Genomic DNA, 56,839 nt, shown 5'->3' on the forward strand with positions numbered 1-56,839 from the left:
GGGGACGAGGGCAGGATCCGGGGTCGGGGCGGGCAGCAACGCGGAGACGAGGTAGGAGGCCACCTCGCCGGGGGTGGTGCCACGGCCGAAGACCTTGTCCACGCCGAGCTCACCGGCCATCGCGGGGTCGAAGCGGGGGCCGCCGACGACCAGCAGCGGACGCTCGGGCCCCATCGCCTCGCGGAACGCCCCGGCCAGCTCCCGGGTGTTGCGCAGGTGCGCGTCCTTCTGGGTGACCACCTGGCTGACCAGCACGGCGTCGGCGCGGGCGGCGCGGGCCTGGCCCACCAGTTCCGGGACGGTGACCTGAGCGCCGAGGTTGGCGACGTCCATCTCCCGGTAGTACTCCAGGCCCTTCTCCCCCGCGAAGCCCTTGAGGTTGAGGATCGCGTCGATGCCGACGGTGTGCGCGTCGGTGCCGATGCAGGCGCCCATCACCACCAGCTTGCGGTGCAGCCGGGACTTGATGGCGCCGTTGACCTCGCTGGGGCTCAGCAGCGGGTAGGCCCGCTCCTCGACCTCCACGAGGTCGGTGTCGACCAGGTGGGACACCGACCCGTAGACGACGAAGAAGGTGAAGTCGGTGCCGATGCCGTGGCTGTGCACGACCATGGCCGGGGCGATGCCCATCTTGGTGGCCAGCTGCAGCGCGGCGCCCTCGGCGCGGGGGCCGGGCGGGACGGGCAGGGTGAACGAGGTCTGCACCATGCCGTCGCCGGTGGTGTCGCCGTAGGGACGGACGATGGTCATCGGGCCTCCATCAGCTCGGTGGCCGGGTCCAGGTGACCGGGGGCCTTGACGACGACGCCGTCCAGGCCCTTGCCGCGGTCGGCCGGGCGCTTGGTGATGCCGAACGTGCCGGCGGCGATCGAGGGCAGCAGCCCGTCGGCGGTGATCCGCTCCAGCAGGTCGACGGCCTCGCCGAGCACGGTGTGCGCCCGGGTGTCGATGAACCCGCCGGGCGGGGGTGCGAAGTCCTCGCCGAGTCCCCCGGCGGCGTCCAGCACGTAGCGCACGTTGCGCAACGCCAGGTCCCGGTCGGACAGCCACGGGGTGACGACGGCCTCAGTCATCATCCCGACCAGCAGGATCGACTGACCGGTGAGCATCCCGGCCAGGTTGAAGAAGCCGTCCAGCAGGTAGCCGCCGAACACGTCGCCGGTCATGTGCTTGGTGGGCGGCATCCACTTGAGCGGTGCGTCGGGGAACAGCGAGCGGGCCAGCATGGCGTGCGCGAGCTCCAGCCGGAAGGACTCCGGGACGGCCGGGTTGATCTCGAAGGCGTGGCCCAGGCCCAGCTGCCAGTCCTCGAGCCCGGCCTCGCGGGCGAAGCGCTCGTTGAGCAGCTGGCTGACCGTGACGGTGTGCGCCTCGTCGACGGCGTCGGCGGTGGTGAGGTAGTTGTCCTCGCCGGTGTTGATGATGATCCCGGCGCGGGCGTGCACCATCCGGCTGAACCGCTGGTCGACGAAGGTGCGGATCGGGTTGATGTCGCGGAAGAGGATGCCGTACATCGCGTCGTTCAACATCATGTCCAGCCGCTCCAGCCCGGCCAGCGCGGCGATCTCGGGCATGCACAGCCCCGAGGCGTAGTTGGTCAGCCGGACGTAGCGGCCCAGCTCCGCGCTGACCTCGTCGAGCGCGGCCCGCATCAGCCGGAAGTTCTCCTGGGTGGCGTAGGTGCCGGCGTACCCGGTGCGGGTGGCGCCCTCGGGCACGTAGTCCAGCAGGGACTGCCCGGTGGACCGGATGACGGCGATGACGTCGGCGCCGGCCCGGGCGGCGGCCTGGGCCTGCGGGATGTCCTCGTAGATGTCGCCGGTGGCCACGATCAGGTAGACCCAGGGACGTCGCGGCGGGTCGCCGTGGGTGGCCACCAGCTCCTCCCGCCGGCGGCGGGCGTCGTCCACCCGGCCCAGTCCGGCGCCGACGGCGGCCAGCGCTGCCTCCCGGGCCCGGTCGGCGTCCCCACCGGTGGGGACGGCGAAGCGGGCGGTGCCGGCGCCGACCTGCTCGGCCACGTCCTGCAGGCTCCCCGCCCGGCCCGAGGAGATCGCGTCCCAGACGGGCAGGGCGACGCCGTGCTCGAGGCCGACCTGCTCGCGGACGGTGTCGACCACCCGGTTCACCCAGGGGATCTCGCCCTCGCCGGTCACCGGGTCGGTGCCCTCCAGCCCGGCCAGCCGGAGCACCGCGCGCTCCACGGACACGGTGGTGTGCTGCCCGGCCAGGTCGATCACCGGCTGCGCGGCGCGGGCGGCGAGCTCCCGGGCGCGGATGACCAGGGCGGGGTCCAGCGTCAGGCGGGCGCTCACGGTCCTCCTCGGACGACGTCACCGGCGACGAGCAGGCCGCGGCTGGTGGGCCGGGCGCGCTCGGCGAGCACCCCGGACAGGGTCAGGTCGGTGGCCCACAGCGCCAGGTGCGCGGGTGCGCCGACGGCCAGCGGGCCCTCGGGGTGCTCGGCGCGGGCGGCGTGCCAGCCGCCGTGGGTGGCGGCGTCGTAGGCGTCGAAGGGGCGCAGCCCCGCACCCGGCGTGCGGTGGTCGACCGCGGCGTGCACGCCGCCCCACGGGTCCAGCGGGGTCACGGGGGCGTCGCTGCCCAGTGCGATGGCGACCCCGCCGTCGGACAGGTCGGCCAGCGGGTTGCAGTCCAGCGCGCGCTCCACGCCCAGCCGCTCGGCGTACATGCCGGCGTCCCCGCCCCAGGCGGCGTCGAAGGCCGGTTGCACGCTGGCCACGACGCCCCAGCGGCGCATCTCCTCGATGGCGTCGGGGCCGACCATCTCCACGTGCTCCAGCCGGTGCCGGCAGGCCCGGACGGCGTCCCGGCCCAGCTGCTCCCCCACCGCGGCGACGGCGGCCAGCACCTGGTCCACGGCGGCGTCGCCGATGCAGTGGAAGCCGGCCTGGACGCCGGCGGCGGTGCAGGCGCGGACGTGCTCGACCAGCTGGGCGGTCTCGAAGCGCAGCGCGCCGGAGGTCTCCGGCCGGTCGGTGTAGGGGGTGGACAGCGCGGCGGTGTGCGAGCCGAACGCGCCGTCGCAGAACAGGTCGCCCCCGGCGCCGGACAGGCCCAGCTCCCGGACGACGTCCAGCCCGCCGCGCTCGGACAGCTCACCCCACCAGCCCAGCACGAGCGGCCCGGGCACCTGGCGGCTCAGCGCGAGCACCCCGGCCAGGTCCTCGGCGCTGGAGACCTCGGGTCCACCCATCTCGTGCAGGCAGCCGATGCCCAGGTCGGCGGCCAGGTCCAGGGTGGCCCGCTGGGCCGCCGTGCGCTGGCCGGGGTCGACGGCGCCGTAGGCGGCCTGCCGGGCGGCGTGGTGGGCGTCCAGGCGCAGCCGGCCGTCGGCGGCGAAGCCGGGCAGGTCGGTGATCCCCGGGACCCGGTCCAGCAGGGCGGTGGAGACCGTGGCGGAGTGCACGTCGACGCGGGCCAGGTAGGCCGGCCGGTCGCCGACGACGGCGTCCAGGTCGTGCCGGGTCAGGGCCCGGCCCTCGGGCCAGGCGGTCTCCTCCCACCCGGTGCCCAGCACGATGCCGGTCGGGTGCGCGGCGACGTGCGCGGCGACGGCGGCCAGCGCCGACCGCAGGCTGTCCGCGCCGTGCAGGTCCAGCCCGGTGAGCGCCAGGCCGGTGGCCGTGGCGTGCACGTGCGCGTCGACGAACGCCGGGGTCAGCAGCGCTCCCCCGCCGTCCAGGGTGCGGGCTGCCGGTGGTGCGTCCGTGGCCGGCCCGACCCAGGCGATCGCGCCGTCGACGACGTGCACCGCGCGCCCGCGGGCGTCGCCGACCGTGACGTCGGTGACCAGGGTGCTCACGGGTGGACGCGGGGGTCGATCAGGGCCCGCACGCCGGGGGTCCGGCGGTACAGGTCCAGGGCCAGGGCGGCGTGCCCCGGCGTGTAGCCGTTCCCGATCAGCATCGTCACGTCCGCTGCCATCCCCTCGGCGCCCAGGGCCGCCGCCGGGAAGGAGGTGGCCATGGAGAAGAAGACCACGGTGCCACCGTCGGCCGTCGCGAGGACCGCCCCGTGTTCGGCGCCGGGGACGTCGACGCAGACGACGGTGACGTCGACCGGCTCGCCGACGGCGGCGGCGACCGCGAGCGGGTCGGTGGCGTCGGCGACGACGACCTCGTCGGCGAGACCGGCGGCCCGCAACGCGGCGGCCTCCCGGTCGTCGCGCACCAGGCCGACCACCCGGCGGGCGTGCGCGTCCCGGGCCGCGGCCAACGACAGGCAGCCGGACTTGCCGGCTGCCCCCACGACCAGCACCGAGGACCCGCGGCGGACCACCCGCTCGGTGGCCGCCGGTGCCCCGCAGACGTCGAGCAGGGCCAGCGCCACCGGCTCGGGCAGGTCCTCGGGCAGCACCGCGGCGATGGAGCGGGCGAAGAGCACGGCGGTGCCCCGGGCGGGCACCTGCTCGCCGCGGCCGTCCCAGCGGGTCAGGCCGTCGTCGATGCGCAGCGGGGTGAGGGTGAGCGAGACCAGGGTGGCCACCCGGTCGCCGACGGCCAGGCCCAGCGGTGAGTCGTCGCCGGCCTCGGCCACGGTCCCGATGAGCATCCCGCCGGACCCGGTGACCGGGTTCTGCATCTTGCCGCGCTCGGCCACGATCGCCAGCACGGCCGCCCGGACGGCGTCCCCGTCGCCGTCGTGGGCCTCGGTGAGCTGCCGGAAGGAGGCGGCGTCGAGGTTGAGCCGCTCGACGTCGATGCGCACCTCGTCGGGCCCGGTGGGGGCGTCGGGGTCCAGCCGGCGGGCGGCCTGGGGCAGCACCCCGGCCGGCTCCAGCACCCGGTGCACACCCAGGGCGCGCTGCACCGCCGTCGTCGACACCTGTGTCTCCTTGCTCCATCGGGGGCTCCTGCCGGAGAACCTAGCGCGTTGTGTGACTTTCGCCGTAGTTCTTCCCGTACCGTTCCCGTGTCGCCACCGGACCGGCCGGTCCGACCGCAGGACCACCGCAGGAGGACGCCGTGCTGGAGCAGCCCTACGAGTACCGCGCACGGGAGCTCGTCGAGCCCGACTGGCGGCGGCTGCCCGGGTTCGCCGACGTCACCGGGGCCCAGTGGCGCAGCGCCCAGTGGCAGCGGGTCAACTGCGTGAAGAACCTGCGCCAGCTGCGCGGGGTCTACGGCGACCTGCTCGACGAGTCCTTCTACGCCGACGTGGAGGCCGACCAGGCCGGCCGCGCGACGATGTCGCTGCTGCTGCCGCCGCAGATGCTCAACACGATCGTGCCCGACGCCGTCCCCACGACCGCGGCGGTGCTCGCCGACCCGGTGCGCCGGTACATGCTCCCGGTCGCCTCCGACCGGTACGCGGGGAGCGCGGCCAGCCACCCGCACGCCGCGCGCGACTCCCTGCACGAGCACGAGATGTGGGCCGTCGAGGGCCTGACCCACCGCTACCCCACGAAGGTGCTGGCCGAGCTGCTGCCCACCTGCCCGCAGTACTGCGGGCACTGCACCCGGATGGACCTCGTCGGCAACTCCACGCCGGCGGTCACCAAGCTCAAGTTCGACCTCAAGCCGGTCGACCGGCAGGCCGAGATGCTGGCCTACCTGCGGGCGACCCCCGGCGTCCGGGACGTCGTCGTCTCCGGCGGCGACGTGGCGAACCTGCCGTTCAAGAACCTGGAGGCCTTCGTCTCGGGCCTGCTGGAGATCGAGTCCGTGCGCGACGTCCGGCTGGCCACCAAGGCGCTGATGGGCATGCCCCAGCACTGGCTGCAGGACGACGTCGTCGCCGGGATGACCCGGCTGGCCACCACCGCGCGCTCCCGTGGGGTGTCCCTCGCCGTGCACACGCACGTCAACGCCGCGCAGTCGGTGACGCCGCTGGTCGCCGAGGCCGCTCAGGCGATGCTCGCCGCCGGGGTCCGCGACGTGCGCAACCAGGGCGTGCTGCTGCACGGGGTCAACGACACCGCCGGCCAGCTGCTGGACCTGTGCTTCGCCCTGCTCGACGGTGCCGGCATCACGCCCTACTACTTCTACATGTGCGACATGATCCCGTCGGCCGAGCACTGGCGGGTCGCGCTGGGGACGGCGCAGACCCTGCAGCACGACCTGATGGGCTACCTGCCCGGCTTCGCGACCCCGCGGATCGTCTGCGACGTGCCCTACGTCGGGAAGCGCTGGGTGCACCAGGTCGCCGAGTACGACCGGGTCCGCGGGATCAGCTGGTGGACCAAGAACTACCGCACCGGCATCGAGCGCACCGACGAGGCCGCGCTGGACCGCCGGTACACCTACTACGACCCGATCCACACCCTGCCCGAGGCCGGACAGCAGTGGTGGGCCGAGCGGGCGGTGGACCCGGTCGCCGCCGAGATGGCCGCCGTGGCCTCCCGCGAGGCGTCGGTCGCCCAGCTCCTGGGGTGAGCCCGGCCCCGGCTCGGCCGGTCGCGCCGGCGGCGGCGCACTAGCGCCGGCGCAGCGAGCCCAGCAGGTGCTTCGCGCGGGCCGGCAGGCTCGTCCGCGGGCCCTTGACCGCGGTGCCCCGGACGTCGTGCACGTCGAGCTCGTGCGCCTGCTCGGGCGTGGGGGCGGTGCCGCCCAGGTGCGCGGGCTGCCACCAGCGGTCGTCGTCGCCGGCGGGGACGTCGGGGTAGCCGGCCTGGGCCTCGGCGAGCAGGGCCTCCATGGCGACCTTGGTGCGACGCAGGATCGACTGCGCCTTCTCCCCCGGCTCGGGCACGATCGGCTCGCCGAGGAGCACGGTGACCGCGACGCCGCGCCTGAGGACGACGCTGTGGCCCTTGGTGGCGATCCGGTGCCCGCCCCAGACCGCGGCCGGGATGATCGGCACGCCGGCCTGCACGGCCATCCGCGCGGCGCCGGCCTTGAGGTCCTTGACGGTGAAGGAGCTGGAGATGGTCGCCTCGGGGAAGACCCCGACGACCTGGCCGTCCTTCAGCGCCTCCACGGCGACGTCGAAGGCCGCGGCGCCGGCTGTGCGGTCGACCGGGATGTGCTGCATGGCCCGCATGAAGGGCCCGGCGAACCAGTGCCCGAACACCGAGGCCTTGGCCATGAAGCGCACCAGCCGGTGCTGGGGCAGCGCGCCCAGGCCCAGGTAGGTGAAGTCGAAGTAGCTGACGTGGTTGCTGGCGATGACCGCGCCGCCCGTGGTCGGCACGTGCTCCTGGCCGCGGACGTCGAAGCGGAAGCCGAAGGCCGTGAAGACCACCAGGCAGACCCGGATGACGAACCGGTAGGGCCGGTCCCGCGGGTCCGGTGAGGGTCCGAAGAGGTCCCGGCGGATCACGTCGCGGAGGCTGGCCGTGTACATGCTGCGGACCCTAACGGCCGGTCGTGAGCCGTAGCCGGACGGCTCGGACGCGTTCCGCTGCCCCCTCGCCGTCCCGGCCCCCGCTCAGCACAACGACAGCTGCTCGGGCTCCACCCGGTCGCTGACCGCCACCGGCCGGTCGGGCAGCGACCCGCGGGGGAAGCTGGCCGCGTCGTCGCCGGGGAGGCCGCCGTCCAGGCCCCGGGCCGCTCCCCCGCTGTGCGCGTCCAGGCCGTGGGCGGCCAGCATCGGGGCCACCCGGGCAGCCAGCCAGGTCCGGTAGTCCGCGGACACGTAGGCCCCGCGGCCGTACATCGTGCGGTAGCGGCTGACCAGCCGGGGGTGCTCCCGGGACAGCCAGGTGGTGAACCACTCGCGGGCGCCCGGGCGCAGGTGCAGCGGCACCACGGTCACCCCGGTGGCCCCGGCCTCGGCGACCGCGGCGATCGCCTTCTCCAGGTGCTCGCGCTGGTCGGTCAGGCCCGGCAGCACCGGGGCCAGGAAGACCCCGCACGGCAGCCCGGCGTCGGTGATCTGCCGGACCAGCTCCAGCCGCGCCTTCGGTGTGGGCACCCCGGGCTCCAGCGAGCGGTGCAGCTCGTCGTCCCAGATGGCCAGCGAGACGCCCATGCCGATCGGCACGTCCCTGCTGGCCGCGGCCAGCAGCGGCAGGTCGCGGCGGGCCAGCGTCCCCTTGGTGAGGATCGAGAACGGGGTGCCCGACCGGGCCAGCGCCTCGATCACGCCCGGCATCAGCCGGTACCGGCCCTCGGCCCGCTGGTAGGGGTCGGTGTTGGTGCCCAGCGCGACGTGCTCGCGCTTCCACGACGCCCGGGCCAGCTCGCGGCGCAGCACCTCGACGATGTTGGTCTTGACCACGATCTCCTGGTCGAAGTCGGCCCCGGTGTCCAGCTCCAGCCACTCGTGGGTGCCGCGCGCGAAGCAGTAGACGCAGGCGTGACTGCACCCTCTGAAGGTGTTGATCGTGTAGCCGAACGGCATGGCCGAGCCCTTGGGCACGGCGTTGAGCGCCGACTTGGACCGGACCTCGTGCAGGGTCAGGCCGGGGAACTCGGGCACCTGCAGGCTGCGCAGCAGGCCGGCGACGGTGGGCAGCCCGGGGAGCGTCGTGGGCTCCTCGAGGTCGAGCCGCTGGGCGTCCCATCGCATGCGCCCAGTCGAACACACGTTCGGGCCCTTGTCGACGAGCCGACGCCCGCTGCCCGTCCGTGTCTGTGGGGATGCCCGACCGCCGTCGGTTCAGGGTGGGGGTTCGCCGACGTCGAGGCGACCGACGAGGCCGTCGCGCACCGTCAGGGTGTGCAGCACCGTGGTGTCGGACAGCACGTCGCCATCGGTGTCCCGCACGACCTGGTGCACCGTCACCGCCAGTCCCCCGCCGGTCGCCCGGACCTCCAGGGGTCTGAGGGTGAGGCGGAGGTCGAGACCCTGCGCGGTCAGGTGCGCCGCGACGGCGTCCTGCCCCCGGACCCGGCCCCCGGACCAGGGCTCCGGCCAGTCGACGTCGGGGTGCAGGCACGCCACCACCGCGGGGACGTCGCCGGCCGACCAGGCCGCGTACAGCGCCGGTACGTCCGGCGTCGACCCGGGGTGGAGGGTCAGAGCGGCGGCCGGTCCTCGTAGAAGGTCGTCAGCACGACCGTGGTCCGGGTCGTGACGTTCGCCGCCGCCCGGATCTCGGCCAGCAGGCCCTCCAGCGCGTCGGGTGAGGCCACCCGCACCTTGAGCATGTAGCTGTCGGGCCCGGCCACCGAGTGGCAGGCCTCGATCGCGGTCAGGTGCGCCAGCCTGGCGGGGGCGTCGTCGGGCTGGGCGACGTCGATGGGGGTGATCGACACGAAGGCCACCATCGGCAGGCCGACCGCCTTCGCGTCGACCTTCGCCGCGTAGCCCCTGATCAGCCCCCGCTGCTCGAGCCGGCGGACCCGCTGGTGCACCGCGGAGACCGAGAGGCCCACCTTCTCGGCCAGCTCGGTGTAGCTGGCCCGCCCGTCCCGGGCCAGTGCGGCCAGCAGCGCCCGGTCGACGTCGACCGCCCGCACCTCGACCGCCCGCGCCTCGACCGGCCGCGCCTCGACCGGCCGAGCCTCCAGCGGTGCGGCCGCGGGCACGGTGGCGAGGGGTTCAGCCGGCAGTTCGGTCGCGCTCACGGGGTCCCTCGTTCAGCAGTCGGAGGCCGTCCTCGGAGTTGACGGCCGGGTCCCCGAGCGGGGTCGAGGTGTGCAGCCTCCCGGGTCGTGACCAGCGCAGACACCCCAGCCGGGGTGGGCCCAGGGACGACGGCGGTCTGCACCCTCGCAGACTAGCCACGGGGTGTGACGGTCCCGATCGTCGTCCACAGTCGTTGTCAGGCCGTTACCGTCCCGGGCGTGACGACGATGCTGCTGGACGCGGCGAGCCTGTACTTCCGGGCCTTCTACGGGGTGCCCACGACGGTGACGGCCCCCGACGGCCGGCCGGTGAACGCCGTCCGGGGGTTCCTGGACATGACCGCGCGACTGGTCGTCGCGCACCGGCCGACCCGGTTCGTCGCCTGCTGGGACGACGACTGGCGGCCGGCCTTCCGCACCGACGCGGTGCCCTCGTACAAGGCGCACCGCCAGTCCGCCGAGGGCGGCGAGGAGGTCCCCGACGAGCTGGGCCCGCAGGTCCCGGTGCTCGTCGACGTGCTCGCCGCAGCCGGGTTGGAGCGGGTCGGTGCCCCCGGCTACGAGGCCGACGACGTGATCGGCACCCTGGCCACCCGGGCCCGCGGGCCGGTCGACGTCGTCACCGGGGACCGGGACCTGTTCCAGCTGGTGGACGACGCCCGCGGCGTCCGGGTGCTGTACACCGCCCGCGGCGGGATCGGTGACCTCGACCTGGTCGACGAGGGCGCGGTCGCCGCGAAGTACGGCGTGCCGGGGAGGTCCTACGCCGACTTCGCCGTCCTGCGCGGGGACCCCAGTGACGGCTTGCCCGGGGTCAAGGGCGTCGGGGAGAAGACCGCCGCCGCCCTGGTCAACGCCTTCGGGTCGCTGGCCGGCATCCGGGAGGCGGCCGCCCGGACGGCGGTGCCCAAGGCGCCGCTGACGGCGTCGGTGCTCAAGAAGCTGCACGAGGCCTCGGCCTACCTGGACGTGGCCCCGGCCGTGGTCGAGGTGGTCTGCGACATCGACATGCCGGCGGTCGAGGGTCACCTGCCCAGCCGCCCGGCCGACCCCGACCGGCTCACCCACCTGGCGGAGGAGCACGGCCTGCAGACCTCGGTCCGCCGGCTGGGTGCTGCCCTGGAGTGGCCCGGCTTCGTCGGCTGAGACGACGCCGGCCGGTCACCCCGGGGCAGGGTGACCGGCCGGGGCCGTCGGTGCGGGCTGGGGTCAGCCCTCCTGCCAGGTGTAGGCGGCGTCGTCGCTGGTGACCTCGATGGTGATCGAGACCTCCTCGTCGTCGCCGGTCGTGCCGGTGCAGGTGTAGGTCTCCCCGACCTCGACGGTCATGTCGTCGGGGCAGGACAGGTCGAGGGAGACGTTCTCGCGCTCCTCGAACTGGGCGGCCACGTCGCGCTGCACGGCCTGCGGGTCGAGCTTCGTGGAACCCAGGACCATCGGCAGGACGATCGCGGCCGCGATGACGACCAGGGCGAGTGCCGCCAACCCGATGATGAGACCCAGCGGCTTCTTCTTCGCCGGGGCCGCGGGTGCCCCGCCCCAGCCGCCGGCCTGACCCTGCTGGCCGTACTGGCCGGGCTGCCCGTAGGCGCCCTGCTGGCCGTACTGGCCCTGCCCGTACTGCTGGCCCTGCTGGCCCTGCCCGTACTGCTGGCCCGCGCCGTACTGACCGGGCTGGCCCTGGCCGTACTGCTGACCGCCGGGGCCGTACTGACCCTGCTGGCCGGGCTGCTGCCCGTACTGGCCCTGCTGGCCGGGCTGCCCGTAGCCGGGCTGGCCGTACTGCTGGGCCGACTGTCCGTACTGCGGGGAGGGACCGGCCGACGGCGCCCCCGAGGGGCCCTGCTGGCCCCAGGCGGACGGTGCGCCCCCGTACTGGCCCTGCCCGACGGGCGGGGACTGGTCGCCCGGGCCCGAGGCCCAGCCACCCGCCCCCGACTGCTGGCCGCCCTGCGACCACGAGGACTGCGGCGGACCCGACTGCGACGGCGAGGACTGCGACGACGAGGACTGCGACGACGGTGCGCCACCGGACCAGCTGGAGGCACTGGACGAACCGGTGTTCGGCCCCTGCCCCTGTCCCTGTGCACCCGACCAGCCACCGGACTGCCCCCAGCCGGACGCACCCGGCTGCCCGCCGGACTCACCCTGCGGGTCGCGCAGCGGGATCATCCGGGTGGAGCCGGGACCGTCGTCGGGACCCTGCGGAGGGGTGCTGTCGGCACCCTCGGCCGGGGACCCGCCGGTGGGCGCCGAGCCGTCGGACCCCTGGCCGGTCCACCACGGCGTCTCGGCCGGGCGCTCCGGGGTCTGGTCCCCGTGCTGCTGGTCGCCACCCTGCGGCGGGTTGGTCATCGTCGCTCCCTCGGTACGTGTGGCTCGCGTCGCCCGGTGGACGACGTCCCGGACGTGGGATGCGCCGCCCGGGCGGCACGATTGTCCACCACACCCCCTCCCGGCACCGGGCGAACCGCGACGGGCCGGCGGGGGCGGCGACGGGTGGGTGACGGGTGGGTGATGACGGCCGGGTGGCTCAGCCGGAGACGGCGACCGCCACGACGCCCCGCCGGACGCGGTCGACGGCGGCCCGGGCCACCCCGGCGACGGGCCCGTCGGCGACCTTGGCCAGCTGGTCGAGCAGGTCGACCAGCTGCCGCGCCCAGCGGACGAAGTCCCCGCCGGAGAGCTCGGTGCCGGCCTCCTCCGCGCCGGCCAGCACCCGGTCGAGGGTCTGCCCGTCCGCCCAGCGGTAGGCCGCCCAGGCGAACCCCAGGTCCAGGTCGCGGCTGGGGCGCACGCCGTGGTCGGACTCGACGGCCCGCAGGTCGACCTGCACCCGCCGCATCGCCGCGATGCTGGCCGCGACGGGCCCCGCCGGCACCGAGGGCTGCGCCGGGGACTCCCGCCGGGCCTCGAAGACCAGGGTGGACACGCACGCGGCCAACTGCGCGGGGTCCAGGCCCGTGAACGCCCCGGCGCGCAGGCACTCCGCGGTCAGCAGGTCGGCCTCGGACCAGATGCGGGCCAGCCGCCGGCCGTCCGGGGTCACCACGGGCGCCTCCACCGACGGGTGCGGCCCGGGCGTGTCCACGTCCGCCGCGGACGGCGCGTCGGGCAGCAGGTAGCCCAGCTGCTCGAGCACGTCGCAGGTCCGGTCGAACTGCCGGGTGAGCGAGCCGGTGCGCTCGTCCATCCGGCGGCGCAGGTCCTCGGCCTCCCGCAGCGACCGCAGCCAGCGGTCGGCCCCCCGGACCCGCACCTCTCGGTCGGGCAGGGCGTGCACCGGGTGCTGGCGCAGGGCGTGCCGGAGGTCCGACAGCACCGGGTCCTCCCCAGCGGTCGAGCGGGCCCGGGTCTTCCGGGCACCCAGCTCGTTCTCGACCCGGGTCTCGCGCAGCACGGCCGCCAGGTCCCGCCGGGCGTGCGGGCTGCGGTGGTTGAACGCCTTGGGGATGCGCATCCGGGCCAACGCCTCGACGGGGGTGGGGAAGTCGATGGGCCCCAGCCGCCCCGCCCACTTGTCCTCGGTGAGCACCAGTGGTCGGGGGTCGCCCAGCTCGGTGATGCCGGGGTCCAGCACCACGGCCAGCCCCTGACGCCGCCCCGACGGGACCCGGACGACGTCCCCCGGCCGCAGCGCCATCAGTGCTTCGGCGGCCTCCAGGTGCCGGCGGGACTGGGTGTCGCGGGACAGCGCCTTCTCGCGCTCGCTGATCTCCTGGCGCAACCGGGCGTACCCCGCGACGTCACCCAGGTCGGTGCTGACCTGCGCCTGCAGCGCGAGGGCCTCCTCCTCGTGCCGGGCCGCCGAGCGGGCCAGGCCCACCACCGACCGGTCGGCCTGGAACTGGGCGAAGGATGAGCCCAGCAGCTCACGGGCGTGCTCCCGGCCGAACGAGCCGACCAGGTTGACGGCCATGTTGTAGCTGGGCCGGAAGGAGGACCGCAGCGGGTAGGTGCGGGTGCTGGCGAGCCCGGCGACCGTGGCCGGGTCGACCCCGGGCGCCCACACGACGGCGGCGTGTCCCTCCACGTCGATGCCGCGCCGCCCGGCCCGGCCGGTGAGCTGGGTGTACTCCCCCGGCGTGACGTCGACGTGGGCCTCGCCGTTCCACTTGACCAGCTTCTCCAGCACCACGGTGCGAGCCGGCATGTTGATGCCCAGCGCCAGGGTCTCGGTGGCGAAGACGGCCTTGACCAGGCCCCGGACGAAGAGCTCCTCGACGGTCTCCTTGAACGCCGGGACCAGGCCGGCGTGGTGCGCCGCGAGCCCGGCGAGCAGGCCCTCCCGCCACTCCCAGAAGCCCAGCACGTGCAGGTCGGCGTCGTGCAGCGACCCGGTGTGCCGCTCGATGACCTCGGCGATCTCCGCCCGGTCGGCCTCGTCGGTGAGCCGCAGCCCCGAGCGCAGGCACTGCTCCACCGCCGCGTCACAGCCCTTGCGGCTGAAGACGAACGTGATCGCGGGCAGCAGCCCGGACCGGTCCAGTCGGGTGAGCACCTCGTCCCGGCCCGGTGGGACGTAGCGGGGGCGGTGGTCGTAGCGGTCCCGGGAGTCCCGGCCGCGCCGGCCCCCACCGCCGTGCCAGGAGTCCAGCCGGCGCTCCTGCTCCTTGACGTAGCGCACCAGCTCCGGGTCCACGACGGCCGACCCGCGCTGCCGGGTCGACAGCTCGCGCCCGGCCGGTGCGGCGTCCTCGGCGGCGACGTGTGCGACCGGCCGCAGTGCGAACAGGTCGAACAGCCGGCCGCCCACCAGCATGTGCTGCCACAGCGGGATGGGCCGGACCTCGCTGACCACCACCTTCGTGTCCCCGCGGACCGTGACCAGCCAGTCGGCGAACTCCTCGGCGTTGCTCACCGTCGCCGACAGCGACACCAGCGCCACGTCGTCCGGGAGGTGGATGATCACCTCCTCCCACACCGCGCCACGGAACCGGTCGGCCAGGTAGTGCACCTCGTCCATGACGACGTAACCCAGCCCGCGCAGCGCCGGGGAGTCGGCGTAGAGCATGTTGCGCAGCACCTCGGTGGTCATCACCACCACGGGGGCGTCCCCGTTGACCGCGTTGTCCCCGGTGAGCAGGCCGACCTTCTCCGGGCCGTAGCGGTCCACGAAGTCGGCGTACTTCTGGTTGGACAGCGCCTTGATCGGCGTCGTGTAGAACGCCTTGCGCCCCTCGGCCAGGGCCTTGTGCACCGCGAACTCGCCGACCACCGTCTTGCCGGCGCCCGTCGGCGCGCACACCAGGACGCCGGACCCGTCCTCGAGCGCCTCGCAGGCCTCGACCTGGAAGGGGTCCAGGCTGAACCCGAGGTCGACGGTGAAGTCGGAGAGCAGGGGGTGCCTCCCCCGGCGCCGGCTCGCTGCGTACCGCTCGGCAGGGCTGGACATGCCCCCACGGTAGGCGCTGGGTACGACACTCACCGGCGGTCGGCGCCCACCACGGCCAGCGCCCCGGGGACGACGACGGTCTCCGCCGGCAGCCCGCCGACCGGTTCGCCGTCCGCCCAGGTGGTGAGGGCCGCGACCGACGGTCCGGCGCCCTCGACCCGCACGGTGCGGGCCCGGTGCACGCTCACCGCGGGGTGCTCGACGTGCGTGCCGGCGGCCAGCCGGGGTCGGGTGCGGACCAGGTCGAGGCGGGTCACCGGCCCGATCACGGTGACGTCGAGCAGGCCGTCGGTGGGGTCCGCCGTGGGGCAGATGCGCAGTCCGCCGCCGTAGCAGGGGGTGTTGCCGACGGCGACCAGGGTGACCTCGTGGAGGGTGGCGACCCCGTCGAGCACCAGCCGGACGGCGCGCGGCCGCAACCGGGCCAGCTCGACGGCGATCGCCAGGTCGTAGCGGCGGGGGCCGCGCGGCCAGCGCAGCCGGTTGACCCGGTCGCTGACCACCGAGTCGAACCCGCAGCACAGCACGGTGGCCCACCAGCGGTCCCCGGTCCGGGCCAGGTCCAGCCGGGTGACGGCGCCGCGGGCCAGGTCGTCGACGGCCGCGCGGGCGGCGGCCACCGGGTCCGGGGGCACGCCGAGGGCCAGCGCCAGGTCGTTGCCCGTCCCGGCCGGCAGGACGCCCAGCGGGACGCCGGAGCCGGCCAGGCCCTGGACCGCGGCGTGCGCGACGCCGTCCCCACCGAGGGCGAGGACGGCGTCCAGACCAGGGGCCGTCCGGGCCACCAGGGCCTCAGCAGAGGCCCGGTCGGGGGCGAGGAGCGGGGTCAGCTCCACGTCGGCCAGCCGGGCCGTCACGGCGTCGACCACCCCGGCGGCGCGCCCGCGGCCGGCGGCGGCGTTCACCAGCAGGCCGACGCGCACGCCCTCAGTCCCGGGGTGGCGGGGGCTCGTCGTCCAGCCGGGAGGGGCTGGGGTCCAGCGGGGAGGCCTCGTCGTCGTCCAGGTCGTGGAAGCCGGCCAGGGCGTCGCGCTTGGCGCGGCGCTTGTCCACCAGCCGGGCGATCTGGATGGCGACCTCGAACAGCACGCACATGGGCAGCGCCATGAGCAGCAGGGTGAACGGGTCCTGGGTGGGGGTGATGAAGGCGGCGAAGACGATGGTGAGGAAGAAGATCCAGCGCCGGGACTTCGACAGCACCTCGTAGGACAGGACGCCGATCAGGTTGAGCGCGACCGCGATCAACGGCAGCTCGAAGGAGACGCCGAAGGCCAGCAGGATCGAGATGACGAACCCGATGTAGTCCTGCGCGGTCAGCGCGATCGTCACGTTCTCGCCGGCCAGCCCCAGCAGCAGGGTCAGGCCGGCCTTGAGGGAGATGTAGGCCAGCACGGCACCCAGCGCGAACAGCGAGCTCGCCGCCGCCACGAAGGTCACGCCGTACCGCTTCTCGTTGGCCTTCAGCCCCGGGGTGAGGAAGCCCCACACCTGCCACAGCCAGAACGGCGCGGACACCACGATGCCGGCGATGAACGCGATCTTCAGGCGGATCAGCGCACCGCCGAAGACGTCGGTGACCAGCAGCCGGCAGTCCTCGCCGTCGACGCCGGACTCCAGCCGGTTCTCCGCCGGCACCCCGCAGTAGGGGGCCCGGATGAACTGGCCCAGCCCGTGGTCGTACCACCAGAAGCAGACGGCGGTGCCGATCAGGATGAAGAACAGCGCGACGGCGATCCGGTTGCGCAGCTCCTTGAGGTGCGAGATCAGCGTCATCGTCGCTGCCTCGTCACGGGGCGGCTTCTTGCGCCGCCGACCGAGGCGCGGTCGGCTGGCCTCGGTCGTGCTCACCGGGCGGGGGTGACCGGGGTCAGCGGGGGCCGTCGACCGGGCTGGTGCCCGGCTGGGGTGCGTTCGCCCGGGCGCGGGCCTCGGCGGCGCGCGCCTCGGCGGCCCGGGCCTCGGCCTCGTAGTCCGGGGTGAGCGGGGCGGCCGGCGGGACGATCTCCCCGCGCACGGTCTTCGCCTCGTCCTTGCTGCGGACGTCGTCGTCCTTCATGCCCTTCATCTCGCCCTTGAAGATCCGCATGGAGCGGCCCAGCGAGCGGGAGGCGTCCGGCAGCTTCTTGTAGCCGAACAGCAGCAGGATGGCCAGGATGATCAGGCCGATCTCGAGCGGGCCGAGACTCACAGGGTCCTCCGTGGGGTGAGGGGGCTCCTCGCGGACTGTACGCGGGGGGTGTCGCTGGGCGTTCGCGTCGCAGGGGCCGTCCGGACGGGTGTCACCGCTGGCCGGAGCGGGTCTCCTGCTGGGCGGTCCGGGCCGCGGCGGCCGCGGCCAGTGCGGTCTGGAGCTGGGCCGCCACGGGGGCGACGTCGCGCTGCAGCAGGCCGATCTCACGGACCAGCCGGTTGCGGGCACCGAGCAGCCCGTAGGCCAGCACGCCGAGCGCGAGCACGGCGAGCACGGCGACGACGACCCACACGATCAGCACGACCACACCCCGACCCTAGCCGCCGGCAACGACAGCGGGGACCGTGACCCGGCCCGTCAGCCCTGGTAGCGGGCCAGCGCGGCCCGGGCGTCGGCGGCCACCTCGTCGGCCAGCTCGCGCGGCTCGACCACCACGGCGGCGCCGCCCAGGGAGGCCACCAGGCGCCGCGCCCACGCCGGGTCCGCCGTCCGGACGGCGACCGCGAGGCCCCCGTCGGGGAGCGGCTCGACGTCCTCGACCGGGTAGTAGTCGGCGACCCAGCGGGCCGAGCGGGCCAGCTGCAGGCGGACCAGCGGCTGCTCGGCGTCGGGCACGTAGAGGCCGTCGGCCAGGTCCCGCTCCTGCGCCTGCTCGGGCGGCGCGGACGCCTCGTCCAGCACGGCGACGTCGTCGACCCGGTCCAGCCGGAACAGCCGCACGCCCTCGGCCCGCCGGCACCAGGCCTCCAGGTACCAGTGCCCGTCGACCAGCAGCAGCCGCATCGGGTCCACGGTGCGCTCGGTCCGCTGGTCGCGGGAGGGCACGTAGTAGTGCAGGTGCAGGGCCCGCCGGGCCTCCAGCCCCTGCCGGACGACGGCCAGGGCCTGGGCGCGAGCGTCGATGCTCACCGACACCGCACCGGCCAGGTCGGCCGGCTCCCCGGCGGCCGCAGACACCTTGACCAGCGCCCGGCTGACCGCCTCGGTCTCGGCCAGCCCGGGCAGCTCCAGCAGCGTGCGCAACGCGACGATCAGCGCGACCGCCTCGTCGGTCGCCAACCGCAGCGGGCGGGCCAGACCGGCGGTGTCGGTGACCCGCACCCGGTCACCCTCGAAGGACAGGTCGATGAGGTCACCGGGGCCGTGGCCGGGCAGCCCGCACAGCCACAGCAGCTCCAGGTCCTTGCGCAGCTGCGCCTCGGTCACCCCGAAGTCGCGGGCGGCGTCGGCCATCAGCACCCCGGCCGGTCGGGCCTCCAGGTAGGGCACCAGGGCCAGCAGCCGGGTCATCCGGTCGGCGGTCGGGGCGCTCATCGCGGGCCTCCCATGGCGGCGAGCCGGGTCAACCGCTCGACGACGGCCTGGCGGACCTCGGGCGGGGACTCCACCAGCACGTCGGGCCCGTGCGCAGCCAGCTCGTCGGCGAGCCCCCACGGCTCCGTGGTGTGCAGCTCGAGCCGGTCCTCCCCGTCCGGTGCCGGGTCCAGCGCGATGGCCCGACGGCGCAGGCCGACCGCCGCCCCCGGGCGCGCGCGGACCACCACGACGGTCTCCTTGCGGCCCACCTGCTGGGCCACGACGGCGGCCAGGTCGACGTCGGCGGGCGGGGTGAAGGCGTCGGGCGGACCACTGACGCGCGGCGTGCCGGTCACCCGGGACAGCCGGAACACCCGCGGGGCCGCGCGGTCCAGGTCGTGGCCGACCAGGTACCAACGGCCGTGCCAGGCCACCACGCCCCACGGCTGGACGCGCCGCTTGACGCCGGCGTCCTCGTCGGGCCGGGTGTAGGTGAAGGTGAGCAGCCGACGGTCCCGGGCGGCGGAGTAGCAGGCGTCGAAGGACGGCTCGCCGGCGTCCAGCCGGGGCTGCAGCGGCAGTCCGCGCTCCCCGTCGACGTCGATGCCGGCGGCCCGCAGCTTCACCAGAGCCCCCTGGGCCGCGCCACCGAGCTGCGCGGACTGCCACAGCCGCAGCGCCAGGCCGACGGCGGCGGCCTCCTCGCCGGTGAAGGCGATCTCGGGCAGCTCGTACTCCGAGCGCGCGATCCGGTAGCCGTCCTCGACGTCGAACGCGCTGGTCCGGCCCGTCTCCAGGGGGACCCCCAGCTCGCGCAGGTCGGCCTTGTCGCGCTCGAACATGCGCTTGAAGGCCTCGTCGGCCCGCTCGGACCCGTCGGCCGGCTCGTAGCCGGGGACCGTGGTGCGGATCCGCTCGGCCGAGACGTACTGCCGGGTGCCCAACAGCGCGAAGACCAGGTTGACCAGTCTCTCCGCACGCTTGGCCGACACGCCTCCCAGGCTAGTGGTCCCCCGTAGGTTGGGCCGGTGGGCATCTCCGACGCACCTGGCTCCCGGATCCGCTGGCGACGCGGGACGGTGACCGCCCTGGGCCGGACCTGGCGGGACTCCCTCGAGCTCGAGGTCACGGTCCCCGGGGACGGCGACCTGCGCGCCCTCGCGCACCCCTCCGTCGTCGGCACCCCGCAGGTCGGCGACGACGTGCTGCTGAACACCACCGCCTGGGCCCAGCGCCTGGGGACCGGCGGCTACGCCCTCGTCGTCGCCGTGCCCGACCGGCTGCCCCCCGACCCCAGCGGCCCCGGCCACCTGGTCAAGGGCCGGTACACCGGGCTGCAGGTCACCGTGCAGGGCGTGGACGAGCAGGAGACCCCGCACCACCGGGTCATCGCCGAGGCCGAGGACGTCGACGGCATGCCGGTCGTCGTCGCGGACCTGCACTCCGCGCTGCCCGCCGTCCTCGCCGGCGTGCTCGCCACCGGGCCGGACCTCCGGGTCGCCTACGTGATGACCGACGGCGGGGCGCTGCCCGCCGCCTTCTCCCGCACCCTGGACGCCCTCGCCCCGACCCTGGCCGGAGTCGTCACCGTCGGCCAGGCGTTCGGCGGGGACCTGGAGGCGGTCACCGTGCACACCGGGCTCCTGGCCGCCCGGCACGTGCTGCAGGCCGACGTCACCGTCGTCGCGCAGGGGCCGGGCAACCTGGGAACCGGGACGCCGTGGGGCTTCTCCGGCGTGGCCGCGGGCGAGGCCTGCAACGCCGTCCACGTGCTGGGCGGGCGGACCGTCGGGGCGCTGCGCATCTCCGACGCCGACCCCCGCCCGCGGCACCGCGGGGTCTCCCACCACTCCCTCACCGCGTTCGGCCGGGTGGCCCTCGGCGGCGTCACGCTGGTCGCCCCGCGCGGGCTCCCCTCGGACCTGGGCAGCCAGGTGGCCGAGGACCTCGCCGGTCAGCCCGAGCGGAACCCCGTCGTCTGGGTACCCGTCGAAGGGCTCGACGACGCCCTCGCCGCCTCGCCCGTGCGGCTGTCGACCATGGGCCGGGGCCTGGCGGAGGAGCGGGCCTACTTCCTGGCCCAGGCCGCCGCCGGTCGGCACGCCGCGCACCTGGCGGGCCCCTCCTGATGGTCCGCCCCGGCCCGTCCGGCGCCCAGCTGCGCTGGGTCGTCGCCACGGCGGCGCCGGAGGCGACGGTGCTGGCCGTCGTCGGGCTGCGGGACCGGAGCTCGCCGTGGCGGGTGTCGTTGTCCGACGGCCGGGACGTCGTCCTGCGCGTCGGGGGTGACGTCGGGCTGCTGCGCGCCGAACTGGCCGGCCTGCGGGCTGCCGGGGCGGCGGGGCTGCCGGCCCCGCGCGTGCTGGGGTCGGCTCTGGACCGCACCCCTGCGTTGCTGCTGACCCTGGCGCTGCCCGGGACCAGCGTCATCCCACCCGTCCGGGACGACGCCCGGCTGGCCGCACTGGGCGCAGCGGCCGCCCGGGTGGCGGCCGTCGCTCCCCCGCCCGGGCTCGACCGGGTCGACTCCCCCATCGGCGGGGTCGACTTCGCTGCCCTGCGGACGGCGTTCCCCCGCCCGCTCCTCACCGAGGCGGAGGCGGCCCTGGCCGCCCGCGGTGCCCACGAGGGGCCGCTGGGCTTCGTGCACGGGGACCTCTGGCACGGGAACACGCTGTGGACGCCGGACGGCACGCTGACCGGACTGCTGGACTGGGACTGCTCCGGCACGGGCCCGGTCGGGCTGGACCTGGGCTCGGCCCGGTTGGACGCGGTGCTCTGCCACGGGCCCGGCGCCGAGGAGCCGGTGCTGGCCGGCTGGTCCGCCGCCGGCGGGCCGGACGTCGACGTCGCCCGCTGGGACCTGGTCGCAGGGCTGGCGACCCCGCCGACGATGGACTGGTTCGTCGACGCGATCGCCGGCCAGGGCCGCCCCGACCTGGGTGCGGCGCTGCTCATCGAGCGCCGCGACGAGTTCCTCCGGGCTGCCCTCTGACCGACCTCACATGGAGGCGATGAGCTTCTCCACGCGCTCGTCGACGGACTTGAACGGGTCCTTGCACAGCACGGTCCGCTGGGCCTGGTCGTTGAGCTTGAGGTGCACCCAGTCGACGGTGAAGTCGCGCCGCTTGTCCTGGGCCTTGCGGATGAAGTCCCCCCGCAGCTTGGCCCGGGTGGTCTGCGGCGGCACGTTCTTGGCCTCGAAGACGGCCGGGTCGTGGGTGACCCGCTCGACCTGCCCGGCCCGCTCCAGCAGGTAGTAGAGGCCGCGGCCGCGGCGGATGTCGTGGTAGGCCAGGTCGAGCTGGGCGATCCGCGGGGCGGACAGCGACAGGTCGTGCTTGGCCCGGTACCGCTCGATGAGCGAGTGCTTGATGGCCCAGTCGACCTCGCGGTCGACGAGGGACAGGTCGCCGGTGTCGACGGCCTTGAGGGTGCGGCCCCACAGCTCCAGCATCTGCCGGTGCACCGGGCCCAGGCCCTCGCGGTCGACGTACTCGGCGGCCCGGTCGTGGTACTCGGTCTGGATCTCCAGGGCCGACATCTCGCGGCCGTTGGCCAGGCGGACCTTGCGCCGGCCGGTGAGGTCGTGGCTCATCTCCCGGATGGCCCGGATCGGGTTCTCCAGGGTCATGTCCCGCACGGCCACGCCGTCCTCGATCATCCGCAGCACCAGGTCGGTGATGGTGACCTTGAGCAGCGTCGTCGTCTCGCTCATGTTCGAGTCGCCGACGATGACGTGCAGGCGGCGGTAGCGCTCGGCATCGGCGTGCGGCTCGTCGCGGGTGTTGATGATCGGCCGGGACCGGGTGGTGGCGCTGGAGACGCCCTCCCAGATGTGCTCGGCCCGCTGGCTGACGCAGTAGACCGCGCCGCGGGGGGTCTGCAGCACCTTGCCGGCACCGACCACGATCTGCCGGCTCACCAGGAACGGGATGAGCACGTCGGCCAGCCGGGAGAACTCCCCGTGTCGGCCCACGAGGTAGTTCTCGTGGCAGCCGTAGCTGTTGCCGGCGGAGTCGGTGTTGTTCTTGAACAGGTAGATGTCGCCGCTGACGCCCTCGTCGTTGAGGCGCTGCTCGGCGTCGACGAGCAGGCCCTCGAGGATCCGCTCCCCCGCCTTGTCGTGGACGACGAGCTCGGTGAGGTCGTCGCACTCGGCGGTGGCGTACTCGGGGTGGCTGCCCACGTCCAGGTACAGCCGCGAGCCGTTGCGCAGGAACACGTTCGAGCTGCGCCCCCAGGAGACGACGCGGCGGAAGAGGTAGCGCGCCACCTCGTCGGGTGAGAGCCGGCGCTGACCCTGGAAGGTGCACGTGACGCCGTACTCGGTCTCGATGCCGAAGATCCTGCGGTCCACGCCGTCGAGCCTAGGCCTGTGTGTCGTCTGGGGCCGGGTGGTCGCCCAGCCCGGGCGGCGTGCCCGGCGCGGGGGCGCTGGGCAGGTGGTTGGGCGCCTCGGGGGTGGTCTCCCCGGTGACGGCGTCGTCGGCAGCGGTGTCGTCGGACAGCAGGCCGCGCAGGGCCGCGCCGACGATCCGCCGGAACGCCCGCTTGGGACGGCGCCGGTCCAGGACCGCCACCTCCAGCTGCTCGGCCGGCAGGCTGGCGTGCCCGCCGCCGTTGGCCTGGGTGGACGCACTGGCCGCGGACAGTGCCCGAACGCCCACCGCCAGCGCCTCGGCCAGGCCCAGCCCGGGACGGAAGTGCTCGCGAAGGGTGGCAGTGACGGCCTCGGCCTGCCCGCCCATGACGACGAAGTCGGGCTCGTCGACGACCGAGCCGTCGAAGGTCAGCCGGTAGAGCTGGTCGGACTCGGGGGTGGTGCCCACCTCGGCGACGCAGAGCTCCACCTCGAAGGGCTTCATCTGCTCGGTGAAGATCGAGCCGAGGGTCTGGGCGTAGGCGTTGGCGATCACCCGGCCGGTGACGTCGCGGCGGTTGTAGCTGTAGCCCCGCACGTCGGCCAGCCGCACGCCGGCGACCCGCAGGCTCTCGAACTCGGAGTACCGGCCGACGGCGGCGAAGCCGATCCGGTCGTAGATCTCGCCGACCTTGTGCAGTGTCGAGCTGGGGTTCTCGGCGATGAGCAGGACGCCGTCGGCGTAGGTGAGGACGGCGACGCTGCGGCCGCGGGAGATGCCCTTGCGGGCGTACTCCGACCGGTCCCGCATGACCTGCTCGGCGGAGGCGTAGTAGGGCATCGTCATGGCTCAGGCCCCCCGGGTGTCGGCGCCGGCGGACCGGTCGGCGGTGATGGCGGCGGCGATCGCGGCCACCTCGTCGTCGGGCAGCCGGACGGCTCCCTCGGCGTCGATCCGGTAGAGGATCGGATAGAGCCGGCGGACGGCGTCGGGACCACCGGTGGCGGAGTCGTCGTCGGCGGCGTCGTAGAGCGCCTCGACCAGGCTGCGGGTCGCGGCCTCGGCGGACAGGTTCGGACGCCAGGTCTTCTTCAGCGAGCCCCGGGCGAACAGCGACCCCGAGCCGACGGAGGCGTACCCGCGCTCCTCGTAGTTCCCGCCGGTGACGTCGTAGCTGAAGATCCGGCCCGGGTTGACGCCCTCGGCGGCGTCCAGGTCGAAGCCGGCGAACAACGGGACGACGGCCAGGCCCTGCATCGCGGCACCCAGGTTGCCGCGGATCATGGCGGCGAGGCGGTTGGCCTTGCCGTCCAGCGACATGGTCATCCCCTCGATCTTCTCGTAGTGCTCCAGCTCCACCTGGTAGAGCCGCACCATCTCGATCGCGATGCCGGCCGCGCCTGCGATGCCGATGACCGAGTACGCGTCGGCGGCGTAGACCTTCTCGATGTCCCGGGAGGAGATCAGGTTGCCCATGGTGGCCCGCCGGTCACCGCCCATCAGCACGCCGCCGTCGAAGGTGGCGGCGACGATCGTGGTCCCGTGCGGCGCGAGGTCGCCCACCGGCACGGTCGGGACCGGACGCCGGCCGGGCAGCAGGTCGGGCGCGGTCCGGCCCAGGAAGTCGGTGAACGAGGAGCCCACCCGGTCCAGGTACGCGGGCGGGAACCCGCTCCGTCCGGAGATCTGCTCGCTCACTCGTCCGCCTCTCCTGCCGTCTGGTGACGACCCGTTGGTCTGCCTGTGCTGCGGTGCTGTGCTGGTGGTGCGGGTGCAGGGGTGATCAGCTGATCACTCCCCGCCCTTCTGCACGTACGAGCGGACGAACTCCTCGGCGTTGGACTCCAGGACGCCGTCGATCTCGTCGAGGATCGAGTCCACGTCCTCGGTGACCTTCTCGTGGCGCTCGGCGACGTCGGAGTCGACGGAGGCCTCGACCTCCTCGGTCTCCTCGCGCGACCGCGTCGCCTTCTGCTGCCCGCCGGTGTCCCTGGTGGCCATGGTGGTCCTCCCGCTCGGTGTCGGTGTGCTGCTCTGCTGGGGAAGCTACCCGCGGGGTGTGACACGGCGGCGTCCGTCCGGTGGACGGGCCGCCGGCCTCACCCGCCGGTGATCGTCTCGACGAGTTCCTGCGCGCCGCTGACCCGCTCGAAGAGCGCGCCGACGTGCTCCCGGGTGCCGCGCAGGGGCTCCATGGTGGGCACCCGGACCAGGTTCTCCCGGCCCAGGTCGAACACCACCGAGTCCCACGAGGCGGCCGCGATCTGGGCCGGGAAGCGCCGCAGGCACTCCCCGCGGAAGTAGGCCCGGGTGTCCGAGGGCGGGGTGGTCATCGCCGTGGTGACCTCCTCCTCGGTGACCAGCCGCTGCATCGACCCGCGCGCCACCAGCCGCTCGTAGAGGCCCTTCTCGGGGCGGATGTCGGAGTACTGCAGGTCGACCAGGGCCAGCCGCGCGTCGCCCCAGGACAGCCCGTCCCGGGCCCGGTAGCCCTCCAGCAGCCGCAGCTTGGCCGGCCAGTCCAGGCGGTCGGCGCAGCGCATCGGGTCGATCGCCAGGTCCTCGAGCACCTGTCCCCACTTGGCCAGCACGTCGTGGGTCTGCTCGTCGGTGTCCCCGGTCCGGTCCACGAAGTCGCGGGCCTGGTCCAGGAACTCCTGCTGGACCTGCAGCGCGGTCAGCCGGCGGCCGTCGCGCAGCCGGACCCGGTGGGTCAGCGTCGGGTCGTGGCTGACCGCCTGCAGCGCCTCGACCGAGTCCTCGATGGTCAGGTCCACCGACAGCGCCCGGGCCTCGATCATGGCCAGCACCAGCGCCGTCGTCCCGACCTTGAGGTAGGTGGACCACTCGGCCAGGTTCGCGTCGCCGATGATCACGTGCAGCCGGCGGTACTCGTCGGGGTTGGCGTGCGGCTCGTCCCGGGTGTTGATGATCGGCCGCTTGAGCGTGGTCTCCAGCCCCACCTCGACCTCGAAGAAGTCCGCCCGCTGGGACAGCTGGAAGCCCTGCGAGCGCCCGTCGGTGCCCAGTCCCACCCGCCCGGCCCCGGCGAAGACCTGCCGGGTGACGAAGAAGGGGATGAGGCCGCGGATGATCTCGATGAACGGCGTCCGCCGGTCCATCAGGTAGTTCTCGTGCGCCCCGTAGGACTGGCCCTTGCCGTCGGTGTTGTTCTTGTACAGCTGGATGGGCAGGCTGCCGGGCACCCGTGCGGCGCGCTTGCTGGCCTCGACCATCACCCGCTCCCCCGCCTTGTCCCACAGCACGATGTCCCGGGGGCTGGTGACCTCCGGCGTCGAGTACTCCGGGTGGGCGTGGTCCACGTAGAGCCGGGCACCGTTGGTCAGCACGACGTTGGCCATGCCCGGGTCCTCGTCGGGGTCGGCGTGGTCCAGCGCCCGGGACGGCGACAGGTCGAACCCCCGGGCATCGCGCAGCGGCGACTCCTCCTCGAAGTCCCACCGGGGCCGCCGGCGGGAGGGCGCCTCGGCCGGGGCCCAGGCGTTGACCACCTGGCTGGACAGCGTCGTCGGGTTGGCCCCCGGCTGTCCCGGGACCGAGATGCCGTACTCCAGTTCGGTCCCCATGACCCGCCGCACGCTCATGCGGTCACCCTAGGCGGGCGCGCCGCCGCCGACCTGCCGGCCGGGGGCCCGCTCAGCCCCGGACGCTGGACGTGCTGGTCCCGCCGTCGGCCCGGACGATGACGCACTGCGGGAACGGCGAGTCGGCCCAGTACTCCTCGTCGTCGGTGGTGACGTCGAGGGCCAGCTCCGGGGTCAGTGGGCCGCCCAGGTAGTCGACCGCGTCGGACAGGCACTGCTCGGCGTAGGGCGCCCGGGCGGCCCGGTCGACCGGGAACGGCGCCCCCTCGGGGACGTCGGGCAGCGAGATCAGCGACTCGGCCCAGTGCTCCACCGAGCACGGCACCTCGTCGTACTCCACCGGGGACCCGTCCAGGCAGACCCGGTAGGCCGAGGCGTCGGGGCCCTCGAGGGCGCCGGCCATCCGGCCGGGCGCGGGCTCGGGACCCGACCCGCCGTAGACGACGTCGCAGGCCGCCCACCGCGCACCGGCCGCCCACTGCTCCGGCGTGGGGAGGACAACGGTGTAGTCGACGTAGGTGAGGTCACCGGACTCGGCGCCCAGGTAGTCGTCGGCGGTGTTGTAGCTGCAGACCTCGGTGAACGGGGAGTCCTCGGAGTAGTCCAGGTCCTCCTCCGTCGGGTACGGGGCGTCCAGCGGCAGGCCGGTGTCCTGCACGGTCGCGGTCTCCGCGGTGTGCGGCTGGGCGCAGTCCACGACCGGGGGCACCTCGAGCGGGTCGTAGACGACCTCGACCTGGTGGCAGGTCCCGACGGCAGGGGCCTCGAACATCGGGTCGTCGCCGGGGGTGGGCGCCGCGGTGGCGCCGGGGCTGGCCACGCCCTCCACGACGGACGTGCAGCCACCGAGCAGCAGCCCGGCCGTCACGAGCACCAGCGTCGTCGTCCGCCCCCGGTTCAGCACGGGCCCATCTTGCCCACGCGCGGCCCCCGGGACGACGACGACCCCCGGCAGCGCGTTGCCGGGGGTCGTCGGGGCCGGAGGACTACAGGTACTGGCCGGTGTTGGTGGCCGTGTCGATGGCACGGCCGGACTCGCTGCCCTTGCCGCTGATGAGCGTGCGGATGTAGACGATCCGCTCGCCCTTCTTGCCCGAGATCCGCGCCCAGTCGTCGGGGTTGGTGGTGTTCGGGAGGTCCTCGTTCTCCTTGAACTCGTCCACGCAGGCGGCGAGGAGGTGACCGACCCGCAGACCGTGGCCGCCGTTCTCCAGGTGGTCCTTGATCGCCATCTTCTTCGCCCGGTCGACGATGTTCTGCAGCATCGCGCCGGAGTTGAAGTCCTTGAAGTACAGGACCTCCTTGTCCCCGTTCGCGTAGGTCACCTCGAGGAAGCGGTTCTCCTCGGTCTCGGTGTACATCCGCTCGACCGTGGACTGGATCATCCCGGCGATCGTGGCCTCGCGGCTGCCGCCGTGCTCGGCCAGGTCGTCACCGTGGATGGGCAGCGTGGGCGTCAGGTACTTGGTGAAGATGTCGCGGGCGGCCTCGGCGTCGGGCCGTTCGATCTTGATCTTCACGTCGAGCCGGCCGGGCCGCAGGATGGCCGGGTCGATCATGTCCTCGCGGTTGGAGGCACCGATGACGATGACGTTCTCCAGGCCCTCGACGCCGTCGATCTCGCTGAGCAGCTGGGGCACGATCGTGGACTCCACGTCGGAGCTCACCCCGGTGCCGCGGGTGCGGAAGATCGAGTCCATCTCGTCGAAGAAGACGATGACGGGCGCGCCCTCGCTGGCCTTCTCCCGGGCGCGCTGGAAGACCAGCCGGATGTGCCGCTCGGTCTCCCCCACGTACTTGTTCAGCAGCTCGGGGCCCTTGATGTTGAGGAAGTAGGACCGCGCGCGGGTTGCCTCCTCGGCACCGTGGGCGACGGCGATCTGCTTGGCCAGGGAGTTCGCGACCGCCTTGGCGATCAGCGTCTTCCCGCAGCCGGGCGGGCCGTAGAGCAGGATCCCCTTCGGCGGGCGCAGCTCGTAGGTCTTGAAGAGGTCCTTGTGCAGGAAGGGCATCTCCACGGCGTCCCGGATCTGCTCGATCTGCCGGGACAGTCCACCGATGTCGCCGTAGTCGATGTCGGGGACCTCCTCGAGGATGAGCTCCTCGACCTCGCTCTTGGGGATCCGCTCGTAGACGAAGCCCGAGCGCGGCTCCAGCAGCAGCGAGTCCCCGCTGCGCAGCTTCTGCTCGGTCAGGGACTCGGCGAGCTGGACCACCCGCTCCTCGTCGGTGTGCCCGACCACCAGGGCGCGACGCGGCTGCCCCTCGACGGGCTCCAGCAGCTCCTTGAGCAGGACGACGTCGCCGGCCTTCTCGTAACCGCGGGCCTCGACGACGTTCATCGCCTCGTTGAGCATGACCTCCATGCCGTAGGCCAGGCCCTCGGTCTCCACGGCCGGGGACACCGAGACCCGCAGCTTGCGGCCGCCGGTGAAGACGTCGACCGACCCGTCCTCGTAGCGGCCCAGGAAGACGCCGTAGCCCGAGGGGGGCTGACCGAGGCGGTCGACCTCCTCCTTGAGCTGCACCAGCTGGTCGCGGGCACCCCGCAGGGTCTCGGCGAGCTTGTCGTTGCGCTCGGACAGGAAGGCGGCGCGGCCCTCGGCCTCGGCGACGCGCTCCTCGAGCGCGCGCACCTGGCGGGGGCTGTCGGACACCTTGCGGCGGAGCAGCCCGATCTCCTCCTCGAGGTAGGAGATCTGGCTCACCAGCGAGGCGACGTCACGCTCGCGTCGCGCTCGGAACTCGTCGGGGCCGAGACCCATCACGCACCTCCGGACACATCAGTGGAGCCGAGCCGCCACTGTATCCACGGGGTACGACAGCGCGCCGCGCGTGGACGGCGGGTCCGTGACGACTGGACGTCGCCGGGTCCCACCGGCCCCACCCGGCCTCAGATGCGGCGCGCCTTGCGGGCCCGCAGCGGGGCCACCGCGCCCTCGGCCAGCCGCCGGCAGGTCACCAGGAAGGCCGTGTGGGCCACCATCCGGTGCTCGGGGCGGACCGACAGCCCGACCGCGTGCCACGGCCGCAGCAGGGTCTCCCAGGCGTGCGGCTCGGTCCACACGCCCTGGGCGCGCAGGGCCTCCATGTAGGTGGACAGCTGGGTCACCGTCGCCACGTAGCCGACGAGGACCCCGCCGGGGCGCAGCGCCGCCGCGACCGTGGGCAGCACCAGCCAGGGCTCGAGCATGTCCAGCACGACCCGGTCGACGGTCTCCTCCGCCGGGTGCTGGTCCAGGTCGCCCAGGCGCAGCGACCAGTTCCCGGGCACCTCGCCCAGGAAGGCCGCGACGTTGCCCCGGGCGACGTCGGCGAAGTCCTCGCGCCGCTCGTAGCTGGTCAGCGTCCCCCCGGTGCCCACCGCGCGCAGCAACGAGCAGGACAGCGCACCGGAGCCGGCGCCGGCCTCCAGGACCCGCATGCCCGGCCCGATGTCGCCGAAGCCGACGATCTGGGCGGCGTCCTTGGGGTAGATGACCTGCGCGCCCCGCGGCATGGACAGCACGAAGTCCGCCAGCAACGGCCGGAACGCCAGGTAGCCGGTGTTGTTGGTCGAGTGCACGACCGAGCCCTCGGGGGCGCCGATCAACGAGTCGTGCTCGATGGCGCCGCGGTGGGTGTGGAACTGCTTGCCCGGTTCCAGGACGACCGTGTGCATGTTGCCCTTGGGGTCGGTCAGCTGGACCCGGTCGCCGATCACGAAGGCGCCCTCGACGGGCTCGGTCGGGACGGCGTCCGCCGGTGCACCCTCTGAGGCGGCTGCGGGGTCGACGTCCAGGTAGGACCCGACGACCTCCTCGCCGACCTCCGCGGGGGGCTCGGTCGGTGCGGTGCTGGCGGTGTCGGGTGCGTCCTGCTGGGGTTCCACGGGCGTCGAGCCTACGGACCACCGGCGGGCGCTCCCCCGGCCCGGCGCGGGTGCGCGGTTCTGTCACACCCCCGCCCTACCGTGGTGGCCATGACGACGACCGAGCTCGAGCGGACCGTCACCGACGCCGGACCGGGCGCGGCGGGCCCCCTGGGCGAGCCCCGGGCGACGTCGGCGGAGACCGGGCCGCGGCGCCCCTCGCTGTCCCCCTCGCGGGCCGCGGACTTCAGGACCTGCCCACTGCTCTACCGCTTCCGCACCATCGACCGGCTGCCGGAGAAGAAGTCCCGCGCCGCGGTGCGGGGCACCCTGGTGCACACGGTCCTGGAGCGCCTCTACGACCTCCCGCCCGACGGCCGCACGGTCGCCGCCGCGCAGGAGCTGGTGGCCCCGGCGTGGGCCGAGCTGTCCCAGGAGCCGGGCGTGGCCGAGCTGTTCGCCGGCGAGGCGGCCGGTGACCTGGAGGGCTGGCTGGCCTCGGCCGGCACCCTGGTGGAGACCTACTTCCGGGTGGAGGACCCGACCCGCATCCGGCCCGAGGGCCGCGAGGAGCTGGTGGAGGTCACCCTGCCCGACGGTCTCCTGCTGCGCGGCTTCGTCGACCGCGTGGACGTCGCCCGCAACGGCGCCCTGCGGGTCGTGGACTACAAGACCGGCGGCATGCCGCGGGAGGCGTTCGAGGGCAAGGCGCTGTTCCAGATGAAGTTCTACGCACTGGTGCTGTGGCGCACCCGTGGCGTGGTCGCCGCCCAGCTCAAGCTGATCTACCTCAAGGACGGCGACGTCCTCACCTACGCCCCCGACGAGGCGGAGCTGCTGCGCTTCGAGCGCACCCTGAAGGCCATCTGGGCGGCCATCGCCCAGGCCGTGCAGACCGGGGACTTCCGGCCCAACAAGAACCGGCTGTGCGGCTGGTGCGACCACCAGGCCCTCTGCCCGTCCTTCGGCGGGACGCCACCGCCGTTCCCCGCCGAGGCCGCAGCGGCCGCCGGCTGGCGGACGGCCCTCCCGGTGACCGTGGTCTGAGGTCCTGTGGTCAGGCCCGGACCGGGTGCGGCAGCGCGGCCAGATCGGCGGGGGTCACGCCCGCCAGGGTGGAGGCCACGGTGAGGCCGGGTTCGGCGGGGAGCACCTGACCGGCGGGCACGCCGAGCACCCGGCACCCGGCGTCCAGCCCGGCCCGGCTGCCGGTCAGGGAGTCCTCCACGACCACGCAGTCCGACGGCCCCAGCCCGAGCGCCGTCATCGCCTGCAGGTAGGGCGCCGGGTCGGGCTTGCGGGCCGGCACCTCGTCGCCGCACACCACGACCTCGAAGGGCTCGGCGCCCAGGTCCGGGCGCAGGTGGCCCAGCACGTGGGTGACCAGGGCCCGGGGTGTCGTCGTCACCAGGGCGGTGCGCACGCCGCCGTCCAGGCAGGCCAGCAGCAGCTCGCGGGCACCCGGCTGCCAGGTGACCGAGCCGGCCATCAGCTGCTCGACCCGGTCGACCACCCAGCGGTGGTCCCCGGCGCTCTGCTCGGGGGTGCGACTGACCCCGACGGCGGCCCGGACGATCGCCATCGCGCCGTCCAGGTCGACGCCGGCGGTGGCTGCCAGCGCCTCGGGGCCGACCGTCGTCCCCCAGCCGGCCGCCAGCTCGACGAGCGCTGCGTCCCAGTACTGCTCGGTGGCCAGCAGCGTCCCGTCCATGTCGAACAGGACGGCTCTCGGCTCACTCATCCTCGGTCCGGTACCCCAGGTTCGGGGAGAGCCACTTCTCGGCCTCGGCGATCGTCCAGCCCTTGCGGGCGGCGTAGTCGCTGACCTGGTCGCGGCCGACCCGACCCAGCACGAAGTAGCGGCTGTCGGGGTGGGAGAAGTACAGCCCGCTGACCGCCGCGCCGGGCCACATGGCCATGCTCTCGGTCAGCTCGATGCCGGTGGCGGCCTGCACGTCCAGCAGGTCCCAGATCGTCTGCTTCTCGGTGTGCTCGGGGCACGCCGGGTAGCCGGGCGCCGGGCGGATGCCGACGTACTTCTCGGCGATCAGGCTGTCGGGGTCCAGTCGCTCGTCGCCGGCGTAACCCCAGAACTCGGTGCGGACCCGCTCGTGCAGCCGCTCGGCGAAGGCCTCGGCCAGCCGGTCGGCGAGGGACTCCAGCAGGATCGCCGAGTAGTCGTCCAGGTCGGCCTTGAACTCGGCGACCTTCTCCGCCGAGCCCAGCCCCGCGGTGACGGCGAAGGCGCCCACGTGGTCGTGCAGCCCGGTGGAGGCCGGTGCGACGAAGTCGGCGAGGGACTTGCGGGCCGAGCCGTCGCGGCCCTCGGACTGCTGCCGCAGGTGGTGCAGCGTCGCCCGGACCTCGCGGCGGGACTCGTCGGTGTAGACCGCGAGGTCCTCGGTGCCGTCGACCCGGGCGGCCGGGAAGAGCCCGAACACCCCGGAGGCCCGCAGCCACCGCTCGTCGATGATCGTGTCCAGCATGACCTGGGCGTCGTCGTAGAGCCGACGCGCGGCCTCCCCGGTCGAGGGGTTGTTCAGGATGTCGGGGAACCGCCCGCGCATCTCCCACGCGTTGAAGAACGGCTGCCAGTCGATGTAGCGGCGCAGCTCGGCCAGCGGGTAGTCGCTCAACGTCTTGACGAACTGGGTGGCGTGCCCGCCCGGGTGGTCGCAGGCCGGGCCCTCGCACACGTCGCGGGTCTGCTGCAGCAGCATCCGCGGCCGCGGCGGCCGGTAGCCCTCCCAGCCCAGGTCGGGGGCCCGGTCGCGGGCGGCGGCCAGCGGCAGCATCGTGCGGGTGTCCTCCCGGGCGGCGTGCCGCTCGCGGAGGGCGTCGTAGTCGGCCTCGGTGGTGGCCAGCAGGCCCGGCCGCTGCTCGTCGGACAGCAGCGCGGCGACCACGGGGACCGAGCGGGAGGCGTCCTTCACCCAGATCACCGGACCGTGGTACTTCTGGTCGACCTTCACCGCGGTGTGCGCGCGCGACGTCGTCGCCCCGCCGATCATCAGCGGGATCTCCAGACCCTGCCGCTCCATCTCGGCGGCGAAGTTGACCATCTCGTCCAGCGACGGGGTGATCAGCCCGGACAGCCCGATGACGTCGGCGCCGTGCTCCTTGGCGGCGTCCAGGATCTTCTGCGCCGGCACCATGACACCCAGGTCGACGACGTCGTAGTTGTTGCACTGCAGGACGACGCCGACGATGTTCTTGCCGATGTCGTGCACGTCGCCCTTCACGGTGGCCATCACGACCGTGCCGTTGCTGCGCTCGACGTCCCCGGGCTGCTTCTCGGCCTCGATGTGCGGGATCAGGTGCGCGACGGCCTTCTTCATGACCCGGGCGCTCTTGACCACCTGGGGCAGGAACATCTTGCCGGCGCCGAACAGGTCGCCGACGACGTTCATCCCGGCCATCAGCGGGCCCTCGATGACCTCGATGGGCCGTCCGCCGCGGGCGGAGATCTCCAGCCGCAGCTCCTCGGTGTCGGACTCGGCGAACTCGTCGATGCCCTTCACCAGCGCGTGGGTGATCCGCTCCCCCACCGGCAGGGACCGCCACTCCTCGGTGGCGACCTCCTTGACCGAGCCGTCGCCGGCGAAGTCCCCGGCGATCTCCAGCAGCCGCTCGGTGGAGTCCGGCCGCCGGTTGAGCACGACGTCCTCGATCCGCTCGCGGAGCAGCTCGGGGACCTCGTCGTAGACCTCCAGGGCGCCGGCGTTGACGATGCCCATGTCCATGCCGGCCCGGATGGCGTGGAAGAGGAAGACCGCGTGGATGGCCTCGCGGACCGGGTTGTTGCCGCGGAAGGAGAAGGACACGTTGGACACACCGCCGGACACCAGGGCGCCGGGCAGGTTCTGCTTGATCCAGCGGGTGGCCTCGATGAAGTCCACGCCGTAGGCGGCGTGCTCCTCGATGCCGGTGGCCACGGCGAAGACGTTGGGGTCGAAGATGACGTCCTCGGCCGGGAAGCCGACCTGGTCGACGAGGATGTCGTAGGCCCGGCGGCAGATCTGCTTGCGCCGCTCCAGGCTGTCCGCCTGCCCGTCCTCGTCGAAGGCCATGACGACGACGGCGGCCCCGTACTTGCGGCACAGCCGGGCCTCGCGGACGAACTTCTCCTCGCCCTCCTTGAGGGAGATCGAGTTGACGATCGCCTTGCCCTGCACGCACTTGAGCCCGGCCTCGATGACCTCCCACTTGGAGGAGTCGACCATCATCGGCACCCGGCTGATGTCGGGCTCGGAGGCGATGAGCTTGACGAAGCGGTCCATGGCCGCGACGCCGTCGATCATCCCCTCGTCCATGTTGACGTCGATGACCTGCGCGCCGGCCTCGACCTGCTGGCGGGCGACGGCCAGCGCAGCCGGGTAGTCCCCGGCCTTGACCAGGTTCCGGAAGCGCGCCGAACCGGTGATGTTGGTGCGCTCGCCGACGTTGACGAACAACGACTCGGGGACGACGGTCAGCGGCTCCAGACCGGACAGGCGCAGCGCCGGCCGGACCTCGGCGGGGGTGCGGGGCGCCCGGCCCTCGACGACCCCGGCGATCGCGCCGATGTGTGCCGGCGTCGTCCCGCAGCAGCCGCCGACGACGTTGACGAAACCGGAGTCGGCGAACTCGCGGAGGACGGCGGCCGTCTCGTCGGGGGCCTCGTCGTACTCACCGAAGGCGTTGGGCAGTCCGGCGTTGGGGTAGCAGGACACGAAGGTGTCCGCGACGCGTGAGAGCTCGGCGATGTAGGGCCGCATCTCGGCGGCGCCCAGCGCGCAGTTGAGCCCGATGAGCAACGGTCGGACGTGCCGGACGGAGTTCCAGAAGGCCTCGGTGACCTGCCCGGACAGGGTGCGGCCCGAGGCGTCGGTGATGGTCCCGGAGACCGCGACCGGCCAGCGCCGGCCGCGCTGCTCGAACAGCGTCTCCAGGGCGAAGACCGCGGCCTTGGCGTTGAGCGTGTCGAAGACCGTCTCGATCAGCAGCACGTCCGCGCCGCCGTCGACCAGGCCGTCGGCCTGCTCCAGGTAGGCGGTGACCAGCTCGTCGTAGGTGACGTTGCGGGCGCCGGGGTCGTTGACGTCGGGGCTGATGGACGCCGTCCGGCTGGTGGGACCGATCGCGCCGACGACGAACCGCGGCCTGTCCTCGGTGGAGGCGGCGTCGGCGGCCTCGCGGGCCAGCCGGGCGCTGGCGACGTTGAGCTCGTAGGCCAGGTCGGACATGCCGTAGTCGCTCAGCGAGATCGACGTGGCGTTGAACGTGTTGGTCTCGATGAGGTCGGCGCCGGCGGCCAGGTACTCGTCGTGGATGCCGCGGATGATCGCCGGGGCGGTGAGGGACAGCAGGTCGTTGTTGCCCTGCACGTCGCTGGCCCAGTCGGCGAAGCGCTCGCCGCGGTAGCCGGCCTCGTCGGGCCGGTCGCGCTGGATCGCGGTGCCCATGGCCCCGTCGAGGACCAGGATCCGCTCCCGCATCAGGGCGGTGAGGCGCTCGGTGGCGTCCGGGCGGAGGGCGGCGGCAGAGGGCGACGAGTCGGGCACGGGAGTCCTCAGAAGTCGGTTCAGCTGGGAGTGCTGGGGTCGACCAGCGTCCGGCGGGCTCGCCTTCGCCCCGGGCCTCGTCGGACCGGGGTGCGTCCATCCTCCCATCCCGGCGCCACTCCCCCGGTCCCCGGCCGTCCCCCGCGCGCCGCCCACGGCCGTCGGGGGCGCCCACGCGACGTAGGCTCGGACGGGTGATCGACCCGACGTCCCGTGCCGACGACCTGCCGGAGCTCATCGACCCCGTGGTCGTGGTGGCCTTCGAGGGCTGGAACGACGCCGGGGACGCCGCGACCGGCGCACTCGAGCACCTCGAGCTCATCTGGGACGCCGAGCCGCTGGCCGCCCTGGACCCCGAGGACTACTACGACTTCCAGGTCAACCGGCCCCAGGTGTCCCTCGTCGACGGCGTCAGCCGCAAGATCGAGTGGCCGACGACCCGCTTCTCGGTGTGCCGACCGCCGGACTCCGACCGGCACGTCGTGCTGGTCCGCGGCATCGAGCCGAACATGCGCTGGCGGTCCTTCTGCGCCGAGCTGATCGCGATCCTCACCGAGCTCGACGTCAGCACGGTGGTCGGCCTCGGCGCGCTGCTGGCCGACACCCCGCACACCCGGCCCACCCCGGTGAGCGGCTCGGCCTACGACACCGAGACCGCCCACAAGTGGGGGCTGGAGACGTCGACCTACGAGGGCCCCACCGGCATCCTGGGCGTCTTCCAGGACGCCTGCGTGCAGGCCGGGCTGCCCTCGGTCAGCTTCTGGGCCGCCGTCCCGCACTACGTCTCCCAGCCCCCCTCGCCGCGGGCCACCGTCGCGCTGCTGCAGCGCGTGGAGGAGGTCCTCGAGCTCACCGTGCCGATGGGCGTGCTGCCCGAGCAGGCCGACGACTGGGTGAAGACCGTCGACGAGATGGCCCAGGAGGACGAGGAGGTCGTCGAGTACGTCCGCAACCTCGAGGAGCGGGCCACCGAGAGCGACCTGTCCCAGGCCAACGGCGACCAGATCGCCCGCGAGTTCGAGCGCTACCTCAAGCGCCGCGGCACCGCCGGCGGCGCCTGAGCCCCTCAGGGCAGCAGGGGCGTCATCCGGCTGGTGGCGTCGCCGTCGAACAGGCGGTCGTGCATGGCCAGGGCGTACCGGTCGGTCATCCCCGACACGTGGTCCACGACCTGGGTGACCAGGTCGGCCTCGGTGTCCCGGTAGGTGGCCGGGATCTGCTCGGGGTGGGCCAGGTGGTGGTCCACCAGCCGGCGGATGACGTCGATGGCCACGTGCTTCTGCCCGGCCGCGGTCGAGGACTCGTAGACCCGCTCGAACATGAACGTCCGCAGCTCGTGCATGGCCTCCAGCGCGTCGGCCTGCATGACGACCGCCCCCGCGGTGTTCGACGCCGACAGGCTGCCGTCGACGACGGCGTCGATCATCGCCCCGACCATGGCGCTGCCCGGCTCGCCGAAGACGGCGCGGGCCCGCCGGGGCAGGTCGCCGGGCCGCAGCACCCCGGCCCGGACGGCGTCCAGCGCGTCGTGGGACAGGTAGCCGATGCGGTCGGCGTAGCGGACGCACTCGCCCTCGCGGGTCGCCGGCGGCGGGCTGATCTTCCAGCTGTGCGCCCGGACGCCGTCCCGGACCTCCCACGTCAGGTTGAGGTCCTCGAGCACCTCCACGATCCGCACGCCCTGCGCGGCGTGGTGCCAGCCGCCGGGGACGTAGGGCTCCAGCGCGTCCTCGCCGATGTGGCCGAACGGGGAGTGCCCGACGTCGTGGGCCAACGCGATCGCCTCGGCGAGGGTCTCGTTGAGGCTCAGCGCGGCGGCCAGTGACCGGGCCACCTGGGTGACCTGGAGGGTGTGGGTGAGCCGGGTGACGAAGTGGTCGCCGTCGGGGTGCAGGAAGACCTGGGTCTTGTGCTTGAGCCGTCGGAAGGCCTTGGCGTGCAGGATCCGGTCCCGGTCCCGCTCGTACGCCGTCCGCAGCGGGTCCTCGGCCTCGTTCCGGGCCCGGCCGCGGGTCGCCGTGGACCGCGCCGCGGCCGGTGCCAGGTCGGCCTCGGCGCGCTCGCGGGCCAGCCGGTCGCTGAGCCGGAACGGGGTGGTCACCGGATCAGAGGGCGATGCCGAGCAGCGCGTCCACGGCGTCGCGGACGACGGCGGGGGCCTGCTCCTCGAGCTCGGGGGCGGTGTCCCCGGCGAGCGTGGCGGCCGCCCAGGCGTCGACCGCGGCGATCGCGCCGGGTGAGTCCAGGTCGTCGGTGAGCCGCTCGCGCAGCGTGGTCAGCAGCGGGGCGGCCGGGGCACCGGACTCGCGCTCGACGGCCTCGCGCCAGGTGGCCAGCCGGTCCTGCGCGGCGGTGAGCAGGTCCCCGGTCCAGGCCCGGTCGGTGCGGTAGTGCCCGGACAGCAGGGCCAGCCGGATGGCCATCGGGTCCACGCCGTCGCCACGCAGCCGGGAGACGAAGACCAGGTTGCCCCGGCTCTTGCTCATCTTCTCCCCGTCCAGGCCGATCATCGCCGCGTGCACGTAGGCCTGGGCGAAGGGCTTGGTGCCGGTGAGCGCCTCGGCGTGCACGGCGGAGAACTCGTGGTGCGGGAAGACCAGGTCGCTGCCGCCGGCCTGGACGTCGAACCCCATGCCGATGGTGCCCAGCGCGATGGAAGCGCACTCGACGTGCCAGCCGGGGCGGCCGGCCACGCCCTGCGGGCCGGGCCAGGACGGCTCGCCCTCGCGGGCACCGCGCCACAGCAGCGGGTCCAGCCGGTTGCGCTTGCCCGGGCGGTCGGGGTCTCCCCCGCGCTCGGCGGACAGCCGCAGCATCGTCTCCTCGTCGTAGCCGCTCTCGCTGCCGAACCCGGGGGCCTGGCTCACGTCGTGGTAGACGTCACCGGTGCCGTCCTCGAGGGTGTAGGCCAGTCCCGCGGTCTGCAGGTCCTCGACGTGGGCCACGATCTGCGGGATCGCCTCGACGGCGCCCACGTAGTCCTCGGGCGGCAGCACGCGCAGGGCGGTCATGTCCTCCCGGAAGAGCGCGGTCTCCCGCATGCCCAGCACGATCCAGTCCTCGCCGTCCCGGTCTGCCCGCTCGAAGAGCGGGTCGTCGACGTCGGTGACGTTCTGCACGTAGTGCACCGCGTGCCCCAGGTCGCGCCACACCCGGTTGACCAGGTCGAAGGCCAGGTAGGTGGCGGCGTGGCCGAGGTGGGTGGCGTCGTAGGGCGTGATGCCGCAGACGTACATCCGCGCGGTGGTGTCCGGGGCGGTGGGGACGACCTCGCCGCGGGCGGTGTCGTGGAGCCGCAGGGCGGGACCGCGCCCGGGGACCGAGGGCAGGAGGGGGGCGGGCCAGCTGAGCACGCACCGAGGGTAGTTGTGGGGTCCGACGGTCTTCACCGCCCGGTGGCCGGGCCCCTCAGGGCGGGCCGCCGCCGACGCTGAGGATGCCGCTGCCCCAGTGCCGCCTCTGCCGGGCCCGGGCCAGGTGGGCGACGCACCCGGCCACGACCCAACGCGCCGGACCGGTCGCGTCCAGCACCCGTCCCGGCACCTCGGGTGCGGGGAGCCCGTGACCCCGCTCGCGGTTCCTGCCCAGCATCGCCGCGGTGCTGGCCAGCGCCGCCACCGCGGCGTCCTCTGCGTCCCACCGGGCGTCGGTGTCCCGCAGGTCGAGCACGGACAGCAGGTCCAGGTCGCGACGACGGCCGCGGTCGTCCACCGGGCGGTGCGTGGTGCTCCACCAGCGGCGCCGGCGCACCCACCGCCCCCGTGCGACGAGCTCGGCCACGACGTCGGGCAGCCCGACGGGCGCCCGGGCCGTCCAGTCGTCCAGCGAGGCGGCCGGCGAGGAGTCCATGGCGGCGAGCAGTGCGTCGTGCGGGCCGGACCCGGTCGGCGTGGTGTCCAGCAGCACCGAGTCCGGGGTCTCCTCCAACCTGCCCGCGAGGGCCAGGTCGACCAGCAACCCGCACCGGACGGCGTCGTCACAGACGTCGGCCGGGCTCAGCCGGTCGGCAGAGGTCAGCGCGAGCCCGGCCAGTCGGGCCGCGACGTCGCCGACCGGGACTCTCACGTCAGAACGGCGGCCAGGGCAGCGCGGGCCAGTCGCCGCTGGGCTCGGGGTGGCGCCCGGTGCGCAGCAGGTCCGCCACCCGCTGCTGGGTGCGGCGGACCTCGCGGCGGGTCAGGTGCTCGTGCAGCTGCTCGCCCAGGTCGCCCAGGAGCTGCTCCTGCAGCCGGGTGAGGACCTCGACGGCCTCCTCGGTGAGCGGCTTGCCGGCCCAGCGCCACAGCAGGGTGCGCAGCTTGGGGTCGGCGGAGAAGCAGATGCCGTGGTCGACGCCGTACACGTGGCCGTCGGCCATCGGGATCATGTGGCCGCCCTTGCGGTCGGCGTTGTTCACCACGGCGTCGAAGACGGCCATCCGGCGCAGCTCGGGGACGTCGGCCTTCACGAAGCGGGTCAGCTCGACCTCGGGGTCGCCGTTCTGCCAGAGCTGCACCATGCCGTGGCCGAAGGGCCCGTCGCGCAGCACCGTGGGCGGCACGACCCGCCAGCCGGTGGCCTCCGACACCAGGTAGGCGCTGATCTCCCGGCCGGCCAGCGTGCCGTCGGGGAAGTCCCACAGCGGCCGCTCGCCGGCGACCGGCTTGTAGACGCACTCCCCGGCCAGCTCGTCGGTGCGGATGGCCCCGATCAGGGTCACGTTGCTGGCGTCGAGCAGTCGGCCCTCGAGGTCCAGGACGCCGTCGCGCAGCAGGGTGTGCGCCTCGGCGTCGTCGGCGGGGCGGCGGCGGTCGCCGTGGTCGAAGCCCAGGGTGTCCAGGCTGCGGGTGCCGTCGTCGGCGTCCTCGTCGTCCGGCTCGTCGTCGTCGGGCTCGAACTCGTCGTCCAGGTCGCCGTCGAGGAAGGCGTCCACCAGCTCGTCCCCGGTCCGGTCGGCGCCCTCGGCGCTGCTCAGCGCCGGTACCCGTTCTGCCGCGGGCAGACGTGACCGGCGGGGTCCAGCGGCATGGAGCACAGCGGGCAGGCCGGGCGGCCGGCGGAGATGACCCGACGGGCGCGGGCGATGAAGGAGCGTGCGGCGGCCGGGGTGATGGTGACCCGCAGGGCGTCGGGGCCCTCGTCGGAGTCGGACAGGATCGCGTCCTCGTCGATGGGCTCCTCGCCGGCGGCCACGGCCTCCACGACGACGGCCTCGGCGTCGCCGTCCCAGGCCAGGCCCATGGCAGCGACCCGGAACTCCTCGTCCACCGGGGCGGTGAGCGGGTCCAGGTCGTCGACGTCGGCGTCCGGGGGGACGACGGTGGTCGCCCGGGTGGCGATCTCGTCGAGGAGCTCGCTCATCCGCTCGGCGAGCACCGAGACCTGGGTCTTCTCCAGGGCGACCGACACGACCCGGCCGGCCTCGTCGGCGGCCTGCAGGTAGAAGGTGCGGTCGCCGGGCTGGCCGACGGTCCCCGCGACGAAACGGGAGGGGCGGTCGAAGTGGAACACCTGGCGTGGCACGGCGACGAGGTTACGCGCCGGGAGCCCGGGTGGCCCTGCCGTCAGACCGTGCTGCCCTCAGACCGTGCTGCCGGCACCGCCGCCGACGACGGCGTCGGAGGAGGCCTTGCGGCGTCGTCCCGGCTTCTTCTTCGGGGGGATGAGCGCGCTGACGTCGCCGCCGCTGTCGTTGACCCGCAGCACGAAGGGCCGGGTCTCGGTGTAGCTGACCACCGAGATCGACGCCGGGTCGGCGACGATGCGCTGGAACTGGTCCAGGTGCATGCCGTAGGCGTCGGCCAGGATCGCCTTGATCACGTCACCGTGGGTGCAAGCCAGCCAGACGGCGTCCGGGCCCAACCGGGCGTTCCACTCCCGGACGGCGGCGACGGCGCGGGCCTGCGTCTGTGCCAGCCCCTCGCCCTCGGGGCCGGGGAAGACCGCGGCGGAGGGGTGCTGCTGCACGACCTTCCACAGCGGCTCCTTGAGCAGGTCCTTGATCGGCTTGCCGGTCCAGTCGCCGTAGCGGCACTCGCCGAGCCGGTCGTCGGTCTGCAGCTGCAGCTCGCGGCCGGCCAGCACCGCGCCGGCGGTCTGCTGGCAGCGCTCCAGCGGGCTGGAGACGACGGCGGCCAGCGGGACCGACGCCAGCCGCTCCCCCACCGCCCGCACCTGGGCCTGCCCGGTCTCGTCCAGCTGCACGCCGGGGGTCCAGCCGGCCAGGAGACCCGAGGCGTTGGCCGTCGTCCGGCCGTGCCGCAGGAGGATCACGGTGGTCACGACACCGAGCCTAGGCGCCTCAGGGGGTGAGGACGCCGGCACCGACGAGGGCGAGCAGGGCCAGGCCCAGCACGATCCGGTAGACGACGAACGGTGTGAACGTGCCGCGCTCGAGGTAGCGCAGCAGCCAGGCGATGACGGCCAGACCCACGCCGAAGGCGATGACGGTGGCCAGCAGCGTCGGGCCCCAGGAGATCGGGGTGCCCTCGGTGCCGCCGCCCAGGGCGTCGTAGGCCTGGTAGAAGCCCGAACCCAGGACGGCGGGGATGGCCAGCAGGAAGGAGTAGCGGGCGGCCGCGGCGCGGGAGTAGCCCAGGAAGAGGCCCATGGTGATCGTGCCGCCGGAGCGGGAGACGCCGGGGATGAGCGCCGCGGCCTGGGCCAGGCCGTAGAGGACGCCGTGCTTGACGGTCAGGTCGGTGAGCTGGCGCTGCTTGCTGCCGATCCGGTCGGCCAGGAAGAGCACCAGGGAGAACACGACCAGCGCGATGGCGATGATCCGCAGGTCGCGGAACGTGGTCTCGATCTGGTCCTGGAACAGCAGCCCCAGGACGACGATCGGGACCGACCCGATGATGATCAGCCAGCCCATCCGGGCGTCGGGGTCCGAGCGCAGCGAGCGGTCCCGCAGCGACAGCACCCAGGTGCGGATGATCCGCCAGATGTCGTGCCGGAAGTAGAGGAGCACCGCGATCTCGGTGCCGATCTGGGTGATGGCGGTGAACGCCGCGCCCGGGTCGTCCCAGCCGAAGGCGGCACCGACGACGCGCAGGTGCGCGCTGGAGGAGATCGGCAGGAACTCCGTCAGGCCCTGCACCAGGCCCAGGACGACGGCTTCGATCCAGCCCACGGCTCAGACCCGCCCGGTGCGGGAGGTGGACGGGGGACGGCAGGCAGACGCGGGCACGGAAGCGACCCTAGGGCGGCGGGCTGGGTCCGCAGCGCCGTCGGGCCGGGTGTCGCCGAGCGCGCCGCGGGCACGCCGGTAGGTTCACCTGTCGTGGAACAGCGGGCGTTGGGGCGCAGCGGCCTGGTGGTCTCCCGGCTCGCGCTGGGCACGATGACCTGGGGCCGGGACACCGACGAGGACGAGGCTGCGATGCAGCTCACGGCCTTCGTGGACGCGGGCGGGACGCTGGTCGACACGGCCGACGTCTACGTCGACGGGGAGTCCGAGCGGGTGCTGGGGCGGCTGTTGTCCGACGTCGTCCCCCGGGAGGACGTGCTGGTCGCGACCAAGGCGACCGGTCGCACCCGGCCCGGCGCGATGGGCCGCGGCAGCTCGCGCGGGCACCTGCTCGCCGCGCTGGACGCCTCGCTGGAGCGGCTGGGCCTGGACCACGTGGACCTGTGGCAACTGCACTCCTGGGACGACGCCACCCCGCTGGAGGAGACCCTGGCCGCGGTGGACACCGCGGTGTCCAGCGGCCGGGTCCGGTACGTCGGGGTGAGCAACTTCACCGGCTGGCAGACCGCGCAGGCGGCGACCTGGCAGCGCGCCTGGCCGGGCCGCACCCCGCTGGTCAGCACCCAGGTCGAGTACTCGCTGCTGCAGCGCGGCGTCGAGCGGGAGGTCGTGCCGGCCGCCGGGGCGATGGGCCTGGGTCTGCTGCCGTGGTCGCCGCTGGGCCGCGGCCTGCTCACCGGCAAGTACCGGCACACGACGCCGGCCGACAGCCGGGGCGCCTCGGCGCAGTGGTCGGGGTTCATCGACGGTCTGCGGTCCAAGGACGCCGACCGGGTGGTCGAGGCCGTCATCACCGCCGCGCAGGGCCTGAACACCGTCCCGCTGGCGGTGGCGCTGGCCTGGCTGCGCGACCGGCCGGGTGTCGTCGCACCCGTGGTGGGCGCGCGCACCGCCGCCCAGCTGCAGGTCAGCCTGGACGCGGAGGACGTGACCCTGCCCGCGGCGATCCGCCGCGCCCTGGACGACATCTCCGCCCCGCACACCTCCTACCCGGAGCGTCGGCCCGGATGACCGCACCACCGGACCCGGTCTTCGCCGCCTTCACCACCGCGGGGCTCTGGCCCGGGCTGGGCAAGCGGGCGGCCGCCGAGCTGCCCGCCGCCGGCATCCAGACCTCCGACGACGTGACGGCCGACCGGCTGCTCAAGCTCCCCCGGGTGGGCCGTCAGCGCGCCGAGCGGCTGTTCTCCTCCTTCCTGGCCGCGCAGCCGACCTACCAGGTCGTGGAGCTGCTGGTGGCCGCCGGGATCGCCGCGAAGCTGGCGACCAACGCCGCGGACGCGCTGGGCCCGGACGCGGCCCGCCGGTTGCGGGACGACCCGTGGCGGCTGCTGTCGCTGTCCCAGGTGACCCTCGCCGACGCCGACCGGCTCGCCGTCTCGGTGCTGCCCGGTGTGGACAAGCAGGACCAGCGGCGCGGCCGGGCGCTGGTCGCGCTCACGCTGCGCACGGCGACCCGGGACGGGCACACCGTGCTGCCGGTCGACCTGGTGGTCGCCGCGCTCAAGGCCGAGGACGTGCGGGAGCCGGTCGCGGCGATCGAGGCCGCGGTGGACTCCGGGGACGTGTTGCTGCACGAGCCGCCGTTCGAGGAGCCCGGCGAGGACGACGCCGACGGGGGCGAGTTCCCCGAGCCCGACCCGGCGCTGCGCACGCTGAGCCTGTCGCGCTACGGGATGGCCGAGGAGGCGGTCGCCGAGGCGGTGGCCCGGCTGGCCGCGACCGCCGAGCGGATCGCGGACCCGGCGTCGGTGCGCTCGGTGGCCAAGGGCCTGGACCCCGCCCAGCTGGAGGCGGTCGCCCAGGTGCTCGGGCACGGTGTCAGCCTGCTCACCGGCGGTCCGGGCACCGGCAAGAGCCGCACGGTGGCCTCGGTGGTGAAGCTGCTGGAGACCAAGGGCGTCGAGGTGGCGCTGGCCGCCCCGACGGGGCGCGCGGCCAAGCGGCTGGAGGAGCTCACCGACCACCCGGCGGTCACCGTGCACCGCCTGCTGGGTGCGCAGGGCACCACCGGCGGGTTCGCCCGCAACGAGGAGTGGCCGCTGGACGCCGACGTCATCGTGGTCGACGAGGCCTCGATGCTCGACGTCGAGCTGACCGCCGCGCTGCTGGAGGCCTGTGCCGACGGCACCCACCTGCTGCTGGTCGGCGACCCGGCGCAGCTGCCCTCGATCGGCCCGGGCCACGTGCTGGGCGACCTGATCGACTCCGGGGCCGTCCCGGTCACCGAGCTGACCACGCTGCACCGGCAGGCCGCCGGTGGGGCCATCGCCCGGCTGGCCACCGGCGTCCGCGGCGGGGAGCTGGTGCACGTCGAGTCCCCCGACCGCGAGGTCGTCATCGTGCCGGCGTCGGGCAGCGCCGAGGCGGCCCGCCGGGTCGTGCAGCTGGTCACCGACTCGATCCCCCGGGCGTTGTCGTTGGACCCGGCCACCGTCCAGGTGGTGACGCCGGTGCACCGCGGTCCGGCGGGCACGATCGAGCTGAACAAGGCGCTGAAGGCCGAGCTGAACCCCGGCGACGGGACGGTGTGGGGCTTCGACGTCGGCGACCGGGTGGTGGCCACGGCGAACCACCTGGACCTGGAGCCCGTCGGGTTCGCCAACGGCGAGGTCGGCGTGGTCACCGGCACCGGCGACGGCTCGTTGTCCATCGACTTCAGCTCCGGCCCGTGCAACGTCACCGGCACCGCGCTGGGCGACCTCAAGCACGGTTGGGCGATCACCGTGCACCGGGCGCAGGGCTCGGAGTGGCCCGGCGTGGTCGTCGTGCTGCCGCCCGAGGCCGGCGGCATGCTGTCCCGGCCGCTGGTCTACACCGCGCTGACCCGCGCGCAGAAGCACCTGTCGATCGTGCACGCCTCCGGTGCGGCGCTGGCCCGGGCGGTGCGCGAGGTCGACGTCCGCCCGCGCCGGACCCGTCTCGCCCAGCTCCTCCGGGAACAGGCCGACTGACGAAAAGCGGGTGACGGCGCCCGGCGGGCCGGGCAGACTCCTCGACGTGCGCTGAGCAGACGAGACCCCGGTCCCCCGTCCCCGCGCACCCCCCTGAGGTGACCATGCCCCTCTCCCTGCACGCACTGTCCTTCGCCTGGCCCGACGGCACGCCCGTGCTGGACGGCCTCACCGCCACGTTCGGTCCCGGCTGCACCGGGCTGGTGGCGCCCAACGGCGCCGGCAAGTCCACCCTGCTCCGGCTGGTCGCCGGCGAGCTGACCCCGACCGCCGGTTCGGTCACCGTCGACGGGGTGCTGGGCTGGCTGCGGCAGGGCCTGCCCTCGACGGTCGGCACGGCCGCCGACCTGCTCGGCGTCGCCGACGTCCTCGCCGCGCTCCGGTCGATCGAGGCCGGGGACGTCGACGAGGGGCACTTCGCCGTCGTCGGCACCGACTGGGACGTCGAGGAGCGCACCCGCGCGCAGCTGGACCGCCTCGGCCTGGGCGGCGTCGCCCTGGACCGGCCGCTGGCCACCCTGTCCGGCGGCCAGGTCGTCACCCTGGGCCTGGCCGGCCAGCTGCTGCGCGACCCGGACGTGCTGCTGCTCGACGAGCCCACCAACGACCTGGACGCCGACGCCCGGGCCCGGCTGACCGAGGTCGTCGACGGCTTCCGCGGCTGCCTGCTGCTGGTCAGCCACGACCGGGACCTGCTGGAGCACGTCGACCAGGTGGCCGAGCTGGACGGCTCGGGTCTGCGCACCCACGGCGGGGCGTTCAGCGCCTGGGAGGAGGCGGTCGCCGCGGAGCAGGCGGTTGCCGAGCGGGAGGTCCGCAGTGCGGAGCAGGCGCTCAGGCGGGAGAAGAGAGAGCGTCAGCAGGCCCGGGAGCGGGCCGACCGCCGGGCCGGCACCGGGGCGCGGGACGCGGTGACCTCCGGGCTGCCCAAGATCCTGGCCGGGGCCCGCAAGCGCAGCGCGCAGGAGTCCGCCGGCCGTGCCGACGGCACCCACGGCACCCGCGTCGAGGACGCCCGGACCCGGTTGACCGCGGCCGAGCGCGCCCTCCGGGACCACGCCGTGCTGACCCTGGAGCTGCCCGCCACCCGGGTACCGGCGGGCCGGACCGTGGTGCAGGCCGAGGGCGTCGTGGTGCGGGACCTGTTCGGCGACGGCGTCGGCGAGGGCATGCACCTGACGCTGCGCGGTCCGGAGCGGGTAGCGCTGACCGGCGCGAACGGCTCCGGGAAGTCCACCCTGCTGCGGGTGCTCAGCGGTGACCTGGTGCCCGACCGGGGGCGGGTGGCCCGGGCCGAGGGGCGGGTGGCGTACCTGTCGCAGCGCCTGGACCTGCTGGACCCGACGGTGACCGTGGCGGACGCGCTGGCCGCCGCCGCACCCGAGCGGCCCGAGGCGGAACGGCTGACGCTGCTGGCCCGGTTCCTCCTCCGGGGCGCCCGTGCGCACCTGCCGGTGGGCGCGCTGTCCGGCGGGGAACGGCTGCGGGCCACGCTGGCCTGCGTCCTGCTCGCCGAGCCCGCCCCGCAGCTGGTGCTGCTCGACGAGCCGACCAACAACCTGGACCTGACCGGCGTCGCCCAGCTGGTGTCCGCGCTGGACGCCTACGAGGGCGCCCTGGTGGTGGTCAGCCACGACGAGCGGTTCCTGGCCGAGCTGCGCCTGGACCGCCGGGTGCGCCTGACCGGAGGTCGGCTGGCCCAGCGCTGACAGCTCAGTCCTGGCAGCAGCGCCGGGGGGCGCAGAGCAGCCGGTGGACGGCGGGGCCCAGGTCCTCGGCGGTGGTGACCGGGACGTCGAAGGGCACCCGGACGTCGCGGTGCCCGCGCTCGGACTCGATCCGCAGCCGGAACCCGGCGCGGTCCAGCCCCAGCGGCCGGACGACGTCGCCGTCCCGGACCCACTCGGCGGGGATCCGGGTGCGGAGCAGCGCCAGCTCCTCGGGGTGGTCGTCGTCCAGGTGCTGCAGGGCCGAGGTCTCGACGGCGACCAGCGGGTCGGGGCTGGCGGCGACGTAGTCCTCGGGCTCGATCTCCGCGGTGCCCCCGCCCTCGCCCAGGACGACCTCGGCCAGGTCCAGGCGCAGCAGGGTCGCGGTGACACCGACGTCCAGCAGTGACCCGGCGGGCAGCACGTCGGCGAAGTCCAGGGTCGCGGCACGGAGGTCCTCGTCGCGGACCGGGGTGAGCCAGCCCGAGAGCCAGAGCTGGGCGCGGACCTGGTCGCGCAGCGGCACCGGGGCGTGGTCGGTGACCATCACCAGGGCGGGCAGGTCGCCCTCGTCGGCGGCTGCCACGGCGGCGGCGAGCTCCCCGTCGGTGGGGACGACGAGCAGCACCTGGCCGGTGAGCGTGGTGGCGTGGGCCAGCACCCGGGAGCCGGACACCCCGGCGGCGCAGACCGCGGCCGAGGGACGACAGGCCACGGTGCGGGCGCGCTCGGCGGGCGTGGGGCGGCCGAGTGCCTCGGGTCGGACGGCGGGCGGGGTGGTCGACGTCATGGGGGGTCCTCGTCTCCGGTGTGAGTAAGGTGAGGCTAACCGAACGAGGAGGCTCCGTGAACACCCCCCGACCGAAGGTGCGCCTGTCCCGAGCACTGGGCATGCCGCTGACGCCCAAGTGCGTGAAGTACTTCGAGCGCCGGCCCTACCCGCCGGGCGAGCACGGCCGCAAGCGCAAGAACACCAGCGACTACAAGACGCGTCTGCTGGAGAAGCAGCGGCTGCGCGCCCAGTACGACGTGAGCGAGACCCAGCTGCGCCTGGCGTTCGACCGGGCCAAGAAGACCAGCCGCAACACCGGCGCCAAGACCGGCGAGGCCCTGCTGCTGGACCTGGAGTCCCGGCTGGACGCCACCGTGCTGCGCGCTGGGTTCGCCCGGACGATCTACCAGGCCCGGCAGAACGTCACCCACCACCACGTGACGGTCAACGGCAAGCGCGTCGACCGGCCCAGCTACCGGGTCGAGCCCGGTGACGTCGTCGCCATCGCCGAGCGCAGCAAGCCCAAGCAGCCCTTCCAGGTGGCCGCCTCCGGCGCCCACGCCGAGGCCCCGAAGTACCTCGACGTGCGGCTGGCCGAGCTGAGCTGCTTCGTCGTCCGCCGCCCGCAGCGCACCGAGATCCCGGTGCAGTGCGAGGAGCAGCTGGTCGTGGAGCACTACTCCCGCTGAGCCCCGAGCCCGGTCGCGCCCTCCGCGGGTGCGACCGGGCTCAGTCGGTGTTGAGCCGGACGGCGCGGCGGGTCCTGCGCCCGGTCCACCAGAAGGGCAGCGCCCAGACCAGAGCCCACCAGGGGACGTCGTCCCAGCGGCTCTGCACCGCGACGACCACGGCGCCCGCCCCCAGCAGGGCGAGCCAGGCCGCGGCGGTGACGAGCAGCGCGGTCCGCCTCCGCCCGTGCAGCGGCGCGGGCTCCCAGGCGCGCGCGAGGGCCACGACGGCGGCCCGCTCGGCCGGGTCCTGGAGCGCGTGGCCGCCCAGCAGGGCCGCCTCCACCCGCCCCATCGCCACCGGCGTCAGGCCGTGGGTCCGCCGGACGTCACCCAGCACGTCGCGGTCCCGACCCGGCCGCAGTCGGGACCAGGCCGCCCGCCGGCTCCACCACACGGCAGCCGCGGGCAGGCCGAGCAGGAGCAGCAGCACCACCGTCCAGGCCCAGGTCACAGCGCTGATGATCACCTGCTCGTGCACTCGCCGCACCCCGTTCACCCAGGGGTCCCCCACCGTCCGTCCTGCCCGGGGACGGTGCGGTCGTGCGCATCGTGCTCGTGGCCAACCTGCACCACCCCACCTCCGGTGGGCTGCGCACCGCCGTCGACCGGCTGGCCCTGGGGTACGCCCATCGGGGGCACGCCGTCGCGGTGCTGGTCCCGGGCCCGCGCACCGAGGGCGACCCGGCGGACGTCGTCCCGGGTGCGGTCACCCGGCTGACGCTGGCCGCCCCGCGGGTGCCGGGCACCGGCGGCTACCGGCTGATGGACCCGTGGCGGGTGCGTCGGCTGCTGGACCAGCTCGCCCCGGACCGACTCGAGGTCTCCGACCGGACGACGCTGCGGGGGCTCGGCCGGTGGGCCGCCGACCGTGGCGTGCCGACACTGGTCATGGCCCACGAGCGGCTGGACCGGCTGCTGACCCAGTGGCTGCTGCCGGCGGGGGCGGCCCGGCGGGTGGCCGACGTGGCGAACCGGCGGACGGCGGCGCGGCACGACCTGGTGGTCTGCAGCACCGACTTCGCCGCCGAGGAGTTCCACCGCGTGGGCGCCACCACCATCGCCCAGGTGCCGCTGGGTGTGGACCTGCGCATGTTCGCCCCGGACCGCCGGGACTCGCGGCTGCGCGGTGAGCTGCTGGACCGCTCCGACGTCCTGCTGGTGCACTGCGGGCGGCTGTCGGCGGAGAAGGAACCCGAACGCTCGGTCGACGCCCTGGTCGAGCTGCGGGCCCGCGGGGTGCGGGCCACGCTCGCCGTCGTCGGGGACGGACCGCTGCGGGACCGGCTGCGGACCCGCGCCGCCGGGCACCCGGTGCGCTTCCTGGGCCACGTCGAGGACCGCACCGCCGTCGCCACCCTGTTGGCCAGCGCCGACGTGGCCCTGGCCCCCGGGCCGCACGAGACGTTCGGGCTGGCCGCCCTGGAGGCGCTGGCCTGCGGCACCCCGGTGGTGGCCTCGGCCAGCTCCGCGCTGCGCGAGCTGGTCACCGGCGGCGCGCACGGCAGCGCGGTCGCCGACGACGCGGCGTCCTTCGCCGACGGGGTGCAGCGGGTGCTGGCCCACGATGTCGACGTCCGACGGGCCGCTGCCCGGGCGCGCGCCGCGGACTTCCCGTGGGCCGCGTCGGTCGACGCGATGCTGGGGCTGCTGGCCGCCTGATGCGCCGCCGCGGGGCAACCCGCAGGCTGGGTGCATGCGCCCGGCCACCGCACGACGACGAACCGCTGCCCTGCTCCTCCCCCTGGCCCTGGTCCTCACCGCCTGCTCCGGCGGCGAGGACGGCGACGGGCCCAGCGAGTCCCCCGGGGCCGCCGAGCCCGCCGACTCCCCCGAGACCACGGTCGACCCGGCCGGCACGGTCGTCGACCTGGACCCCGATGCCGAGGGCATGGTCTTCGACCCGGTCACCGGGCTGCTCGCCGTCGCCGTCCGTGACCCCAACCGGTTGGTGCTCACCGACGCCCAGGGCGTCACCCAGCTGGAGGTCCCGCTGCCCGGGCACGCCCGGCACCTGCAGCTGGCCGCACCCGGCGGCCCGGTGCTGGTCCCCGCGGAGGACTCCAACACCCTGGTCGAGGTGGCCCTGCCCGGCGGCGCGGTGACCGAGACGAGGGTCGGGGACTACCCGCACGACGCCGCCCAGGTCGCCAGCGGCCAGATCCTGGTCGGCGACGAGATGGGCGGCACGCTGTCCGTCGTCGAGGACGGCGAGGTCACCGCCACGCTGGACAGCCAGACCCAGCCCGGCGGCGTGGCCACCGTGGCCGACATCGCCGGGGTCGTCGACGTCGGGGCGTTCACGATCACCACCTACGACGTCCCGGCCGGGGAGCTGCAGACCGTGGCCGACGCCGGCGACGGCCCCACGCACGTGGCCGCCGACGGCCAGGGCCGGTTCCTGGTCGCCGACACCCGCGGGGACGCCGTGCTGGTGTTCGGCTCGGACCCGCTGGAGCTGCAGTCGACGTACGAGCTCCCCGGCAACCCCTACGGCCTGGCGTACGACGGCACCGACCAGGTGCTGTGGGTGACGCTGACCGCCACCAACGAGGTCATCGGGCTGTCCACCGCCGGTGCCGAACTCACCGAGGTGGCCCGGTTCCCGACCGTCCGCCAGCCGAACACCGTCGCGGTCGACCCCTCCTCGGGGCGGGTGTTCGTGGGCAGCCGGGAGACCGGGCAGCTCCAGCTGATCGACGCCCGCGGCTGATCGCCCCGGGGTCAGCGGCGGGCGTCGTCCTCGTCGAGGGGGACGGCGGCCCGCTGCTCGACGGCGTCGGCCTCGTCCACGTCGTCCCGGGCCGGGGTGGCCGGTCCGACCTGGTCGGTGACGGCCTGGTCCTGCTCGATGCGGTCGGCGTCGTCGACGGGGTTGCTCATCGGTCCTCCTGGGTGGTCGGGGAGCACTGTCCTGCCCGTCCACGCGGCCGGTGACACGTGCGACGTCCAAGTGACCGGGCGGCGAACGGCTGGCACCATCGGAGTGGTGTCGATCAACGGTGAGTGGGAGTACGCGCCGCTGCGCATCCCGACCGGCACGTCCCGGTCGGCCGCGGCGCAGATGATGGCCCTGCAGTCCGACGTCGGCGGCTGGGAGCTGTCCGGGCTGCAGGTGTGGGCCGACGGCACACGACGGGTCGTCATGCGCCGCCGGGCCCGGCTCAGCTACCTGCCGCTGCCCGCGGTCTGAGCGGGGTCCCCGCTCAGGGGACCAAGACGACCTTGCCCACCGTGCCGCGGTCGCCGAGCGCACGCAGGGCAGCCGGTGCCTCGTCGAGCGGGAGGGTCTGCCCGACGACCGGGTCGATGGCGCCGTCGGCGAACAGCCGGCACAGCTCCTCGTGGACCATGCCGATCCGGCCCGGGTCCTTGCTGCGGTACAGGCCCCAGTGCAGGCCGACCACGGAGTAGTTCTTCACCAGCACGTGGTTGGCGCGGGCCGAGGGGATCCGCCCGGAGGTGAAGCCGACGACGACCAGGCGGCCCTCGAAGGCGATGCACTTGGTGGAGCCGTCGAACACGTCGCCGCCGACCGGGTCGTAGACGACGTCGGCGCCGTGTCCGCCGGTGATCTCCTTCACCCGGGCGACGAAGTCCTCGGCCAGGTAGTCGATGACGTGGTCGGCGCCGAGCTCGGCACACACCCGGGTCTTCTCCGGCCCACCCGCGGTGGCGATGACCTTGGCGCCGGCGGCCTTGCCGAGCTGGATGGCCGCCGTCCCCACGCCCCCGGCGCCGGCGTGGACCAGCAGCCACTCCCCCGCCTGCAGCCCGGCGCGACGGTGCAGCCCGACGTAGCCGGTCTGGTAGGTCAGGTACAGCGCGGCCGCCTGGACGTCGCTCATCCCGTCGGGGACGGGCCACGCCGCGGCGGCGTCCATCAGGGCGTACTCGGCGAAGGCGCCGGGCCCGCCCGCGGGCGAGCCGAGCACCCGGCGGCCGTCCTCCAGTTCCCCGCACAGCTCCAGGCCGGGCGTGAACGGCAGCGGCGGCTTCTCCTGGTAGGTGCCCTGCGCCATCAGGATGTCCGGGAAGTTGAGCGCCGCAGCGAGGACCCGCACCTTCACCTGGCCCTCGCCGGGCACCGGCTCCGGGACCTCGTCGAGGGTCATGACGTCAGCAGGGTCTCCGAGCGAGTGGACTCGCCATGCACGCATGCCGGCGACAGTGCCAGACCGGCTGGTGACCGGCGTCACGGGGTCGCGGGGTGCGGTCAGAGCGGTCCGCGCAGGTGCGCGGGGATGGCCGCGGACTCACCCGAGGCGGTCTTCGCCGCCGGCACTCCCTTGAACCGGTAGGGGACGGCGCCCACACCGGGCTGCACGACGTAGGCCGCGCCCGGGTCGGCACCGGCCCAGGCGGCCTGCATCGCCGTCGCGACCTCCTCGGCGGTGAGCACCGGGAACTCGGCGTCGGCGAAGTGCTCGCGCCACGGGTCGATGATCGCGGTGTCGGCGAAGCCGGGGCAGATCGCCGAGATGGTGATGCCCTCGGGGTGCAGCACCGGGGCGATGGACCGGACGAACGCCACCGCGCCGCCCTTGGCGATCGAGTAGGCCTGGTCGGTCGGCATCGGGGACAGCCCGGCCAGCGACGCGGTGACGACGATCGAGCCGCCACCGGCCCGGCGCAGCGCCGGGCGGACCGCGTCGGTGCCGAACACCACGCCGTGCAGGTCGACGGCGATGACCCGCAGGTACTCGGCGACGTCGAGGGCGTCGGTGCCGCCCTGGCTGGCGATCCCGGCGTTGAGGAACGCGGCGTCCAGCCGGCCGTGCTCGGCCTCGACGTCGGCGACGACGCGCTGGTTGGCGGCGTGGTCGGTGACGTCCAGGACGGCGAAGGACACCCCCAGCTCGGCGGCGACCGCGCGGTTGCGCTCGCCGTCCAGGTCGGCCAGGACGACGCGGACGTCGGCGTCACGCAGCCGGGTGGCCAGCGCACGCCCGAAGCCTCCGGCGCCTCCGGTGACCAGGGCGACGGAACCGGGGCGGGGGCTCGTGCGGGGCTCGGTCATGCCCGGCATCGAAACACGCCGGTGACCCAGGCCACCCGGAGGGGTGATGAACGCGGCCCGCCCTCCATTCCGGCCCCTCATCGGCCGATGGACCGGGAGTAGACGTGTCGTGCACGACCGAACGGAGACCCCACTCATGCGGCCAGGCCCGCTGCGCAGCCTGACCTTCGTCGTCCTGGTCGCCCTGTCGGCGGTGGTCGGTCGCTGGACGGTCATCGAGGGCACCGAGGTCTACCTGGTGTGGCCGGCGGCCGGGGTCGCCGCGCTGTGGATGCTGCTGGAGCAGGGTCGCCGCGGGAGGTGGGTGGACGCCCTGGCGCTGGGCGCCGTCATCACCGCCGTCGACCTGGCCACGGGCAGCCCACCGCTGGTCGCGGTCAGCCTGGCCGTGCTGAACGTCGGGCAGGCGCTGCTGGTGGCCCGGTTGTACCTGCGCTGGAGCCACTCACCCGCAGGCCCGCTGCTGCTGGACATGCGCGACCTGGCGGTGCTGCTGCTCGTCACCGGGCTGGCCACCACCGCGACCGCGGTCGTGGGCACCGGGATGCTCTTCCTGGAGACCGGGTCCTGGTCGCTGCTGGACGTCGTGGTGTGGCAGGCCCGCAACGGGGCCGCCGTGCTCATCGTCGTGTCCCTGGGTCTGCGCCTGCGGCAGGTGCTGCTGGTGCGCCGGGGCGAGGTCCGGGAGGTCGCCGCGCTGGCCTTCCTGCGGCCCGCCGGGTGGCGGTGGGCCGAGCTGGGGCTGGCCGTCGTCGCCTCGGTGCTGGGCAACGTGGCGGTCTTCGTCTGGATGCCGTCCTACCCGGTCGCCTTCCCGCTCTTCGCGCTCACCGCCTGGGTGGCGCTGCGCTTCGACACCGGCTTCACCACGTTGCGGACGGCCGTCGTCTCGCTGGTCGCGGTCGCCTTCACGCTGCACGACAACGGCCCCTTCGCCGCCGTGGACGACGTCCTGGTGCAGGCCGTCATCGTGCAGGCCTACATCGCCCTCGGCGCCGGCCTGGGGCTCGCCCTGGCGCTGAACCGGGACGTGCGCCTGGTCCTGGAGGACCGGTTGCGGGCCGCGGCCGACTACTCGGCCGAACGGCACCGCCAGGTCGAGGTGCTGGCCCGCGCCACCCGTCGGGTGCTCACCTCCGACGACCCCCGGACCGCGGTCTGCGAGGCGGTCCGGGAGGCCACCGGCGCCGACGGCGTCTACCTCATCGAGCCCGACGCCGACGGCGTCCTGGTCTCCACCGCCGTCGTCGGGGTGGACCTGCCGCCTCTCGCCTTCGACCCCGACCCGGCGTCGTCCATGACGGCCCGCCTGTTCAGCCAGGGCGCCGCCGTGTTCGCCTCCGACGTCGCCGCCGAACCGGGGGCCGACGCCGCGGTGGTCGACCGGCTCGGCATCGCCTCGGCGGCCTGGCAGCCGGCGGTGCTGGCCGACGACCGGGTGGTCGCGCTGATCGGCGTCCTGTGGCGCACCCCGGTCCCGGAGCTGTGCACCACCACGCTGGGGGTGCTCTCCGTGTTGGGCGGGGAGGCGGCCCGGGCGATCGAGCGCGGGAACCTGCTCGAGCAGCTGGCCCGTGCCGCCGACCGTGACCAGCTCACCGGGCTGGCCAACCGGCGGCGCTGGGACGAGCTGTCGCTCGTCGAGGTGTCCCGGGCACAGCGCAGCGGACTGCCGCTCACCCTCCTGCTGCTGGACCTGGACCACTTCAAGGTCTTCAACGACACGTTCGGCCACGCCACCGGGGACGTGCTGCTGCGCGACTTCGGCGCGGCCGCCTCGGACTGCCTGCGCGACGGTGACCTGATCGCCCGCTGGGGCGGCGAAGAGTTCGCCGTCGCGCTGCCCGCCTGCTCCGCGGAGGCGGCCCGTCCGGTGGCCGAGCGCATCCTCGCCGCCGTGCCGCACGGGCAGACGGCCACCGTCGGCATCGCGCAGTGGGTCCCCGGGGAGTCCGCCGCCGAGACCCTGGGCCGCGCCGACGCCGCGCTGTACTGCGGCAAGCGCGGCGGGCGGGCGCGCGCGGTCGTCGCCGATCAGCCGGCGGTCGTGCCCGCCTGACCCCGCCGCACCGCGGCCAGGAACGCCTGGGCCGCGGCGTCGTCGTCGACGACCGCGAAGCGCAGGGTGTTGCCGCCGGTCCACAGCGACAACTCCCGTCGGGTGCCGGTCAGCCGCCGCGCCGTCCGGACGTCGGCGCCGGTGACCTGCGCCAGCGGGACGTCGGCCAGCGTCGGCTGACCGAACAGCCCGGCGTGCGCCAGCCACAGCCGACCGCCGGCCACCCCCAGCGCCTGAGCGCTGCCCGGCACCGGGAGCCGGCCCTGGGTCACCCGCAGCACCGTGATCGGGGCGTGCCCGTCCTGGGTGAGCTGGCCGACCAGGAAGGCGGTGAGCGCGTCGGCCACCTCAGCTGGCGCGCAGGAAACGGTCCAGCACCCGGATTCCGAACTGCAGGCTCTCCACCGGGACGCGCTCGTCGATGCCGTGGAACAGGCTGGCGAAGTCCAGGTCGGCGGGCAGCCGCAGCGGGGAGAACCCGAAGCAGCGCATGCCCAGGGTCTCGAAGCTCTTGGCGTCGGTGCCGCCGCTCATGGTGAACGGCACGGGACGGGCGCCGGCGTCCTCGGCCTTGAGGGCGGCGACCATCTGCTCCACCAGCGGGCCGTCGAACGTCGTCTCCACCGCCTGGTCGTGGTGGATGTAG

The 56,839-nt window shown here is 74.3% G+C and carries 54 protein-coding genes (1 of these 54 cut by a window edge); 14 read left to right on the forward strand and 40 right to left on the reverse strand.

Annotated features, from left to right (window positions below; all coding sequences use genetic code 11):
* The 4 genes from kamE to kdd all read right to left on the reverse strand — a co-directional run.
* The coding region (gene kamE, locus AC0IVP_RS04595; protein ID WP_471754896.1) for a lysine 5,6-aminomutase subunit beta at positions 1-750 on the reverse strand (750 nt) is incomplete at its 3' end.
* On the reverse strand, positions 747-2,315 hold the full coding sequence (gene kamD, locus AC0IVP_RS04600; RefSeq protein WP_471754898.1) for a lysine 5,6-aminomutase subunit alpha: 1,569 nt from the start codon (positions 2,313-2,315) through the stop codon (positions 747-749). The genes kamE and kamD, both read right to left, overlap by 4 nt.
* A complete protein-coding gene (locus AC0IVP_RS04605) occupies positions 2,312-3,826 on the reverse strand; it encodes an amidohydrolase (protein ID WP_471754900.1) in 1,515 nt (504 codons plus the stop codon). The genes kamD and AC0IVP_RS04605 overlap by 4 nt, the downstream gene beginning before the upstream one ends.
* Positions 3,823-4,848: an L-erythro-3,5-diaminohexanoate dehydrogenase gene (gene kdd / locus AC0IVP_RS04610; RefSeq protein WP_235564908.1), complete on the reverse strand. Its 1,026-nt coding sequence runs from the start codon at positions 4,846-4,848 to the stop codon at positions 3,823-3,825. Before kdd ends, AC0IVP_RS04605 begins: the two co-directional genes overlap by 4 nt.
* Positions 4,849-4,988: 140 nt before the next feature.
* Between kdd and AC0IVP_RS04615 the strand changes: the two genes are divergently transcribed.
* Positions 4,989-6,398, forward strand: a complete 1,410-nt coding sequence (locus AC0IVP_RS04615) for a KamA family radical SAM protein (RefSeq protein ID WP_471754902.1) — start codon at positions 4,989-4,991, stop codon at positions 6,396-6,398.
* A 40-nt stretch (positions 6,399-6,438) separates the two neighbouring features.
* Here the strand turns inward: AC0IVP_RS04615 and AC0IVP_RS04620 are convergent, their stop codons facing one another.
* The 4 genes from AC0IVP_RS04620 to AC0IVP_RS04635 form a co-directional block, all read right to left on the reverse strand.
* Positions 6,439-7,308 carry a lysophospholipid acyltransferase family protein gene (locus AC0IVP_RS04620; RefSeq protein ID WP_471754904.1) on the reverse strand — a complete coding sequence of 290 codons (870 nt, stop codon included), beginning with the start codon at positions 7,306-7,308 and terminating at the stop codon, positions 6,439-6,441.
* 84 nt (positions 7,309-7,392) lie between these two features.
* Positions 7,393-8,478, reverse strand: coding sequence for an Rv2578c family radical SAM protein (locus AC0IVP_RS04625; RefSeq protein ID WP_056298604.1), 1,086 nt, complete (start codon positions 8,476-8,478; stop codon positions 7,393-7,395).
* A 90-nt stretch (positions 8,479-8,568) separates the two neighbouring features.
* Positions 8,569-8,931 carry a nuclear transport factor 2 family protein gene (locus AC0IVP_RS04630; protein ID WP_471755056.1) on the reverse strand — a complete coding sequence of 121 codons (363 nt, stop codon included), beginning with the start codon at positions 8,929-8,931 and terminating at the stop codon, positions 8,569-8,571.
* Entirely contained in the window at positions 8,928-9,479 is a 552-nt protein-coding gene (locus tag AC0IVP_RS04635) for an Lrp/AsnC family transcriptional regulator (RefSeq protein WP_471754906.1), read from the reverse strand. Before AC0IVP_RS04635 ends, AC0IVP_RS04630 begins: the two co-directional genes overlap by 4 nt.
* A 228-nt stretch (positions 9,480-9,707) precedes the next feature.
* Here AC0IVP_RS04635 and AC0IVP_RS04640 point away from each other — a divergent pair, with 228 nt between their 5' ends.
* Positions 9,708-10,625 (forward strand): 5'-3' exonuclease, encoded by a 918-nt coding sequence (locus tag AC0IVP_RS04640; RefSeq protein ID WP_056299082.1) that lies wholly within the window; start codon positions 9,708-9,710, stop codon positions 10,623-10,625.
* Between the two features lie 63 nt (positions 10,626-10,688).
* Here the strand turns inward: AC0IVP_RS04640 and AC0IVP_RS04645 are convergent, their stop codons facing one another.
* The 8 genes from AC0IVP_RS04645 to AC0IVP_RS04680 all read right to left on the reverse strand — a co-directional run bounded on the left by AC0IVP_RS04645 (position 10,689) and on the right by AC0IVP_RS04680 (position 19,353).
* Positions 10,689-11,834, reverse strand: coding sequence for a DUF4333 domain-containing protein (locus AC0IVP_RS04645; protein ID WP_471754908.1), 1,146 nt, complete (start codon positions 11,832-11,834; stop codon positions 10,689-10,691).
* A gap of 178 nt (positions 11,835-12,012) precedes the next feature.
* On the reverse strand, positions 12,013-14,874 hold the full coding sequence (locus tag AC0IVP_RS04650) for a DEAD/DEAH box helicase (RefSeq protein WP_056298614.1): 2,862 nt from the start codon (positions 14,872-14,874) through the stop codon (positions 12,013-12,015).
* A 29-nt stretch (positions 14,875-14,903) separates the two neighbouring features.
* The gene (locus AC0IVP_RS04655) at positions 14,904-15,797 is read right to left on the reverse strand and encodes a diacylglycerol kinase family protein (RefSeq protein WP_471754910.1); all 894 of its coding nucleotides are present in this window, start codon (positions 15,795-15,797) and stop codon (positions 14,904-14,906) included.
* Between the two features lie 4 nt (positions 15,798-15,801).
* Complete coding sequence (gene tatC / locus AC0IVP_RS04660) at positions 15,802-16,722, reverse strand: twin-arginine translocase subunit TatC (RefSeq protein ID WP_235564909.1); 921 nt, start codon at positions 16,720-16,722, stop codon at positions 15,802-15,804.
* 19 nt (positions 16,723-16,741) lie between these two features.
* Complete coding sequence (tatA, locus tag AC0IVP_RS04665; protein ID WP_056298625.1) at positions 16,742-17,062, reverse strand: Sec-independent protein translocase subunit TatA; 321 nt, start codon at positions 17,060-17,062, stop codon at positions 16,742-16,744.
* A 91-nt stretch (positions 17,063-17,153) separates the two neighbouring features.
* Complete coding sequence (locus AC0IVP_RS04670) at positions 17,154-17,372, reverse strand: hypothetical protein (protein ID WP_471754912.1); 219 nt, start codon at positions 17,370-17,372, stop codon at positions 17,154-17,156.
* A 50-nt stretch (positions 17,373-17,422) separates the two neighbouring features.
* Positions 17,423-18,379: a helix-turn-helix transcriptional regulator gene (locus AC0IVP_RS04675; RefSeq protein ID WP_056298631.1), complete on the reverse strand. Its 957-nt coding sequence runs from the start codon at positions 18,377-18,379 to the stop codon at positions 17,423-17,425.
* On the reverse strand, positions 18,376-19,353 hold the full coding sequence (locus AC0IVP_RS04680) for a helix-turn-helix transcriptional regulator (protein ID WP_471754914.1): 978 nt from the start codon (positions 19,351-19,353) through the stop codon (positions 18,376-18,378). The genes AC0IVP_RS04675 and AC0IVP_RS04680 overlap by 4 nt, the downstream gene beginning before the upstream one ends.
* Positions 19,354-19,389: 36 nt before the next feature.
* Between AC0IVP_RS04680 and AC0IVP_RS04685 the strand changes: the two genes are divergently transcribed.
* Together AC0IVP_RS04685 and AC0IVP_RS04690 are read left to right on the forward strand one after the other, a co-directional pair.
* Positions 19,390-20,490, forward strand: a complete 1,101-nt coding sequence (locus AC0IVP_RS04685; protein WP_471754916.1) for a DUF3866 family protein — start codon at positions 19,390-19,392, stop codon at positions 20,488-20,490.
* Complete coding sequence (locus AC0IVP_RS04690; RefSeq protein WP_471754918.1) at positions 20,490-21,356, forward strand: aminoglycoside phosphotransferase family protein; 867 nt, start codon at positions 20,490-20,492, stop codon at positions 21,354-21,356. The genes AC0IVP_RS04685 and AC0IVP_RS04690 overlap by 1 nt, the downstream gene beginning before the upstream one ends.
* A 6-nt stretch (positions 21,357-21,362) precedes the next feature.
* Here AC0IVP_RS04690 and pafA read toward each other — a convergent pair whose 3' ends face one another.
* The 8 genes from pafA to AC0IVP_RS04730 all read right to left on the reverse strand — a co-directional run bounded on the left by pafA (position 21,363) and on the right by AC0IVP_RS04730 (position 30,201).
* Positions 21,363-22,721, reverse strand: coding sequence for a Pup--protein ligase (pafA, locus tag AC0IVP_RS04695; RefSeq protein WP_471754920.1), 1,359 nt, complete (start codon positions 22,719-22,721; stop codon positions 21,363-21,365).
* Positions 22,722-22,731: 10 nt separating this feature from the next.
* A complete protein-coding gene (gene prcA, locus AC0IVP_RS04700; RefSeq protein WP_056298645.1) occupies positions 22,732-23,571 on the reverse strand; it encodes a proteasome subunit alpha in 840 nt (279 codons plus the stop codon).
* A 3-nt stretch (positions 23,572-23,574) separates the two neighbouring features.
* A complete protein-coding gene (gene prcB, locus AC0IVP_RS04705) occupies positions 23,575-24,423 on the reverse strand; it encodes a proteasome subunit beta (protein WP_056298649.1) in 849 nt (282 codons plus the stop codon).
* Positions 24,424-24,516: 93 nt separating this feature from the next.
* Positions 24,517-24,726 (reverse strand): ubiquitin-like protein Pup, encoded by a 210-nt coding sequence (locus AC0IVP_RS04710; protein ID WP_056298652.1) that lies wholly within the window; start codon positions 24,724-24,726, stop codon positions 24,517-24,519.
* Between the two features lie 98 nt (positions 24,727-24,824).
* Complete coding sequence (gene dop, locus AC0IVP_RS04715; RefSeq protein ID WP_471754922.1) at positions 24,825-26,330, reverse strand: depupylase/deamidase Dop; 1,506 nt, start codon at positions 26,328-26,330, stop codon at positions 24,825-24,827.
* A gap of 52 nt (positions 26,331-26,382) precedes the next feature.
* Complete coding sequence (locus AC0IVP_RS04720) at positions 26,383-27,234, reverse strand: septum formation family protein (RefSeq protein ID WP_471754924.1); 852 nt, start codon at positions 27,232-27,234, stop codon at positions 26,383-26,385.
* 82 nt (positions 27,235-27,316) lie between these two features.
* Positions 27,317-29,095: a proteasome ATPase gene (gene arc / locus AC0IVP_RS04725; RefSeq protein ID WP_056298663.1), complete on the reverse strand. Its 1,779-nt coding sequence runs from the start codon at positions 29,093-29,095 to the stop codon at positions 27,317-27,319.
* A gap of 128 nt (positions 29,096-29,223) precedes the next feature.
* Positions 29,224-30,201, reverse strand: coding sequence for a tRNA (adenine-N1)-methyltransferase (locus AC0IVP_RS04730; protein WP_471754926.1), 978 nt, complete (start codon positions 30,199-30,201; stop codon positions 29,224-29,226).
* 90 nt (positions 30,202-30,291) lie between these two features.
* Here AC0IVP_RS04730 and AC0IVP_RS04735 point away from each other — a divergent pair, with 90 nt between their 5' ends.
* Positions 30,292-31,227 carry a RecB family exonuclease gene (locus AC0IVP_RS04735; protein WP_471754928.1) on the forward strand — a complete coding sequence of 312 codons (936 nt, stop codon included), beginning with the start codon at positions 30,292-30,294 and terminating at the stop codon, positions 31,225-31,227.
* Positions 31,228-31,237: 10 nt separating this feature from the next.
* Here AC0IVP_RS04735 and AC0IVP_RS04740 read toward each other — a convergent pair whose 3' ends face one another.
* Positions 31,238-31,921 carry an HAD family hydrolase gene (locus AC0IVP_RS04740; RefSeq protein WP_471754930.1) on the reverse strand — a complete coding sequence of 228 codons (684 nt, stop codon included), beginning with the start codon at positions 31,919-31,921 and terminating at the stop codon, positions 31,238-31,240.
* Complete coding sequence (gene metH, locus AC0IVP_RS04745; protein WP_056298670.1) at positions 31,914-35,723, reverse strand: methionine synthase; 3,810 nt, start codon at positions 35,721-35,723, stop codon at positions 31,914-31,916. The genes AC0IVP_RS04740 and metH overlap by 8 nt, the downstream gene beginning before the upstream one ends.
* A 194-nt stretch (positions 35,724-35,917) precedes the next feature.
* Between metH and AC0IVP_RS04750 the strand changes: the two genes are divergently transcribed.
* Positions 35,918-36,784 (forward strand): PAC2 family protein, encoded by an 867-nt coding sequence (locus AC0IVP_RS04750; RefSeq protein ID WP_471754932.1) that lies wholly within the window; start codon positions 35,918-35,920, stop codon positions 36,782-36,784.
* Between the two features lie 5 nt (positions 36,785-36,789).
* On the opposite strand, the gene AC0IVP_RS04755 is transcribed toward AC0IVP_RS04750, so the two are convergent.
* Genes AC0IVP_RS04755 through AC0IVP_RS04785 form a run of 7 tightly spaced genes read right to left on the reverse strand, consistent with a single transcriptional unit; the run spans position 36,790 to position 42,834 of the window.
* Complete coding sequence (locus AC0IVP_RS04755) at positions 36,790-37,824, reverse strand: HD domain-containing protein (protein WP_056298677.1); 1,035 nt, start codon at positions 37,822-37,824, stop codon at positions 36,790-36,792.
* 4 nt (positions 37,825-37,828) lie between these two features.
* Entirely contained in the window at positions 37,829-39,076 is a 1,248-nt protein-coding gene (gene mshC / locus AC0IVP_RS04760) for a cysteine--1-D-myo-inosityl 2-amino-2-deoxy-alpha-D-glucopyranoside ligase (RefSeq protein WP_471754934.1), read from the reverse strand.
* A gap of 55 nt (positions 39,077-39,131) precedes the next feature.
* Positions 39,132-39,788, reverse strand: a complete 657-nt coding sequence (locus AC0IVP_RS04765; protein WP_471754936.1) for a GPP34 family phosphoprotein — start codon at positions 39,786-39,788, stop codon at positions 39,132-39,134.
* Between the two features lies 1 nt (position 39,789).
* A complete protein-coding gene (locus AC0IVP_RS04770; protein WP_471754938.1) occupies positions 39,790-40,635 on the reverse strand; it encodes an SCO1664 family protein in 846 nt (281 codons plus the stop codon).
* A 38-nt stretch (positions 40,636-40,673) separates the two neighbouring features.
* Entirely contained in the window at positions 40,674-41,225 is a 552-nt protein-coding gene (locus tag AC0IVP_RS04775) for a DUF3090 family protein (RefSeq protein WP_056298682.1), read from the reverse strand.
* Between the two features lie 57 nt (positions 41,226-41,282).
* The gene (locus AC0IVP_RS04780) at positions 41,283-41,984 is read right to left on the reverse strand and encodes a histidine phosphatase family protein (protein WP_056298684.1); all 702 of its coding nucleotides are present in this window, start codon (positions 41,982-41,984) and stop codon (positions 41,283-41,285) included.
* 19 nt (positions 41,985-42,003) lie between these two features.
* Entirely contained in the window at positions 42,004-42,834 is an 831-nt protein-coding gene (locus AC0IVP_RS04785; protein ID WP_056298687.1) for an undecaprenyl-diphosphate phosphatase, read from the reverse strand.
* Positions 42,835-42,984: 150 nt separating this feature from the next.
* Here AC0IVP_RS04785 and AC0IVP_RS04790 point away from each other — a divergent pair, with 150 nt between their 5' ends.
* The 3 genes from AC0IVP_RS04790 to AC0IVP_RS04800 all read left to right on the forward strand — a co-directional run bounded on the left by AC0IVP_RS04790 (position 42,985) and on the right by AC0IVP_RS04800 (position 47,614).
* Complete coding sequence (locus AC0IVP_RS04790; protein ID WP_471754940.1) at positions 42,985-43,962, forward strand: aldo/keto reductase; 978 nt, start codon at positions 42,985-42,987, stop codon at positions 43,960-43,962.
* A complete protein-coding gene (locus AC0IVP_RS04795) occupies positions 43,959-45,905 on the forward strand; it encodes an AAA family ATPase (protein WP_471754942.1) in 1,947 nt (648 codons plus the stop codon). The genes AC0IVP_RS04790 and AC0IVP_RS04795 overlap by 4 nt, the downstream gene beginning before the upstream one ends.
* Positions 45,906-46,009: 104 nt before the next feature.
* Positions 46,010-47,614: an ABC-F family ATP-binding cassette domain-containing protein gene (locus AC0IVP_RS04800; RefSeq protein WP_471754944.1), complete on the forward strand. Its 1,605-nt coding sequence runs from the start codon at positions 46,010-46,012 to the stop codon at positions 47,612-47,614.
* Between the two features lie 4 nt (positions 47,615-47,618).
* Here AC0IVP_RS04800 and AC0IVP_RS04805 read toward each other — a convergent pair whose 3' ends face one another.
* Positions 47,619-48,404 (reverse strand): DUF2470 domain-containing protein, encoded by a 786-nt coding sequence (locus AC0IVP_RS04805; protein ID WP_471754946.1) that lies wholly within the window; start codon positions 48,402-48,404, stop codon positions 47,619-47,621.
* A gap of 56 nt (positions 48,405-48,460) precedes the next feature.
* Here AC0IVP_RS04805 and rpsD point away from each other — a divergent pair, with 56 nt between their 5' ends.
* On the forward strand, positions 48,461-49,075 hold the full coding sequence (gene rpsD, locus AC0IVP_RS04810; RefSeq protein WP_082557108.1) for a 30S ribosomal protein S4: 615 nt from the start codon (positions 48,461-48,463) through the stop codon (positions 49,073-49,075).
* 40 nt (positions 49,076-49,115) lie between these two features.
* Here the strand turns inward: rpsD and AC0IVP_RS04815 are convergent, their stop codons facing one another.
* Entirely contained in the window at positions 49,116-49,595 is a 480-nt protein-coding gene (locus AC0IVP_RS04815) for a hypothetical protein (RefSeq protein WP_471754948.1), read from the reverse strand.
* 62 nt (positions 49,596-49,657) lie between these two features.
* Between AC0IVP_RS04815 and AC0IVP_RS04820 the strand changes: the two genes are divergently transcribed.
* Both AC0IVP_RS04820 and AC0IVP_RS04825 read left to right on the forward strand, forming a co-directional pair.
* Complete coding sequence (locus tag AC0IVP_RS04820) at positions 49,658-50,776, forward strand: glycosyltransferase (RefSeq protein ID WP_471754950.1); 1,119 nt, start codon at positions 49,658-49,660, stop codon at positions 50,774-50,776.
* Positions 50,777-50,810: 34 nt separating this feature from the next.
* Positions 50,811-51,827 (forward strand): NHL repeat-containing protein, encoded by a 1,017-nt coding sequence (locus tag AC0IVP_RS04825; RefSeq protein WP_471754952.1) that lies wholly within the window; start codon positions 50,811-50,813, stop codon positions 51,825-51,827.
* A gap of 11 nt (positions 51,828-51,838) precedes the next feature.
* Here AC0IVP_RS04825 and AC0IVP_RS04830 read toward each other — a convergent pair whose 3' ends face one another.
* Complete coding sequence (locus AC0IVP_RS04830; RefSeq protein ID WP_200939095.1) at positions 51,839-51,997, reverse strand: hypothetical protein; 159 nt, start codon at positions 51,995-51,997, stop codon at positions 51,839-51,841.
* A gap of 106 nt (positions 51,998-52,103) precedes the next feature.
* Here AC0IVP_RS04830 and AC0IVP_RS04835 point away from each other — a divergent pair, with 106 nt between their 5' ends.
* The gene (locus AC0IVP_RS04835; protein WP_056299109.1) at positions 52,104-52,307 is read left to right on the forward strand and encodes a DUF5703 family protein; all 204 of its coding nucleotides are present in this window, start codon (positions 52,104-52,106) and stop codon (positions 52,305-52,307) included.
* A 13-nt stretch (positions 52,308-52,320) separates the two neighbouring features.
* Here the strand turns inward: AC0IVP_RS04835 and AC0IVP_RS04840 are convergent, their stop codons facing one another.
* Together AC0IVP_RS04840 and AC0IVP_RS04845 are read right to left on the reverse strand one after the other, a co-directional pair.
* On the reverse strand, positions 52,321-53,229 hold the full coding sequence (locus tag AC0IVP_RS04840) for an NADPH:quinone oxidoreductase family protein (RefSeq protein ID WP_235564912.1): 909 nt from the start codon (positions 53,227-53,229) through the stop codon (positions 52,321-52,323).
* A 101-nt stretch (positions 53,230-53,330) separates the two neighbouring features.
* Positions 53,331-54,134 (reverse strand): SDR family oxidoreductase, encoded by an 804-nt coding sequence (locus AC0IVP_RS04845; protein WP_056299117.1) that lies wholly within the window; start codon positions 54,132-54,134, stop codon positions 53,331-53,333.
* Between the two features lie 136 nt (positions 54,135-54,270).
* Here AC0IVP_RS04845 and AC0IVP_RS04850 point away from each other — a divergent pair, with 136 nt between their 5' ends.
* On the forward strand, positions 54,271-56,193 hold the full coding sequence (locus AC0IVP_RS04850; protein ID WP_471754954.1) for a sensor domain-containing diguanylate cyclase: 1,923 nt from the start codon (positions 54,271-54,273) through the stop codon (positions 56,191-56,193).
* Here AC0IVP_RS04850 and AC0IVP_RS04855 read toward each other — a convergent pair.
* Together AC0IVP_RS04855 and AC0IVP_RS04860 are read right to left on the reverse strand one after the other, a co-directional pair.
* Positions 56,169-56,540, reverse strand: coding sequence for a hypothetical protein (locus AC0IVP_RS04855; RefSeq protein ID WP_471754956.1), 372 nt, complete (start codon positions 56,538-56,540; stop codon positions 56,169-56,171). The genes AC0IVP_RS04850 and AC0IVP_RS04855 overlap by 25 nt on opposite strands.
* Before the next feature lies 1 nt (position 56,541).
* A protein-coding gene (locus AC0IVP_RS04860; RefSeq protein WP_471754958.1) for a M20/M25/M40 family metallo-hydrolase crosses the window boundary here: on the reverse strand, positions 56,542-56,839 show its 3' end. Its footprint extends 1,031 nt past the window's final position; only the last 298 of its 1,329 coding nucleotides appear in the window; its start codon lies beyond the right edge, outside the window; it ends in the stop codon at positions 56,542-56,544.

It is taken from the genome of Klenkia sp. AC732, from assembly GCF_979256525.1.

Coding starts and splice junctions, on each gene's coding strand:
- AC0IVP_RS04805 (WP_471754946.1), bottom strand. CDS start 48,404: ATGACGTCGACCACCCCGCCCGCCGTCCGACCCGAGGCACTCGGCCGC.
- AC0IVP_RS04740 (WP_471754930.1), bottom strand. CDS start 31,921: ATGAGTGAGCCGAGAGCCGTCCTGTTCGACATGGACGGGACGCTGCTG.
- AC0IVP_RS04830 (WP_200939095.1), bottom strand. CDS start 51,997: ATGAGCAACCCCGTCGACGACGCCGACCGCATCGAGCAGGACCAGGCC.
- AC0IVP_RS04620 (WP_471754904.1), bottom strand. CDS start 7,308: ATGTACACGGCCAGCCTCCGCGACGTGATCCGCCGGGACCTCTTCGGA.
- AC0IVP_RS04850 (WP_471754954.1), top strand. CDS start 54,271: ATGCGGCCAGGCCCGCTGCGCAGCCTGACCTTCGTCGTCCTGGTCGCC.
- AC0IVP_RS04825 (WP_471754952.1), top strand. CDS start 50,811: ATGCGCCCGGCCACCGCACGACGACGAACCGCTGCCCTGCTCCTCCCC.
- dop (WP_471754922.1), bottom strand. CDS start 26,330: ATGAGCGTGCGGCGGGTCATGGGGACCGAACTGGAGTACGGCATCTCG.
- AC0IVP_RS04735 (WP_471754928.1), top strand. CDS start 30,292: ATGACGACGACCGAGCTCGAGCGGACCGTCACCGACGCCGGACCGGGC.
- AC0IVP_RS04650 (WP_056298614.1), bottom strand. CDS start 14,874: ATGTCCAGCCCTGCCGAGCGGTACGCAGCGAGCCGGCGCCGGGGGAGG.
- AC0IVP_RS04795 (WP_471754942.1), top strand. CDS start 43,959: ATGACCGCACCACCGGACCCGGTCTTCGCCGCCTTCACCACCGCGGGG.
- AC0IVP_RS04840 (WP_235564912.1), bottom strand. CDS start 53,229: ATGACCCTCGACGAGGTCCCGGAGCCGGTGCCCGGCGAGGGCCAGGTG.
- AC0IVP_RS04845 (WP_056299117.1), bottom strand. CDS start 54,134: ATGACCGAGCCCCGCACGAGCCCCCGCCCCGGTTCCGTCGCCCTGGTC.
- AC0IVP_RS04710 (WP_056298652.1), bottom strand. CDS start 24,726: ATGGCCACCAGGGACACCGGCGGGCAGCAGAAGGCGACGCGGTCGCGC.
- AC0IVP_RS04800 (WP_471754944.1), top strand. CDS start 46,010: ATGCCCCTCTCCCTGCACGCACTGTCCTTCGCCTGGCCCGACGGCACG.
- AC0IVP_RS04675 (WP_056298631.1), bottom strand. CDS start 18,379: ATGAGCGCCCCGACCGCCGACCGGATGACCCGGCTGCTGGCCCTGGTG.
- arc (WP_056298663.1), bottom strand. CDS start 29,095: ATGGGTCTCGGCCCCGACGAGTTCCGAGCGCGACGCGAGCGTGACGTC.
- prcA (WP_056298645.1), bottom strand. CDS start 23,571: ATGACGATGCCCTACTACGCCTCCGCCGAGCAGGTCATGCGGGACCGG.
- AC0IVP_RS04645 (WP_471754908.1), bottom strand. CDS start 11,834: ATGACCAACCCGCCGCAGGGTGGCGACCAGCAGCACGGGGACCAGACC.
- AC0IVP_RS04640 (WP_056299082.1), top strand. CDS start 9,708: ATGCTGCTGGACGCGGCGAGCCTGTACTTCCGGGCCTTCTACGGGGTG.
- AC0IVP_RS04625 (WP_056298604.1), bottom strand. CDS start 8,478: ATGCGATGGGACGCCCAGCGGCTCGACCTCGAGGAGCCCACGACGCTC.
- AC0IVP_RS04690 (WP_471754918.1), top strand. CDS start 20,490: ATGGTCCGCCCCGGCCCGTCCGGCGCCCAGCTGCGCTGGGTCGTCGCC.